The following is a 55,870-nucleotide window of genomic DNA, read 5'->3' as shown; positions in this document are numbered from 1 at the left end:
TGGCGATGGACTACGGTGTCATTCATTTGGATGAGGAAACCAAGGTTCACCTTTATGGTACGCCTGGTCAGGAGCGTTTTAATTTCATGTGGGAAATTCTGAGCCAAGGTAGTATGGGCTTGGTGCTTCTTTTGGATAATACAAGAAGCAATCCATTGAAAGATTTGCAATTCTTCTTGGATGCATTCCGGGAGTTGCTGAAAAAAGCTCCTCTGGTTGTAGGGGTAACGAAGATGGATATCCGATCCTTACCAAGCGTGGATGTTTATCAAAAATATTTAGCACAGAATAATTTTAATGTACCGGTTTTTGAGATTGATGCGCGTCGAGAAGACGATGTGAAACAATTGGTTACTGCCATGTTGTTCTCAATTGACCCCGGATTAGAGGTATAAGATGGAAGCGACACTCTCTTTACAAGCAAATTTATATCCTAAGATTACACCGGCGGGTGCGTATTATGCTGTTTCAAGTGATACGCCCAGTGCCAGCAGAACTTTATTGTATGGTCTGTTGCGTGCAGAGCCGTCTGAAACCATCAGCAGCGAAAAAATCTTGGCGTGGGCGGATACCAGCGACATCAATACCGCTTTGAACCTGCTATACCGCCTCCAACGCTTAGAATTTTTGTATGGTGATGAGGAAATCAGCACAGACGATATCCATTTGACTGACGAGCAATTGCCTACATTGTTGGAACAGTTGTCCAATTCTGGCAAAGCTTTGCTGGCTGATGAAAACGGTTTGTATTTTGCCAATGCCAATTTCCATCACGAGGCTGCGGAAGAGTTGGGCCTTTTGGCGAGCGAAGTGGCCAAAATGGAAGACAATCACCGTCTTTTGATTCGCAATAACCTGCATATCAATAATAGCGCATGGGGTATTTGTGATCCTTCAGGCCAAAGTGAATTGACCTTTTTCCCTCTGTATATTGGCATGACCAAGCTGATTTTGGTAATTGGCGGAATGCCTGACTTAAATAAAGAGGCTTTTGTTACTTTGGTTAAAGTGCTGTACCACCGATACGGCAGCCGTTGATTTTTGCCTGACCGATATTTATTTTAGAATGGAGCGACTATGCAACAACTATTAATCTCTGTATTAAGCGATTTGAACAATACCTCTGCTGATATCACTGCTTCTGCAGTTATTTCTACAGACGGCCTGCCGATCGCAACCATGCTGCCTTCCCACTTGAATGCAGATCGTGTAGGTGCGATGTCGGCAACGCTTCTGGCATTGGGCAATCGTTCCGTACATGAGTTGGCTTGCGGTGAGTTGGATCAGGTAATGGTTAAAGGTAAAAATGGCTATATTCTGTTGAGTCAAGCAGGTGAAAATGCAGTGTTGGCATTGATGGCAAAAGAAAGCGGTAAATTGGGCTTGATTTTGTTGGATGCGAAACGTGCGGCCAAACAAATTGCTGAAATCTTATAAAAGTTTTATAAATTAAAAAGATATAAAAATATTTTTGTTTTTATATAGATTGTTGCTTGACAGGTTTCTGATATTTTCTATATAATTCCATCTTTAATTCCCCGATAGCTCAGTCGGTAGAGCGACGGACTGTTAATCCGCAGGTCCCTGGTTCGAGCCCAGGTCGGGGAGCCAGATTTGAAAACCACCATCTTGTATGGTGGTTTTTATTTTATCTATTGGTTAATATTTTAAGATATTTTGATGATAATTGATTAAATGATTACACTTAATTCATCAGCCTTTATAGGAACAAATCATTAAGGTTACACCACAACCATCCATGTGAAAAGTGGAAAAGAGTTTTGGAAAGCTATAAATCGTAGCAATCCAAAAGATAAAATAATTTATGAAGTAAAATAATTTATGAAAGGTTAAAAATGATTTACTCAGCAAAGCTAAAAAAAATGGATGAAACAATTGAGGAATTTGCATATTTTTCTATAGAAAATAACGATCTATATTGTTTCCTTAATTGTTGTCCAATGGCTATTGAAGTGAATAAAGTTTACAATGTGGAACTTGACTATTTCATTATTGATGAGTTTATATTGGAAGAGGTTAATACAGATGAATCTGTTATTATTCCTTTTGAAAGAATAGGTGATAGTACACAATATAAGATAACAGGTAGGCTAGATGGCAATACATTTACAGCTGGAAATATTTGCTTTGAAGATGATGCTCTTCAATTAGAATATTCTTATTTAGATGGCAGATTAATTACTTTAACTGTATGGAGATTAAGTATATCCGTAATTTCTGAAAGAATATAATCGTTATATTTTCTAAGAAAATTATTGTCTATATAAACCGTGTCGTCTGAAAAAATCCCAATTTTCAGACGGCTTGAGACCTTAGTAAAAAAACCTAAGTTTTTACCCAGGCATTTAGGGAATTCCTTATAAGAATCTTCTTTCAGCAAACCGAACAAACTATGATCAACAAATACATCGACCGATTCCTTTTGTTAAAGCTGGAGAAAGTGATTGATTGGCAGCTGTAGGCTGTTTTTAAAAGAAAATATGCTGTCAGACTTTGCCTTTCTTTCGTCAAACTGATAAACTGTTTGCCATTATTGTTGACCGAGGCATAAATTTTTCATGAAAGACGCAGAGCAGAGTAGTTGTTATACCGCTTCTTTCCCTTTATTTATGCCCGAAATTTGGCAGTCTGTCCGTTTTAAGCGGAACGGCTGCCTTTTTGTATTTTAAAGGAACGCAATCATTATGGATTTCAGTTGGTTGGCCGAGCTGCATACTTGGATAGGCTTTGCCACGCTTCTGGTTTTGGAAGTTGTTTTAGGTATTGATAACCTTGTTTTCGTAGCAATTTTGGCAAACAAGGTTAAGCCGTCGCAACGGGATAGGGCGCGGATAACTGGCTTGGGTTTGGCCGTTGTTATTCGGATTTTCATGCTTGGCTTTATGGCGCACATCATGACGCTGACGCATCCTTTGTTTGAGCTGGGCGGCTTGGAGATTTCCGGCAAAGACATGATTATGTTTGCCGGCGGTATTTTCCTGCTTTATAAAGCGACTACCGAGCTGCACGAACGCCTTGAAGGCCACAATCAATTTGCGGTTGCTGAAGGGCAGAAGAAGCATTCTTCTTTTTGGGGCGTTGTGGCGCAAATCTTGATTTTGGATGCGGTTTTCTCTATCGATTCTGTTATTACGGCAGTGGCGATGGTGGATCATATTGTGGTGGCAATGGGGGCGGTTGTTGTGGCGATGACTGTGATGATTTCTGCCAGCAAACCGTTGACTGCCTTTGTGGACAAGCATCCGACCGTTGTGATGTTGTGTCTGGGTTTCTTGTTGATGATTGGTTTCAGCCTGATCGCGGAAGCCTTCCATTTCCATATTCCGAAAGGCTATTTGTATGCGGCGATCGGCTTCTCGATTTTGATCGAACTGTTTAATCAGGTTTCGCAAAAGAATGCCCGCAAAAATGACTACATCAGCACTTCTTGGCGAAAACGCACCGCTGAAAATGTGTTGGGTATGATGGGTATCCGCGAAAGCATTTTGGCAAAAGCAGGCGATAATGGCGGCGATGACGAGCATTTTGAAGAAAACGAAAAATCTATGATTCGCAGCGTGCTGACTTTGGCGGAGCGTCCGATTATGGGCGTGATGATTCCGCGTCGGGAAATCGAGAAATTGGATATTTCCCAAAGTCGGGAAGAACAAAATGCGCAGTTGAAAAATACGCCGTATAGCCGTTTGTTGGTTGTCGGTAAGGCAGGTGTAGATGAGCCTTTGGGCTATATCAGTAAAAAAGATTTGCTGAACCAGCTGCTTGAATCGGGAGAAATCAATATTCAGACGGCCTTGCGCCAGCCATTGATTTTGCCGGACAGTACGACGGCGTTAAATGCGATTGAATTGTTCCGTCAAAGCAGCGCGGATTATGCGTTAGTTGTGGATGAATTTGGCGCGGTGTTGGGTATGGTGACCATGAAAGATTTGTTGGAAACTATTGCCGGTGAGTTCCCCGAGGAATTCGAGCGTGAGGAAGAAGAAGCTGCTCCAGCCAGTCAGGATGAAACGCTGTCTGTGGATGGTGCATTGGAGTATGTGGAATTGGCTTCACAATTAAATCTGCCTGCTCAAGAGGAAGACGCGGACTTCCATACCGTTGCCGGCTTGATCATGGAAGAATTGCAAAGTATTCCTGATGTGGGTGACTTCATCGATTACCATGGTTGGCGTTTTGAAGTGGTTGAGAAGGACGGACAACGAATTGCCCGTGTGAAAATTAATCGTTTGCCGGAAGAAGAATAAGGAAAGGCTAATATAGTAAAGGCCGTCTGAAAATGTTCAGACGGCCTTTTTATTGATTCAACTTTAGTTGCCGTAATGTCCTGAGCCTAAAATTCGGTGTGAATGTGCGCCGGTTGCATGGCGGGGGTTGCTCGGAACTTGATTACACCAACAGGCTGCAAGCCAGGCAAAAGCGGCGGCTTCCACCCATTGCGGGTCAAGATGGAGCTTGGCTGTGCTGTGCAATTTGGTGTCGGGAGAAAACAGGGTTTCCAAGTCTTGCATCAAAACCGGATTGCGGATGCCGCCGCCGCAGATATAAAGATGATGAATCGCCGGAGCAGCTTGTTTGGTCGCATCAAAAATGGTTTGTGCGGTATAAAAGACCAATGTGCGTATCACATCTTCCGGCTTTTCATCACCTTTCAGACGACCTTGAAGCCAGCTTAGGGAAAACAACTCTCGGCCTGTACTTTTGGGATAAGGACGGCTGAAGTAAGGATGGTCGAGCAGGGACGCAAGCAGGTCAGGGAGGATTTTGCCTTGTGCGGCTTTTTCCCCGTTTTTGTCGTAAGGCTGCTGCCAAATATGTTGCATCCATGCATCCATCAACATATTGCCGGGGCCGGTATCGAAGCCGAAAGAAGGGCTGTCGGGTGGAAGGATGCTGATATTGGAAATGCCACCAATGTTGAGTACGGCGCGGGTTTCATTCGCATCTCGAAACAGCGCTTCGTGAAAGGCTGGGACGAGGGGCGCACCTTGGCCATTACAGGCAAGGTCGCGGCTGCGGAAGTCACCGACCGTGAAAATGCCGGTCAGTTCGGCTAACAGGGGGAGGTTAACCAGTTGAATGCTGTAACCGTGTTCAGGCGCATGGCGGATGGTTTGTCCGTGGCAGCCGATCGCGGCAATGTCTTTGGCCGACAGGTTTTGTTCTGCCAATAGTTGCTGGACGGTTTGGGCGTATAGGCGGCTGAGTGTTTGCGCCAGGATATTGCTTCTGTGCAATTCATTTTCGCCTATGTCTTGCAGTGCCAACAATTCTTGGCGCAGGCCGTCTGAATAGGGTAGAAAGCTGTGGGCGACAGCACGTTGCCATTGCTTGCTCTGCATTTGAATCAGTACGGCATCGGCACCGTCCATGCTGGTTCCTGACATGATACCGATATAGTATTGGGGTTGCATTTCGGTTACAGAAAGAGAAGGTAAAACGACATTTTAACGCCTTTTGACGTTTTTACGGGAATTTCGGCATTTAATGTAAATAGTTGGTGCAAGAAAGATTACAAAAAGGTTAAAATAACGCGACTCAACATGTTTTCCAAAAGGAAACTTTCCATGGCTCAAACTCAGTCGAGTGCGAACTTGAAGCTGATTAATACGGTTTTTGCCGCTATGCTTGTGAGCATGGTCGGCTATTTTATTTATTGGGGCCTAGGTTATACCCACTACAACCACTCCGGCCTGTTTATCCTTGCTACCTTTTTCGGCGTCTTCATGGCGTTTAATGTGGGTGGTAACGATATTGCCAACTCTTTCGGTACAAGTGTCGGCTCCGGCACATTGACTATTCCGCAAGCTTTGCTGATTGCGGCAGTATTTGAAGTCAGCGGCGCAGTGATTGCCGGTGGCGAGGTAACAGATACCATCCGTAAGGGTATTGTCGATTTGAATGGCATGCATCTGGATCCGATGCAGTTTGTCTTTATTATGATGTCTGCGCTTTTGGCTGCGGCATTGTGGCTGCTTTTCGCATCACACAAAGGTCTGCCGGTTTCCACGACACATGCCATTATCGGCGGTATCGTCGGTAGTGCCCTGTGTATGGCGGCATTGAACGGTGTGGATTCCGTTGCGCTGATTCAATGGGACAAGTTGGGCGAAATTGCCTTGTCTTGGATTTTGTCTCCGGTATTGGGCGGCATCGTTTCCTATCTATTGTTTTCACGAATTAAGAAAAACGTTTTGGACTACAACTCTTGGGCCGATAATACGCTCAAAGGCATCAAGTTGGAGAAGAAAGCCTATAAAGAAGAACACCGCCTGTTTTTTGAAGCCTTGAGTGAATCTGAAAAAGTCGAATACGCCACCAAAATGGCGCACGATGCCCAAATTTATGATGAGCCGGACTTTGATCCTGAAGAATTGCAGTCTGAGTATTATCGCGGTCTGCACCGCTTTGACAGCCGTAAGGGCGAAGTAGATTCTTATAAAGCCCTGCATTCCTGGGTGCCGTTTATCGCTTCTGTCGGCGGCATGATGATTGCGGCCATGTTGATTTTCAAAGGTCTGAAAAATCTGCATTTGGGTATGAGCAATGTCAACAGCTTCCTGACCATTTTCATGATCGGCGCGGCTATTTGGATGGGTACGTTTGTATTTGCCAAAAGTTTAAAACGCAAAGATTTGGATAAATCGACTTTCCAAATGTTCTCATGGATGCAGGTATTTACTGCTTGCGGTTTTGCATTCAGCCATGGTGCGAACGATATTGCCAATGCGATTGGTCCGTTTGCCGCGATTATGGATGTATTGCGTACCAACAGCATTACCGCTCAAAACGCTGTGCCTCCGATTGCCATGTTGACTTTCGGTATCGCTTTGATCGTCGGCTTGTGGTTTGTCGGTAAAGAAGTGATTAAAACCGTAGGCACCAGCTTGGCAGAAATGCACCCCGCGTCAGGCTTCTCAGCAGAGCTTTCTGCTGCCGCCGTCGTGATGGCTGCATCATTTATGGGCTTGCCTGTTTCCAGTACCCATATCTTGGTGGGTGCAGTTTTGGGTATCGGTTTGGTTAACCGCAATGCCAACTGGAAATTGATGAAACCGATCGGCCTTGCTTGGGTAATTACCTTGCCTGCCGCTGCCGTTTTGTCTGTTGTCAGCTATTTGGTTTTGCAAGCCGTGTTTTAATTGATTATTTGATTTAAAAAGGCCGTCTAAAAGATATTTCAGACGGCCTTTTATGTTTATAAGAGGAGATTTTAATTTGCTTTAATGTTGAACAAATAATGCTGTTCAATGTTTGAACTGATACAAGAATAATCAAGGTAATAGAGAAATACCTTATTGGGAATAGCTTAGAAAAGATTTTGGGGCTTAGTGAGGGCAAACAAAGCTATTTTTAATCAATCCATTATAAGGTTAAGGCAATAAAAAAGCCCCAATTCATTGACGTTTAAGTGCCGTATCGAATTGGGGTTTTTCTATTTAGTATGAGCCTTATCAGGCCGTCTGAACATTATTCAGCAGCTTCGTTGGTCTCAGCTTGTGCAGGAGCTGTTTCTGCTTCAGCGGTAGCCTTAGCGGCTTGGCGTTCGGCTTGTGCAGCCAATGCCTGTTGAACAGCTGGGTGCTGTTGGGCGATGGTTTGTTCTTCTGCGCTGACTTCGCCTTTGAAGCGGTTGTTCAAGTCAAAACGTTTGCCGCCACGAGCCAGGGCTTTTAGATAGCGCGGACGGCGGCAGTGGTTGGCCAGTACGCGTGCAATCAGTGCAGGGTCGTATTGGGGCAGGGCGGCAACCAAGTCTTGGTCGATACCGACGGCCAACGGTTTGAATCGTTTGAATACATCATATTTGCCGTAAATGTGGTCGGCAATCATGTCTGTCTGTTTTTTCTTGCTCATAGTTTGGACGGCAGATTTCAGCGCAGCGCCCAAAGCGGTTTCTTGTGCCATTGCGGTTGTATTCCTCTAATATAAATCCGTATTTTCTTCATACGGCAATAAGGTGCTATTGTAGTATAAAGACTGTGATTTGGCTAAATTTTTCTGAGAATATTCAGAAATAAACGGTTATTTTCCCAGTTTGGCGATGTCTGGTGTATTGACCTGTACGTCGGTATTTTGCGCACGATGGCGTAAGGCGTGGTCAATCAATACCAAGGCCAGCATGGCTTCTGCAATCGGAGCAGCGCGTAATCCGACACAGGGGTCGTGGCGGCCGTGTGTGGCAAGTTCGACAGGGTTGCCCTCTATATCAATACTGCGGCGCGGTGTGGCGATGGAACTGGTCGGTTTAATGGCAATATTCACATGAATGTCTTGTCCGGTGCTGATGCCGCCCAAGATGCCGCCTGAGTGGTTGGATAGAAAACCTTGAGGCGTGAGTTCGTCGCCATGCTCGCTGCCGCGTTGCGTTACGCTATCAAAACCTGCACCGATTTCCACACCTTTGACAGCATTGATGCCCATCATGGCATAGGCAATTTCTGCATCGAGGCGGTCAAAAACCGGTTCGCCCAAGCCGACAGGGACGTTGGTTGCTTCGATATGAAGTTTTGCGCCGACAGAATCCAATGATTTGCGCACGCTGTCCATATAGTTTTCTAAGTCCTCAATTTGGCTTTGGTTTGCTGCAAAAAAAGGATTTTGGGAAATATGTTCGTAGCCTTCAAACTGGATTTCTTTTTCGCCGACTTGGGTAACGTAGGCGGTGATTTCCGTGCCGAATTTTTCTTTCAGCCATTTTTTTGCAACTGCTCCGGCTGCAACGCGGGCAGCGGTTTCGCGGGCAGAACTTCTACCGCCGCCGCGATAGTCGCGTGTACCGTATTTGTGCCAGTAGGTGTAATCGGCATGTCCGGGGCGGAAGCTGGTGGCGATATTGCCATAGTCTTTGCTGCGTTGGTCGGTATTGCGAATTAGGAGGGCGATAGGTGTACCGGTGGTTTTGCCTTCGAATACGCCGGAGAGGATTTCGACTTGGTCGGCTTCGCGGCGTTGGGTAACGTGGCGGCTGGTGCCGGGTTTGCGGCGGTCAAGGTCAATCTGGATATCCGCTTCGCTCAATTCTAATCCTGGCGGGCAGCCGTCGATGATGCAGCCTAAGCCTGCGCCGTGGCTTTCGCCGAAAGTGGTAACGGTAAAGATTTGTCCGAAGGTATTGCCTGCCATAGGGATACTCTTTTGAAATTGGGTTTGGAAATTTTTTGCTTATTTGGATAATTCTCAGGCCGTCTGAACAGATGTGAGAACGAAATCAAAGATTCTCGTTTCACCGTTCAGACGGCCTTTTGAGATGACTGCTTAGTTCAATTTACCGTGGCACTGTTTGTATTTCAGGCCGCTGCCGCAAGGGCAAGGATCGTTGCGGTGAACAATCAGACCGTTTTGTGCAAGCGCTTCAGGGCTGAAGTCTGTACCGTCAGGGTCGAACGCTTCGGTAACCAAATCGGTTTGCGATTGGCCGAGCAGTTCTTCCATATCAGGCGCATCGGAGTGGACGGTTTGAACATCGCTGACGCTTTGTGCGGCGGTGTGGTCGTATTCGCTATTGCGCTCGATTTGAACGGCAGTCAGCAAAGCGGCAATGTTTTGTTTGATACCGCGCCACAGGTTTTCAAACATAGCGAAAGCTTCGCGTTTGTATTCCTGTTTCGGATTTTTCTGAGCATAGCTGCGCAGATGGATACCTTGGCGCAAGTAGTCCATAGCGGCGAGGTGTTCGCGCCATTGGTTGTCGATAACTTGCAGCATAACATTGCGTTCGAAGTCTGACATAGCCTGTTTGCCGACCAATTCGACTTTTTCGGCATACTCGTCTTCGATGCGCTTGATGAGGCGTTCTTTAATGTCTTGGTTGTCCAAAGTGCTGTCTTCTTTCAGCCAGCCTTTGATATCGACATGCAGGCGGAAATCGGCGGCAAGTTGGTGCTCCAGTGCCGGAATGTCCCATTGCTCTTCCATGCTGTCAGGTGGGATGTGGTAGTCAACCAAGTCGCTGACAACGTCGGCGCGGATTTCGCGGGTCAAATCGCTGACGTCTTTGCTGGTCAGGATTTCGTTACGTTGATGGTAAATCACTTTACGTTGGTCATTGGCAACGTCATCGTATTCCAAAACTTGTTTACGCATATCGAAGTTGCGGCCTTCGACTTTACGTTGTGCGCCTTCGATTTGACGGGTCAGCAGGCCGTGTTCGATGGCAACGCCGCGCTCGGGTGCCAGGCGGTTGAGGATGGCGGCGGCACGGTCGAGTGCAAACAGGCGCAACAATGGATCTTCAAACGACAGATAGAAACGGCTGGAGCCGGGGTCGCCCTGACGGCCGGCACGACCACGCAACTGGTTGTCGATACGGCGGCTTTCATGGCGTTCTGTACCGATAATATGCAAACCGCCTGCGGCCACAACTTGGTCGTGTTCAGCTTGCCAACCGCTTTCAAGGGCAGAAATTTGCGCTTGTTTTTGCTGTTCGCTCAGGGTTTCATCGGTATGGATGGCTTCGATTTGATGTTTGAGGTTGCCGCCCAAGACAATATCGGTACCGCGTCCGGCCATGTTGGTGGCAACGGTAATTGCACCGACTTTACCGGCTTGAGCCACAATCAATGCCTCGCGCTCGTGTTCTTTAGCGTTCAGAACGTTATGTGGTAGACCTGCTTTATGTAATAAGTCAGAAACCAGTTCGGAGTTTTCGATGCTGGTTGTACCGACCAAAACCGGTTGGCCGTTTTTGTGGCATTCGGCGATGTCTTTGACGACGGCTTCAAATTTTTCTTCGGCTGAGCGGAAGATTTGGTCGTTGAAGTCTTTGCGTTGTACAGGACGGTTGGTCGGGATGATGACGGTTTCGAGGTTGTAAATGCTTTGGAACTCGAAGGCTTCGGTATCGGCCGTACCGGTCATGCCGGACAGTTTGCTGTACAGGCGGAAGTAGTTTTGGAAGGTAATAGATGCAAGCGTTTGGTTTTCGCGTTTGATTTCTACGCCTTCTTTGGCTTCAACGGCTTGGTGCAAGCCTTCGGACCAGCGGCGACCGGCCATCAGACGGCCTGTGAATTCGTCCACAATCACGATTTCGCCGTCTTGGATAACGTAGTGTTGGTCTTTGTGGAACAGGGTATGCGCGCGCAATGCAGCCATGAGGTGGTGCATCAGGGAAATATTGGCGGCAGAGTAGAGTGAATCGTTTTCCTGCAATAAGCCCATTTGGGTCAGGATTTGCTCGGCGTGTTCGTGACCGGCTTCGCTCAGGATAACTTGGTGTGCTTTTTCATCTACCCAGTAATCGCCTTCGCCTTCTTCGGTTTCTTGGCGGATAAGGTGGGCCGGAACGGCATCCATTACGCGGTAGAGCTGGATGTTGTCATCTGCCTGGCCGGAAATAATCAGCGGCGTACGCGCTTCGTCGATCAGAATGGAGTCCACTTCGTCGACAACGGCAAAGTTCAATTCGCGCTGAACTTTGTCGTATTGGTCGGTAACCATATTGTCGCGCAGGTAGTCGAAGCCGAATTCGTTGTTGGTGCCGTAAGTAATGTCGGCACCGTAAGCGGTTTGGCGTTCGAAAGGTTGCAAATCGGCTACGATCACGCCGACGCTCAAGCCTAAGAAATTGTACAACGGCTCCATAATGCCTGCGTCACGGGAGGCGAGGTAGTCGTTGACGGTAACGACGTGTACGCCTTTTCCTGATAATGCATTCAGGTAAACGGCAAGGGTAGCCACCAGAGTTTTACCTTCACCGGTACGCATTTCGGCAATTTTGCCGTTGTGCAGAACCATACCGCCGATCAGCTGTACATCGAAGTGGCGCATGCCCAATACACGGCGGGATGCCTCGCGGCAGACGGCAAAGGCTTCAACCAAAATATCATCTAGCGTTTGTCCGTCAGCGAGGCGTTGTTTGAATTCGGCGGTTTTGGCCTGTAAATCTGCGTCGTTTAACGCTTTCATCTGTTCTTCGAGTGCATTGATTTTAGCAACGGATTTACGATATTGTTTCAGCAGGCGGTCGTTGCGGCTGCCGAAGATTTTCTTAGCAATGTTTGTCAGCATGAATAATTCCTGCGCCTTGATATAATAGTGGGCGAAATTGGGATTTTAACACAAGCGCTTGTATAACGCGGTAATGCTGTTTGAAATAAAGGCAGTTTTGCTGTATTTCAATTGTAATTGTTTGGTTAATTTACTGAGAGGCCGTCTGAAATATATGGATTTAGCACAATTGGGCAAGCGCGATCATTTACTGGCGGGCTTGTTGCAACAATCGCAACAATGGCGGAAATTGGATGCAAAAGTTAAAACGGTTTTGCCGGCCAACCTGCATCCGCATTTTCAGACGGCCTGCGTAGAAGACGGAAGACTGGTTTTGCTGGCCGCCAACAATATGGCTGCTTCGCGTTTGAAAATGATCCTGCCTGCCATGTTGCCCAAGTTGCAAGCATTGCATGACGGAATACGGGAAGTGGCGGTCAGGGTGGTCCCCAAACCTCCTCCTCATCCGAAAACCAACAGCTTGCGATTGAGCGAGGCTGCTTTGGACAGCTTCGATGCGGCTGCGGCCAAATTGGAAGGCAGGCATCCCGAATTGGCAGCGGCATTGGCAGAATTGGTACGCAAGCACAGCCGCTAAAATCATGCCGAATGAGATTATGGTTAATAAATGTTAAAACTTATTTCATTTGACCGATAGCATCTAATACTAAAGAAATACGACCTAAACAGTAACTGTTTTCTTTTAGGTAAACTGATGTAAACTTGGCCTGAAATTTTGATTTCGTGTGAAGTTTGTAGCAAAATAACGCCTGAATTTCTTATCGCTCTGCGTGAATAAGTTTAAGTTTGACATTTGCCTTTGTTAATATATTCGCGCGGGTTCTATTAATAGAACTTAACAAGACTCTCATCATTAGGAGATACATCAATGAAAGCTTATCTGGCTCTGATTTCCGCTGCCGTTATCGGCTTGGCTGCATGCTCTCAAGAAGCTGCAAAACCTGCTGAAGCACCTGCTGCTTCCGCTGCTTCTGAAGCTGCTCCTGCAGAAACTACTGCACCTGCCGATGCCGCTCCTGCCTCTGAAGCTGCTCCAGCCGATGCTGCCGCCGCTCCTGCTGCCGGCAACTGCGCAACTACTGTTGAAGCCAACGACGCTATGCAGTTCAACACTAAAGAAATCCAAGTAAGCAAAGCTTGTAAAGAATTCACCATCACTTTGAAACACACCGGTACCCAACCTAAAGAAAGCATGGGTCACAACATCGTCATTGGTAAAGCCGAAGACATGGACGGTATTTTCAAAGACGGTGCTGGTGCTGCTGCAACTGACTACGTTAAACCTGACGACGCACGCGTTGTTGCTCACACCAAACTGGTTGGCGGCGGCGAAGAAGCTTCCCTGACTCTGGATCCTGCTAAATTGGCTGGCGGCGAATACAAATTCGCTTGTACCTTCCCAGGTCACGGCGCTTTGATGAACGGTAAAGTTACTTTGGTTGACTAATCCGTCTAAAGCTCGAAAACAGACAGCCTGCCTTGCGCAGGCTGTTTTGTTATAATCTGGAAACATTAATTTAAGAATAAAACCTCAAAACCATGAATCCGTTTGAAACCAAAAGCGTTACTTTTGCCGAACCCATTGAAATGCTGTACGCCTGTCATGGCAAAGTACGCCGTTTCTGCAGCCAGGTTGCCATGTTGTCGGACTATATTGCCGAAAACGGCTGCAATCAGGTCGTTTTGCAAACTATCCGCCAAATTGCCCAGTATTTCAACGTTGCCGCGCCGTTACACCATGAAGATGAAGAAGAAAACTTCTTTCCGCTTTTGTTGCAATATGCGCCGCAAGCCCAAGAAAGCGTTGACGAGCTGTTGCGCCAACATGACAGCCTGCATAGCAACTGGGACGGCGTAGCGGCTGAATTCGCCAAACTCGAAGCAGACAACGCCTATGTCCCCGATGCGGAAACGTTCAAACGCTTTGTCGCAGGATATGATGTTCATCTGGCGATTGAAGAGCCGCTGTTTGATATGGGCAAAACCTTTATCCCCAAAGAAAAACTGACCGAAATCGGCGAAATTATGGCCGCACGCCGCCGCAAATAAGGCCGTCTGAAACAATCGTCTCAAGGAATACACTATGCTGACCCCAAAAAGTTGCGATTTGTTCAATATCCCTTTTTTCCAGTTTTCCCAGCTTAAAAAATACCAGCCTGAAAGCATTCCGCAAATCAAGGTAGACTATAAAGAAAACTGGCAGGTATGGCAGCAGCTAATCCAGCAGGTTGCCGCCGAATTGGGTGCACCGTTCGCGCCGCCGCATATCGAACGCTGGTGTAACGGCTGGCAGGTACGCGCTCATTTTTTTGCCTATTTTAAATACGAACAATATAAAAATTCCGCAGCGATTTTATCGATTTTGCTCAACCGCCGCCGTTTGAGCGTCAGCTTGGATTGGCACTGCTATAAAGCCGATGTTTCACCTATTGCGCTGCCCGATTACAACCGATGGCTAGATAATTTTGATACTGAAAAATACGCTTCCTTCGATATGTGGCACGGCGCGGAAAGCGAATATGACGATTATCGTACCGTCGCCCAGCAAAGCGACGGCGATAGAAAGCTTCGAGACGACAAAGATTTCTTCTGTATCGGGAAGCACATCGAACGTGATGATTTAGGCAAGCAGGATGTCGCGAAATGGATAGTGGAAACAGTGGAAGACTTACTGCCACTTTATGAAGCTTGCCATGGAAAATAACTCAGAATACCGAAAGGCAGACTGCCCATTCAGTATCTTCAAATGAACTCAAGGCCGTCTGAAAATCATATTCAGAACGTTTCAGATGGCCTGTTTCTCAAAGTGAACAAATATGACCGAAACTAAATCCCTAGAACTTGCCAAAGAGCTGATTTCCCGCCCGTCCGTTACGCCGGATGATCAGAACTGCCAACAACTGCTGGCCGAACGCCTGCAAAAAATCGGTTTTGCCGTAGAAGAGCTTCATTTTGGAGACACCAAAAATGTTTGGTTGCGCCGCGGTACGCAGGCTCCGGTGTTCTGCTTTGCCGGGCATACCGACGTTGTGCCGACAGGCCCTGTTGAAAAATGGGATTCGCCCCCGTTTGAACCGACCGAGCGTGAAGGCCGTCTGTATGGCCGCGGCGCGGCGGACATGAAAACCAGCATTGCCTGTTTTGTTACCGCCTGCGAGCGATTCGTTGCCGAAAATCCCAATCATCAAGGCAGCATCGCGCTCCTGATTACTTCGGACGAAGAGGGTGATGCGCTGGACGGCACGACCAAAGTCGTCGATGTGTTGAAAGCGCGCGGCGAGTTGATTGATTACTGTATCGTCGGTGAACCGACTGCCGTGAATAAATTAGGCGATATGTTGAAAAACGGCCGCCGCGGCTCGCTGTCGGGCAATCTGACCGTCAAAGGCAAGCAAGGCCATATTGCCTATCCGCATTTGGCAATCAATCCCGTGCATACTTTTGCCCCGGCCTTGCTGGAGCTGACACAAGAAGTCTGGGACGAGGGCAACGAATACTTTCCGCCGACCAGTTTCCAAATTTCCAATATCAACGGTGGCACAGGCGCGACCAATGTGATTCCGGGCGAGCTGAACGTCAAATTCAATTTCCGTTTCTCTACCGAGTCCACCGAAGAAGGTCTGAAGCAACGCGTTCATACCATTTTGGACAAACACGGTGTGCAATACGATTTGCAGTGGTCTTGCTCAGGCCAGCCGTTCCTTACTCAGGCAGGAAAACTGACCGACGTGGCACGCGAAGCCATTGCCGAGATTTGTGGTGTTGAGGCCGAATTGTCCACTACCGGCGGCACTTCGGACGGACGCTTCATCAAAGCCATTGCCACAGAACTCATCGAATTAGGCCCGTCCAACGCGACCATCCACCAAATCAACGAAAACGTACGTTTGGAAGATATTCCTAAGCTGTCGGCAGTGTATGAAGGTATGTTGAAACGTTTGTTGAAGTGAAAAAGGCCGTCTGAAAACGGCAGAAAGGGTATTGCCTCATCAAAATTGGCATACATTGTGGCAATGCCTTGACTGTCATTAATCGATTTCTTCACTAAAGGTTTTCTATGCAGAAATTTATCTCAGCCCTTGTTGTATTCGGATTGTCATTATCTTTGACAGGTTGTCTTGAGTCCGAGCCAAAGCCTCAAGCAGTTTCAATCAATCAAGGAAAAATTTTAGAAAAAAATGTACTGGTGGGATTGTGGCATATTGACGAGTTACCCATGGATGCGCCCCAAAACGCATATTATCTCAGTCGGGTAGAAACAACCGGCTCTGACAATCACATTTATGGAAAGCACATTGAGTTTGATAAAGACGGCAGGTTTAGCAGCGGTTATTCAGCAGAATGCGGTAATGATTGTTTTCCACATTCAGAAGGTCTTTATCGATTTGTAAGTGATGATGAAGTGATTTTGCAAGCGACCAAGGTTGAGCAAAGAGGCTATTGTGGAGAAAGCGGGGAGTTTAACAAGAGCGGCGAGTGGGTCTTGGGAAAATTTAAGATAAAAAAAGACAAAGAATTTGTTGTTTTAAAGAAAATTCTATAATTCCCATTTTGGGATTTTATAAAATTTTTGGGCGAGTTTCATTGATAGGGTAGGCGGAAACTTCCAGCCAACCTACATATAAGTTTTAAAGCCGCCGTACCGGATGGTGGAATTTATGATCCGTCGGGTAATAGTTTGGGGGTTTGTTGATTATCGGGAGTAAATGCAGATGATTACTCTGCCTTCTTTAAACGAGCTTCCATCAAAGTGGAATGAAATCCGAGAGCAGTTGGAAACTGACTTTCCCGCTACTCTCGAAGCCTTGCTGCACGAGCGTCTTACCGAACACGAAGCCAAGCAGTTTGAGCAGGATTTTATTGACTGTATCGGTTGTGCGCCTGAAGAATATGTCCGTATCCGCCGAGCTATCCGACTGTTGGAAACGCGTTATCCTGATAGTCCGAACAAACTGACTGCGGCCGCGGTTGCCACGCCGTTGGGCGAGATGTTGGCGGTGTTCAGCAGTAAGGGTTTGTGTCTGCTGGAATTTGTCGGGCAGAAACATATGGAACAGGAAGTCATGGCTGTCCAAAAAGCTTTACGCGGGCAGTTTATTTTTCAAGAAAATGAGCAAACGCAACTTTTACGCCAAGAATTGGATTTATACTTTCAAGGCCGTCTGAAAGTTTTTGCGACGCCTTTGGAAACGATAGGTACAGCCTTTCAGCAGCAGGTGTGGAATGCGCTGCTGACTATTCCTTACGGCAAAACGCGCAGCTACAAGGAGCAGGCGCAACAGTTGGGTAATCCTAAAGCCATTCGCGCCGTTGCCGCTGCAAACGGGCAGAACAAGGTGTCTATCCTGATTCCCTGCCACCGCGTTATCGGCAGCGACGGCAAGCTGACCGGCTACGCAGGCGGTTTGAACCGCAAACAATCGTTGCTTGCCTTGGAGCGAGGCGAGGTTCAGACGGCCTTGTTTTGAGTTTTGATAGAGCATAAGGGGTCGCACTATGGGCAGGCTTCGCACACTGAAAAATTGAGCAGCAGAAGGTCGGTGGAAGCACGACGAAATCTGCATGGAGAAAAATGTTGGGCAACGCCCACGCTAGAAAAAGAGAAATAAGACATGAGCCTGAAAAACCGCCATTTTTTAAAACTTTTGGATTTTACGCCGGAAGAAATCACTACCTATCTTGACCTTGCCGCCGAATTGAAAGCTGCTAAAAAAGCAGGGCGCGAGGTGCAGCGGATGCAGGGAAAAAACATTGCCCTGATTTTTGAGAAAACATCAACCCGCACCCGTTGCGCGTTTGAAGTGGCCGCGCGCGATCAAGGGGCAGGGGTAACTTATCTGGAGCCTTCTGCCAGCCAAATCGGGCATAAGGAAAGCATTAAGGATACGGCGCGTGTTTTAGGGCGGATGTTTGACGGTATCGAATATCGCGGTTTTGGACAGGATGTGGTGGAAGAGCTGGCCAAGTATGCAGGCGTGCCTGTGTTCAATGGTTTGACCAACGAGTTCCACCCGACTCAAATGCTTGCTGATGCGCTGACGATGCACGAGCATAGCGATAAGCCTTTGAACCAAATTGCGTTTGCCTATGTCGGCGATGCGCGTTACAACATGGCTAATTCGTTGCTGGTGTTGGCTGCGAAACTGGGCATGGATGTGCGTATCGGTGCGCCGAAAAGCCTGTGGCCGTCTGAAAACATTATCGAGACGGTGCAGGCTGTTGCCAAAGAGACAGGCGGACGGATTCTGTTGACGGAGAATGTGCAGGAAGCCGTAAAAGGCGTGGATTTTATCCATACCGATGTGTGGGTCAGCATGGGTGAGCCTAAAGAGGCTTGGCAAGAACGCATTGATTTGTTGAAAGATTATCGCGTGACGGCTGAGCTGATGGCGGCATCGGAAAATCCGCAAGTTAAATTTATGCATTGCCTGCCTGCTTTCCATAATCGCGAAACCAAAGTCGGCGAATGGATTTATGAGACATTCGGTCTGAATGGGGTTGAAGTAACGGAAGAAGTCTTTGAAAGCGAAGCCAGCATTGTATTTGATCAGGCTGAAAACCGGATGCACACGATTAAAGCGGTGATGGTAGCGGCATTGGGCGATTGATTGTTACGCTCAACATTGCTTACTGCTTGATTTAATAGAGATTGAATAAAGGCTGTCTGAAAGAAAGACTTTCAGACGGCCTTGTCGTTTGCTGATAAGGTTTATTGCCAAATTAAAACCTTAGGTTCCGGGGTAACTTGATAGCCTTCTTGACGCAATAGTTCGATTAAGCCTTTTTCGCTGGGTAAATGGGCAATACCGACAGCAAAGAGGGTGCTTTGTTTGGCGGATTGCTTGCGGATTTCAGGCAGCCATGCCAAGTTGCGCCGAATCAGGAGGTCGTTTTTTAGCCAATCGGACATGGCTTTGGCGTATTTGGTATCAACAAGTTTGAGGGTGCGTTGTTCGGTTTCTTCCAAAAGTGAAATGAGTTCTTCAAAGCGGCCGTCTGAATAGGCTTGATGGAGTTTTTTGATATCTTCGGTTTCTTCTTTATAGGTTTTAATACTGGCTTTCAGAAAGTTGAGCATGGTTTCTTCAGGCTGAGCTTTGAAGATTGCGGTAACATCGTCCAAACTTTCTAATGAACCACGCGGCTTATTGATGTCGGCGGCCGCGTTGGTCAGTAACATATCTGCACCGGTTTCTGAGCTATACCCTTTGGGAAATGTACTGCCGGCAAAAATGAATGCCGCCCACGGATGGAGTTTGTCGGCAATTTGGGTGATGGGTCGGCTTTCTTCATTTTGCGAATAGATTTCTTGTAAAAGACGGAAATCTGCTTTGCCGAGCTTGCGGCTGAGCGGTTCGGTACTCATGACTTCCTTGAAGTATTTTTGATACATTTTTGCCGTTTCCGGGCTGCTGTCCGGCAGTGGATCGACTTCTGTGGTCAGTTGGTCGGTGGATTGCAACAGTTTGAGGGCATCGGAAGACAAGGTTTGATTGGTTCGTCCCATGTGGATGGTGCCGAGCAGATAGGAATCGGGTTGGCCTTCTTTGCTGATTTTCCAAACATTGCTGGTCAGTTTAGGCTGCTGCCAGTTAAGTTCGGCAGGTTTGTTGTCGGTTGAAGTTGAGGCGGGTTTGCAGGCGCCCAGGGCGAGGGCAGTCAATGGTACAAGCAGGCAGGCAAGCAGTTTTTTCATGTTTTTCCTTATTGTGGTGTGCGGTAGGCAAGGGCAATTTAGAAATCGAGTAGGTTTTGAACCGGATGTTCGCCCGTTTCGGGTTTTTCTAGTTTGCGGTTGCGGATTTTGGCTTTCCTGAGGGATAGAAGGTGCATGACTTGATGCTTTTGGCTGTCGGTCATCTGGAGCCAGTACAAGCGCTCTTCCCGGCTGCGCAGGCAGCCTTTGCAATAACCTTTGGCATTGGCTTCACAAACGCCGATGCAGGGGCTGGGAATGGGGAAAAAATCAGGTTGTTCCATATTTTAAAAGCGTTTGAGATCTGAGACCGGATAAACCAAAATTGCAGACTGCATTTGTATTTGTCTAAACACGATCGGTGTATCCAGCAGGGTTCCTATCAATGTCCAATTGAGTTGATCATTTCAATAAATTTATATCTGCCACCCTAGGCATAAAAAACCTAAGAGAAACCATAAATATATCGCAGAGGAAGTCAGTATCTTCCCTATTTTCAGATTTCTCCAATAAAACCCAAGTAAGAACATTATGAAAATTAAAGGAATTCCAATATAAATATAATATTTAAGCGATCCTAATTCACTGAACACGTTTATAACAGAATAGAGACCGATAAATCCACCTGACCAAAAAACAATTATTGCCGGCCCTAAAAAAATAGCCGTTATTAAATGAGGGAGCAGTATGATTTTTATCCATTCTTTATATTTGTTGTTCATTTTAATCCCAATTACTTCAATGGTATCGTATCGATTCAAATGGGGGAGCAAAGTGTACAGTAACGTCACCAAGAATAATTACGGTATGTTTGGCAGAATCATGTTTTAATACATATTTGGAGTTCCGCTATATTTTGATTTTCAGACGATCTATGTTTAGTCCCAACTATCTGTATTTTATGACTTAATTAGTTTGCGCAAAGACTGATTGTTGTATTTGATATCGGCAATCAGCTGGTCATATTGGTGCATTCTACGGAGCGAGCGGGTAATCAGATAGACCGAGAAAATAATCAAGCTGATGTTCATCAGACTGACCAGTACGAGCAAAGGCCAAACATCAACGGCCTCGTACCATTTCGATGTCGCAATCAGCGCACTGAAAATAGACAAAGGGAGTGCGAAAACGGCAATGCCCGTACGCATGATAGCAAGTGCCGTGCGTTTTTCAGCAAGGAGAAGCTGTACTTGATTGATGCTGAGGATATCGTTTTGCTGTTCGGTAACCATAGGATACGCGCCTATACAAATTAACTTTGAATTCTGATAAAGCGGAAAATATGGTTTTATGTTACCCGAAAGTATTGAAAATAAAAACAAAGGTCGTCTGAAAATTTTCAGACGACCTTTTCCATTTCTGTTTATACGGTTTGCGAGTATTTGGCTTTGGTTTCTTTATGGCGCAAATGGTAGTCGAACACCATGGCGATGTTGCGGATCAGGAAACGGCCCTTCGGCGTAACGGTCAGGCCGTGCGGTTTGAGGCGGACCAGACCGAGGGTTTCCAGTTGTTTCATATCTTCCAGTTCCGCTACAAAATAGCGGCTAAACGGAATGCCGAACACGCTTTCGTAAATTTGATAATCAAGCGAGAAGCGGCACATCAAATCCTGAATGATGTTGCGGCGCAGAATGTCGTCTTGATTAAGCTGGTAGCCGCGCATAATCGGTAGATGTCCGGCATCGAGTGCGGCGTAATAGGCATCGATGTCGCGCTCGTTTTGGGAGTAGGTGCTGCCGATTTTGCCGATAGAGGAGACGCCGATCGCCACCAAGTCGCAGTCGGCATAGGTCGAGTAGCCTTGGAAGTTGCGTTGCAGGAAGCCTTCTTTGAGGGCGATGGAGAGTTCATCATCAGGTTTGGCAAAGTGGTCCATACCGATGAAAACGTAGCCGCGCTCGGTCAGGGTTTGAACGCAATATTGCAGCATATCGAGTTTTTCTTCGCTGCCGGGGACGATATTGGTGTCGATACGGCGTTGCGGTTTGAAGATATGCGGCAGGTGGGCGTAGTGGTAGAGGGCGAGGCGGTCGGGGTCGAGGGACAAGACCGTGTCGATGGTGGTTTTGATGCTTTCGGTGTTTTGGTGCGGCAGGCCGTAAATCAAATCGACGCTGACCGATTTAAATCCGGCTTCACGCGCGGCATCAATCACTTCTTTGGTTTCTTCGTAGCTTTGGATGCGGTTGACGGCTTCCTGTACTTTAGGGTCAAAGTCTTGAATACCGACACTCATGCGGTTGAAACCGAGTTTGCCCAGTTTGAGGACGGTTTCGCGGCTGACTTTGCGCGGGTCGATTTCGATGGAGTATTCGCCGTTGGGGATGAGCTGGAAGTATTTTCGGATCATTTCGAAGACGCGTTCGAGTTGGTCGTCGCTTAGGAATGTCGGCGTGCCGCCGCCGAAGTGGAGTTGCGCAAGCTGGTGTCGTCCGCCTAAATGCGGTGCCAGCAACTCCATTTCTTTTTCCAGATATTGGATATAGGCATCGGCACGGCTTTTGTCTTTGGTAATAATTTTGTTGCAGCCGCAGTAGTAGCAGATGGTATTGCAGAAGGGAATGTGGATGTAGAGTGAAAGGGGTTTGTTGAGCGCGCCCATGTTACGCAGGTTTAAAGCTTGGATATATTCGGCTTCTTTAAAGCCTTCATGGAAGCGGTCGGCGGTCGGATAGGATGTATAACGTGGGCCGCTTGATGGCAAACTGGCAATCAATTCGCGGTCGAATTCCGGTAATTCATTGTTTGTGTTGGTGTTATTTGAGATAGGGATAATTTTCATGGTAGGGGCTTGTAGTATAAAGTAGGGAAATTAGGGAAAATTTTAGTCAAAATTTCGATAGTTTGGTAGAATGCCTGATAATGATATGTCGACTTTGACTTGGGTCAATAGTTATTCGGCTTCATCAGGGATTTATAGAACTATGCAGATTAAGGGTGCGTTATGGCCACACACAATGCAACACATCAAATGAAAACCTTGTGTTCCACATGTTCTTTACGCGAGCTGTGTTTGCCTGTCGGACTGATGCCTAACGAATTTTCACAATTAGATGCGGTTATTCGTCAAAGCCGCCGTCTGAAAAAAGGTGAATACCTGTTCCGTGCCGGCGAGCCGTTTACCTCTTTGTTTGCCATCCGTGCGGGCTTCTTTAAGACAACAGTCGCCAGCCAAGATGGACGAGATCAGGTAACCGGCTTTTTTATGTCGGGCGAGCTGATCGGTATGGATGGGATTTGTTCCCATATTCACAGCTGTGATGCTGTGGCTTTGGAAGACAGCGAGGTATGCGAGCTTCCGTTTACACATATTGAAGAACTCGGTCAGGATATTCCCAGCCTTCGTTCTCACTTTTTCCGCTTGATGAGCCGCGAAATTGTCCGAGATCAGGGTGTTATGCTGCTTTTGGGCAATATGCGCGCTGAAGAGCGATTGGCAGCATTCTTGCTCAACCTGTCTCAGCGTCTCTATTCCCGAGGTTTTGCCGCCAACGATTTTATCCTGCGGATGTCGCGTGAGGAAATCGGCAGCTATTTGGGGCTGAAACTGGAAACGGTCAGCCGTACCTTATCCAAATTCCATCATGAAGGCTTGATTTCGGTTGAGCACAAGCACATCAAAATCTTAGATGCGACAACCTTGAAGAAAATGGTTTCCGGTTGTTCGCACGCTATCTGAATCTTAGGCCGTCTGAAATATTTCAGACGGCCTTTTTAACAAGAATTAAAGAATAATTGTTAAGTTACGAAAGTGATAGTCAGATTTTAAATTGAAAAATCTTCAACAACCGGCGTGTACAGAATGCGATCGACTACTTCTCTGGTCAGTTTCGGTGCAAACATCTGGATAAAGTCATACGCGTAACCGCGCAGGTAAGTATCCGAGCGTAAGGCTATCCAAGTGGGCGACGGCTCAAATAAGTGTGCCGCATCAATTAGTTGTAAATCTTGATCAACCGCGGGATCGTACGCCATTTTGGCCATCAAACCAACGCCCAAGCCTAAGCGTACATACGTTTTCAATACATCCGTATCGGCAGCCGATAAGGCAACATCAGGTTGCTCGATATGCGCTTTATTAAATGTACGCGCGATACTGCTGCCGGAATTAAAAGCAAATTCGTAAGTAACCAGCGGAAAAGAAGCCAAGTCTTCAAGGCTTAAAGGATTGCGGCAGTCCAAAAGAGGATGATCGTGCGGAACAATCACGGCATGGTTCCATTCATAGCAGGGTAGTTTGCCCAACTCGGGGTGATCGTCAATGCGTTCGGTAATAATTGCCAAATCTGCTTCTCCGCTGCTGACCATTTGGGCAATGGCAGAAGGGCTGCCTTGTTTGATGGTCAAATTGACTTTAGGGTAGTTTTTGACAAATTCCGCAACGATTTTGGGCAAAGCATAACGCGCCTGAGTATGCGTTGTCGCGATGGTCAGCGAGCCGCTGTCATGATCGGTAAACTCGCTGCCGATATTTTTAATGTTTTGTACATCGCGCAAAATTCGTTCCGAAATTTCTAACACGGCTTTGCCAGGTTGCGAAACGGAAACCACACGCTTGCCGCTGCGGATAAAAATTTGGATACCCAATTCTTCTTCAAGCAGGCGGATTTGTTTGGAAATGCCGGGCTGGGATGTAAAAAGCGCATCGGCAGCCTCGGAGACATTCAGATTGTGCCGGTAAACTTCAAGGGCGTAACGTAATTGTTGCAGTTTCATGGTAGCAGTATCGGATACGTTGTTATTGTGGATTTTGTGCGACAAACGGTCTGTAATTTAACATATTTTGCCCGGTTTTGCCCCGAGTTTTGAAAATGGTTGTTTTTAATGAAAATATCTTTTAATGATATGAAAACAGGAAATTCAGGAAAGAAGAGGGAAAGGGGTTTTGTTGTTTTTGTACAACTTTAGGTAGGTGAATTGTCTGATTTTGCCCTAAATTAATGACACAAGATTGATTTTTCGGCATGATTAACTACTAGGAAGCAGGCACTTCATAATTGTTTGAAGGCATCGAGTATTGACAGTTTGCCTTGCGCTTCTTTATAGTGCAACCTGATATATCCGATTTGCCGCTGTTTTGATACTGCGGCCTGTATATTGGTACTTTGCAGCGGTTGCTTTCCTAGTCCGCCGCATAACAATTTGATGAGGGAATAAAATGACCAAACAGCTGAAATTAAGCGCATTGTTCGTTGCCTTGGTTGCCTCTGGCACCGCTATGGCCAGCGAAGCGCACACCAAACACGGTTACACCGTAAGCAGCCAATCTCAAGAAATCGTCCGTAACAACTACGGCGAATGCTGGAAAAACAGCTACTTCGACAAAGCTACCGAAGGCCGTGTTGAATGTGGTGACCGCGAAGCAGTTGCTCCTGTACAACAAGCTCCTGAGTATGTTGATGAAACTGTTTCCCTGTCTACTAAAACTCTGTTCGGCTTCGACAAAGACAACCTGCGTCCTGAAGCTCAAGAAAACCTGAACGCTTTGGCTCAACGCCTGAGCAACGACAGCGTACAAACTGTACGTGTTGAAGGTCACACTGACTTCATGGGTTCTGAAGAATACAACCAAGCTCTGTCTGAGCGTCGTGCTAACGTAGTTGCTAACTACTTGGTAGGCCGTGGCGTTGCTTCTAGCAAAATCTCTGCAGTAGGTCTGGGCGAGTCTCAAGCTCAAATGACTGCTACTTGTGAAGCTGAAGTTGCTAAACTGGGTAAAAAAGTTTCTAAAGCTAAGAAACGTGCTGCCCTTATCGCTTGTATCGAACCTGACCGTCGCGTTGATGTTAAAATCCGCAGCGTTGTTACTCGTCAAGTTGCTCCAGGCCAAACTATCGAAGGTCAAGGCGAATTGCCTGCTACTGATGAAGGTTGGATCCCAGCTCCTTACAATGGCGTTCACGGTTACGCTAAACCTTAATCGGTTTGTGAAAAATGCCCTGCAATATGCAGGGCATTTTTTTATGGTTTATATTTGAAGAGTCGGGGGAGTTCATGATTCAAAATAAAAGGCCGTCTGAAAGACTTCTTTTCAGACGGCCTTTTATTGAGACAGATTAGTTTGGTTTGGGCCATTTCCATACGCAGATGGCTGCCAGTATGGTACAAATCAAAAAGAGGATACTGGATAAGCCGTGCCAAACGCCGAATGTTCCGCCTACTAGGGACAGTAGCCAGTTATCCAGACCGTACTTGTGTGCCTCGATAACCGGCGTAACTAAAAGATGGTTGCAGGCTAAGAGTAGCCAAAGTACCAAAATCCACCAAGAAAGTGAGGCCAGTTGCCGTCTGAAAAAGGCATAGGCTGCGCCAAAAATAACTAAGCCACATATTGCTGTAATGGAAAATAAAATGCCGGCAATTTCTCCCGCCTGCATTTTAGGTAGAAGGCGGAACAGGATAGGGGCAGTAACATAGCCTGCTGTCAGCTGCATACCGAGCCACATGGCGGCAGCGGTTTGGATAATTTTGTACAGTAGATTCATTATGCTTCTCCTGGGAAGATTTTATTTTCTTTGATTATGGTGTTTTTAGGTACAACAAAAGGCCGTCTGAAAATGTTTTCAAACGGCCTTTTGTTTATTTAGATATATTGTACGGCAATAATGTCATATTCACGCACACCGCCAGGTGCCTGAACTTCTGCAACGTCGCCTTCTTCTTTGCCGATCAGGGCGCGGGCAATGGGGGAGCCAACGTAGATTTTGCGTTCTTTGATGTCTGCTTCATCTTCACCGACGATTTGGTAGGTAACTTGTTCTTCAGTTTCCAAGTCTTCCAGTGTCACAGTTGTGCCGAACACGATTTTGCCTTCTGCATGGATTTCGGCAGGGTTGATGATGTGCGCCATAGAGAGTTTGTGTTCCAACTCGGCGATGCGGCCTTCGATAAAGCCTTGACGCTCTTTGGCGGCTTCGTATTCTGCGTTTTCAGACAAGTCGCCGTGCGAACGTGCTTCGGCAATGGCTTCAATGACTTCTGGACGTGCTACGCTTTTGAGGTGTTGAAGTTCTTGTTTCAACAATTCTGCACCACGGACGGTCAAAGGGATTTTTTGCATTGAGTTCTCCATGAAAGCATGATGATGCTTTTAAAATTTTATCCGGCCACGCGCGGTAGCCGGATTGGAAATAAAAATACAAGCCGCCAAAGCTTGGCGGCTTGATGAATAAATAAGTAATGCCTGTATTCTACCAAATTCTGCCGAAACCGCAATGATTAAAACGGATTTTCAGTAAAGTGTTGTTTTCTGTTCTATTTTGTTTTTTCAGACGGCCTGAAAACTAAATATTGAAGTATTTCAAAGCTGCATCGGAAAAACGGTTTCTTAAATGAATGTTTTTGATTAAAATGTCTAATACTAATTCGTAATAATTAGTCTGCTTTAACTATATAAAGAGAATATATGGAAACAAAACCAACTTCCCAAAATGAACAACAGGCTAACCGCCGTTATTTGACTGTTTGGCGATGGCATTTTTATGCCGGACTTTTGGTTGCGCCGTTTTTAACCCTGCTGGCTGTTACAGGGTTAGGAATGCTGCTATTTGCCAATATCACCGGTAAAGAAGGCGAGCGCATACATGTTGCGCCGCAGGCGCAAGTGCAGCCTTTGTCGGCTCAGGCTGAAGCTGCCAGACAGTTTGTGAATCCGGAAACTACCTCTGTGGTGCAATATATTGCGCCGCGCGCAGATGATATGGTTGCCGTATTCCGCGTGAACAATGACGATAAGGCTGCTATGGTTGCCGTTGATCCCTATACGGCGAAGGTCGTCAATTCAACGCCGCGCAATGACGGCTGGTATCACATCATGGACGAAATCCATGGCGATATGATGATCGGCACGGTGGGCGACTATATACTGGAAACAGCCGCTTCACTGACTATTTTGATGATCATTACCGGGATTTACCTGTGGTGGGCAAAACAGCGCGGTGTGAAATCCATGCTTGTACCGAAAGCAGGTAAAGGACGTACATGGTGGCGTAGCATGCACGGCGCATTCGGCACTTGGGTTTCTTTGCTTCTGTTGCTGTTCTGCCTTTCGGGCGTTGCTTGGGCGGGAATTTGGGGCGGTAAGTTGGTTCAGTCTTGGAGCCAATTCCCTGCCGGTAAATGGGGCGTCGAACCGAACCCTGTATCTACCGTGCCGACCCACGGCGATGTGTTGAACGACGGTAAAATCAAAGAAGTGCCATGGGTTCTGGAGCTTACGCCTATGCCTGTTTCCGGTACGACGAAGGGCGAAAACGGCATCAATCCGAGCGAACCGATGACTTTGGAAACAGTTGACCGCTTTGCCCGAGAAATCGGTTTTGAAGGCCGCTACAAGCTTAATTTGCCTAAAGGCGAAACGGGCGTGTGGACGCTGTCTCAGGACTCGATGAGCTACGATATGCCCAGTCCGACCGCCGACCGCACGGTACACATCGATCAATACAGCGGCAAAGTCCTTGCCGACATCCATTACGATGATTACAACTGGTTTGGTAAATTCATGGCGGTCAGCATTGCGCTGCATATCGGTACGATGGGCTGGTGGAGTGTGCTGGCGAACGTTTTGTTCTGCTTGGCAGTCATTTTCGTCTGCATCAGCGGCTGTGTGATGTGGTGGAAACGCCGTCCTTCGGAAGCGCGTGGTCTGGTTCCTCCTGCGCAGAAAATCAAATTGCCGGTATGGTGGGCAATGGCTGTGCCACTTCTGATTTTGGCTGTGATTTTCCCAACAGCCATTGCCGCAATCGCTGTGATTTGGATTTTGGATACACTGTTGTTGTCGCGTATCCCTGCATTGGCAAGATGGTTTAAATAACCGTCCGATGTGATTAAAGGCCGTCTGAATCTTTTGTTTCAGACGGCCTTTTGTATAAAGGTTAAAAGAGGTAGGTAAGTTACGATTCTGTTTAAGTTTATATGTAAAATGGAGATTGTGGTTGGCTTGCAGGATTGTGTAAGAAAGACAAGGAGTTTTTGTATAAAAACAAAAAACCCACTTCATTGAAGTGGGTTTTTGATGAAGGCTATTAACCTTTGCGAGCAGGCAATTTTTCTTTAATGCGAGCTGCTTTACCGGTCAGGCCGCGCAAGTAGTACAGTTTGGCGCGACGTACGTCACCACGGCGTTTAACTTCGATTTTTTCTACGGTAGGAGAGTACAGTTGGAAAGTACGTTCTACACCTTCGCCGCTAGAGATTTTGCGAACGATGAAGTTGCTGTTTAGGCCACGGTTGCGGCGAGCGATAACAACACCTTCGTATGCTTGCAGACGGCTGCGAGAACCCTCAACTACGCGTACAGATACGACAACGGTGTCGCCTGGAGCGAATTCAGGGATTTCTTTGTTCAAGCGAGCGATTTCTTCTTGCTCTAATTGTTGAATCAAGTTCATTTGTTTTTCCTAAGTTATGATTGGATTTCCTGTTGCTCTTGCAAGATTTCTTTTAAGAGGCGGGATTCCTTTGGGATTAAACTGCGCTTTTCCAATAAATCAGGTCGGCGCTCTAAAGTGCGTCGCAGGGATTGTTTCAATCGCCACTCGGCAATCAAGCCATGATTTCCTGAGCGTAAGACCTCGGGAACCATCATGCCTTGGAATTCTACGGGTTTGGTGTAATGAGGACAGTCTAAAAGGCCGTCTGAAAACGAGTCTTGTTCGGCTGACTGTATATCGCCCAATACACCCGGGACCAATCTTAAGACGGCATCCATCAACATCATGGCGGGTAATTCGCCACCCGAGACGACAAAGTCGCCAATGCTGATTTCTTCGTCCACACTGCTTTGCAATAGTCTTTCATCTATGCCTTCATAGCGTCCGCATAGAAGAACAAGATGGGGCAGTTCGGCAAGTTCTGCAGCTTTTTTGTGTGTCAGCGGCTGACCTTGCGGACTGAGATAAATTACTTTGGCAGGTTTTTGCGAGTTTGCTTTGGCTTCTTCAATTGCCGCTTGAAGCGGCGGTGCCATCATAATCATTCCCGGACCACCTCCGAAGGGGCGATCATCAATATAGCCAAGTTTATTGTCGGCAAATTTACGGGGATTGATGGCTTGAAACTGCCAAAGATTTTGTTTTCTTGCTCTGCCTGTAACGCCATATTCGACAATGCTGTCGAACATCTCTGGGAAAATGGTGATGGCTTGAATCAGCATCAGTAGTCCAAACCCCAGTCGGCGATAATGGTTTTGCTGTCGGTATCGACAGATTCGATATAGTTGGAGACAAAGGGAATCAGGATTTGTCCGTGTTCGCCTTTAATCATCAAAACATCATTTGCACCGGTTTCCATCAGGTTGTTGACTTTGCCAAGGACGATGTTTTCTTTGTTGATGACGGTCATGCCGACTAAATCTGTCCAGTAGTATTCGTCTTCCTCGGTAGGGGCGAATGCTTCTCTGGGGATTTCGATGGTATAGCCGCGCAAGGCAAATGCTTGATCGCGATCGTCTATACCTTCAAATTTAACCTGAAGTTCGCCATTGACAATTTTACCTGCCTCAAGCACAACATTCAGGGTTTTGCCATCCTTGCACAACTGCCACTCGGGGTAGTCCAGCAGGCTGTCGGTATATTCGGTATTGGCGGCAATTTTAAGCCAGCCTTTAATGCCGAATACGCCTTTGATGTAGCCCATGGCTACCCGTTTTTGAGTGTCTGTCATGGTCGTTTCGGCTGATTAAGCAGCGATTTTTTGCTCTTTAATCAGTTTGGCAACTGCGTCGCTAACTTTCGCGCCTTGAGCAACCCAGTGGTTGATGCGGTCTGCGTCGAAACGTACGCGTTCTTGTTTTTCGTTGGCAACGGGGTTGTAGAAGCCTACGCGCTCGATGAAGCGGCCGTCACGACGGTTGCGAGAGTCAGTTACGACTACGTTGTAGAAAGGGCGGTGTTTTGAGCCGCCGCGAGCCAAACGGATAACTACCATTTTGAGTCCTTTTGAAAAATGCGGATATATAGAAACCGCTAATTTTAGGATATTTCACACGGGTTATGCAAGTTTTTATTTGTTTTTGTTGCTGTTTTGCCATTCGTTCAAATCGAGGCTTGCTTGATACAGACCGCGGTCGGTTTCAGATGGGGTGACGGTAAATCCTGATTTTTCAGCGAGTTTGAGCATCGGTGTGTTTTCTTTGAGGATTTCCGCATTCATAGTTTGGTAACCTTGCTGTGTGGCAGTTTGGATGATGAGGCTCATCATTTTGCCTGCCAAGCCGGTTTTGCGTGCTTCAGGCGCTAAAGTAATGCCGAACTCGCACTCATTGCGATTGATGCGGCTGTAGCGGCTGACTGCAACAATATGGCCGTCTGAAGCGAAGGCTGCCCACGTGCATTCGGTATGGAAATCGGGACGGGTCAGCCGTGCGAGTGTGGGCAGCGGCAACTCGTTGGTATGGGTCATGAAGCGCGTATAGCGGTCGGCTGCGGGTAATTGGCGGACAAATTTTTGTTTGGCTTCGGCATCTTCAGGTTCTAGTGCGCGGATGTGCAGTGTGTTGCCGTCGGGCAGGGTAAAGGTATCGGTTTGGCTCGGATAGGGTGCGAGTACGTTTTGTATCTCGGGCGTTTCGGTTTTAGGATGCAGCAGTTCGGAAGCGGCTTCACCGGTGTTGCGTAGGAACTCGGCCGCTGCCGGATTTTTTTGTTGGAGGTAGGCGGCGGCGCTTTGCATTTTAGCGGCGGCCTGTTCTAAGGTTTGGACGGCTTTTTTGGGGATTTTGGTTGTTGGTGCAACAGGTTTTTCTACGATTTCGGGGATGATGGTGCTGCTGTATTGGCTGCCGTTGTGGTTGAGGATAATGTCGCCGATATGCTGGTTGTTGCGGATAAGCGTGTTTAGGGAATGCAGGAATTGATTGAGAACGGACGTGTTGTCGAGTTCTGCAAATTGGCTTAAACGCTGGATATCAAGCGTGGTAAATGGAGGCAATGCGGCTTCGGTTTGGCCGTTGTAATGGGCGGTAAGGATATTGCCGTAAATGGCATGGCGGCTGAACCGGAACTGGACGGCATTGTGTTTTTGGGTTTGGCACGGAGGCAGGTATAGGGCTTCCGCCATCAGTTCTGTTTGGCCGGATGCAATGGCTTTATCGATACTTTTGCTTTTGGGTGTTTTCAGACGGCCTGTTTTGGCTGGGGCAGGGGTATTTTTCACTTGTTGCAAATAGGCGGTTTGATTGCGGAAATAAAGTGTCAGTAAGGCTTCTTCCGGCGTGTTAAACCGGGTTAGGCCGTCTGAAAAATGATAACTGACGAGAATGGGCTTGCTGGTTTTTTGTGCCAAATTATCCAGAGTTTGATGAATGCTGTACGCATCCGGCGTATCTGGCGAAATAATGCCGAGCAGGGCTTGAGTATGTGGATTTTGTAATTGTTCGAGCGCCAGACGGTGGATGCGTGCAGGCGTGGGATTGCTGCCGATGCAGCCTTGTCGGATAGATGGTACATCAGTTGGGAGGTCGAGGGTCAATTCGCAGGCATTGGCGGTAGTGCGCAGCCATTCTATCGGCGTATCGGACAGAATGGTGGGGTTGGTAATGACGGGAATGCCGGAAAGGTAGGCTTTTAGGGCTGCTTCCAGTTCGGCGGTATTGAATAGTGGTTGGAAATTGCAATGGCGGCTGAGGCTGCGCAGGATGGCTTTGTCTGTATCGTCGGTATGGTGTGTGGACAACAGGATAAGCGGAGTGTGGCGTGTGAAGTGGCGGATGGCACTGAACAGCTCGCGTTGGTTTTCGGCCGGATTGTAGTGGATCACGGCAACTTTGGTATGGCGGTTGTGGCCGAAGCGGTTGAGCCAGTCGGCGGATGTAGTAGGGCTTAGGTCATAGTTGAGGCTGATGTGGCGCGATACACCTTGGTGCAGTGTGTTCAGCAGGTGGTTGATGTTACGGCTGATGGTACTGTGGCCGGTGAGTAATGCAATATGGCCGGCCGGATAGTCGGCTTGGATGCCGATGTTGAGGTTGAGCGAGGGAAGTTGGATGCCTGCGCTGTTGCACACGGTGATGTTCAATTCATCGCCGTGATGTTTTTGAATGATGGAGCGGGCGTTTTTACAGGATTCGGGCGGCAGGTTTTCCCAATCTTGAATCAGGATAATGTGGCGCAGGTCTTTTTTACGGCAGGCTTTGAACAGCGAGTCGTAATGGTCGGGCGGGATAACGGCAACAACCAAATCGGCTTGGCCCGGGATTTTGCTGAGGCTGGAGTAAGAGGGAATGCCTGCGACACTGCTGTGTCGAAGATTGACGGGGGTAATTTTGCCTTGATATGAGGAACCGAGCAGGTGGCTGAAAATGCGTTCGCCAAGGCTGTGCGGACGTTCGCTGGCGCCGACGAGGATGATGTGTTCAGGCATGAAGAAGTAGCCGGAGCCGGTTTGGACGGTTGCGCTCATGATGGTTCCTTATTTGTGTTTTTGGCCGTCTGAAAAGTTTCAGACGGCCTTATTTTTAGACTTCTTTTTTGTCTCCGGCTTTCTTTTTGGGAAGGATAAAACGCATCCTCAGGCCGTTGGGTTTGACATTTTCAGCAATGATTTTACCGCAGTGCTGTTCCATAATGTGCTGTGTCAATGCAAGCCCTAAACCTGTACCGGGCTTGTGCGCGCTGGAGTCGGCGCGATAAAAGGCAGTGAAGATATGCGGAAGCTGCATTTCGTCCACGCCAGGCCCGTTGTCGGTAACATCGATAATCCAGTTTTTGCCGTCTTGTCCGATATGGGTTTGAATGGTGCTGCCTTCCGGACTGTAATTGATAGCATTGCGGATAACGTTGTCAAAGGCGCGGTATAGATAGCCTTCGTTGGCGCTGACCACGGCATTTTCGGGGATTTTTGGGTCAATGCTCAGGGTAACGCTTTGGTTGTTTTGGTGGGCAATGCTTTGGTTGTCCTCAATCAAGTTGGTTAAGAACGGAACGAGTTTGAGGTTTTCTTTTTCCAAAGGAATATTGGAAGTCTCTAGGCGGGAGAGGGTCAGCAATTCTCCAACCAGAGTATCCATGCGCACCAGTTCGCCTTCGAGCCGCTTGAGATATTGCTCTTGTTTTTGCGGTTGAGATTGAATCAGGCCGACAATCGCCTGCATACGCGCCAGCGGCGAGCGCATTTCATGAGAAACGTGGTGGAGCAAATGACGCTCTTTGGCAACAAGTTTTTCCAGTTTCTCGGCCATTTTGTCGAACTGCACGGCAAGGTGGGACAATTCGTCATCACGGTCGTCAACTTGCTGGGAAATGCGGGTTTCGAGTTCGCCGTTGGCTACCCTGTCCATGCCGCAGCCAAGAATTTTAATGGGCTTGGTGATGTTGTTGGCAAGGATATATGCCATCAAGAGGCCGACGATGATGATGAAAGACAGAATGATAAATTCGTGCCAAATAGGCGAAAGCGGCAGGCCGGGAATGAAAAGCGGGCTGGGTAGGCGTTGGGCTTGATGGTTGTCCCATCCTTTAATGAAGAAGAGGTATTCTTCGCCGAAACGGTCGTATTCGATGTGGGCTAAATCGGATTCGGGATTGTTGATGGCAAAGATGCGGGCGCGTTCGATGGATAGGCTGTCGATGTTGCGGCCTAAAATATCTTTTTTATCGTCGCCGGTAATCACATAAACGGCATTGGAAACCGGATTGTTTTTCCATTCCGAAAGAATTTCGCGCGCACCGCTGTCTCCGCGTGAGTTGAACGCGGAGATGATGCTGCTCATCAATGTGGTTTCGATGGTGCGGCGTTGGTTGAATTGGTTTTCGGCGAGGGTGTTTTGTACCAGCCAAAATGAAAAACTCGCCACAAAGATTGCGCAGACGATAACTGCGCAAAATGTGGCGAAGATGCGTTGAAACAGTTTCATTGATCTGTTTAATCTTTAGTTCTTAACAAACAGGTAGCCTAAGCCGCGTACAGTTTGAATCAGGGAAGCATCGCCCAATTTGTGGCGGATGCTGGAGATGTGTACGTCAATGCTGCGGTCAAATTTAGCCAGTTTGCGGTCGAGTGCTTCGATAGACAGAGTTTCTTTGCTGACAACTTGTCCGGCGTGGCGCATCAAAACTTCGAGCAGATTGAACTCGGTGCTGGTCAATTCAAGCGGAGTATCTTTGATGCTGGCTTGGCGTTTGGCAGGGTACAGGACAACGTCGCTGACAGAAATGCTGTTAGGCGCGTTGTTTTGTTCGTTGCTGTGTTGCGCACGGCGCAGGATGGCGTTGATGCGGGCCAAGAGTTCGCGCGGTGTGCATGGTTTCGGTACATAATCGTCCGCACCCATTTCCAGACCGATGATGCGGTCGATGTCGTCGCCTTTCGCGGTCAGCATGATGATGGGTACGGTGCTTTGGGTGCGTACGTTTTTCAGTACGTCCAAACCGTTCATTTTAGGCATCATGGAGTCTAATACGACGACATCGTATTGTCCGGTCAGAATTTCTTGAACGCCGGCTTCGCCGTCGGGAACGCTATGAACGTTGAGGCCTTCGGCAGTCAGGTATTCAGTCAGCAATTCGGTCAAGAGAGCATCGTCATCTACGAGTAATACGCGACTCATGGAATTTCCTTTTCGTGATTGTATGCGCCGCGGTACTAAATGGCAGTACGGCGCTTAAAATAGAGTTGTGTTCAATCTTAACATGCAATCTGCTTTTGTTGATAGCGTAATTTTCTGTGCTTTTGCGCTTTTTTGCATAGAAACTCGCTGCTCTTTACATTTTCAGACGGCCTGTAAGGACAAACTGACAATTGGGCGTGTTTTGTTCAGGGTTTGTCGCATGATTGGGCGGTTTGGTGTTTCGGTGCATTGATGAAATCTTTGCAATCGGACAAAAGTTTGGGCAGCAAGGGAGCGAATGCCGGGTGACTGCGTATTTTATCAGCGTAGAAATACATCATATAAGGATAATAATATTGCATTGCCTGCATCCATTGCGCACCTTCTTCTTTTTTGCCTTGTCGGTAGAGGTAAAGGCCGACTTGGTAGGCGCTGGAGTAGGGGCGGTAGGTCAGGGCTTTGAGTGCGGCTTCTTCCGCCCACGGACGGATGTAAGCATCGGTCGGGTCTGCACGTTTGCTCAAGCTCAAATCGGCGTAATAGGCAAGCATGGGGCTTTCTTTGGAAAGTCGTTGCAAGCCGTCGATTTTGTTTTGAACCGTTTGCTGATCATCGGTTTTCCCTACACGGCTATATTGGGTCAGATTTTGATATTCCCAGCTGAGGTTTGCCATGCCGATTAAAATCGATAAAGCAGCTATACCGCCTGCCCATTGTCTGATTCGGGTAGATAAAAGGCCGTCTGAAACATCTTTCGGATAAGAGGGTGTTAGCGACAGTATCAGGCTAAATACGGTGAGGAAGTAAATATACCAAAGCGGATATTCAAGCATGCTGTGGCAAAGGCTGACGGCGGCGGCAGTCAGTAAAAACAGCGAGGCCGGTGTTTGGTTGCGGCCCAACAGTCGCCACACGGCTGTAAGCAGGGTTAAGGCTGCGAGCAAGGTGCCGGCAATGCCCATTTCGGACAATAACTGCATGACGATATTGTGCGAATGGGTAAACAGTACGCCGAGGATATTGTTGGGGAAGTATTGTTGCTGGGCATTGATCAGAAAGGTTTGCTGGGCAAAGCTGTTCCAGCCGTGGCCGAACCAAGGTGCGGATTTAAAGGCAATCCATGCCTTGCTCCATTCGATTTGGCGCATGGAGCCTTCAAAACCGCTGGTGCCTGCGCGTTCTACAGCGGTTTCGTATTTGATGTTGCCAAACAAATCCAACAGGCTGCCCATGCCGAATTGGAAAGCAGCAGCCAGGATGGCGGTCAGAAGGAAAATGCACAGTGCGCGTTTGTGTTGGAAACGGGTACGCCAAAACCATAACGGCGTAATCAGGAATAGGGCGGCAATGTAGCCTAAGATGGTGCGCGAGTTGACAAGGCCGAGGGTCGCAGTCAAAGCCAATACGAACAGAAAACCTGCTGCATTGGATATTTTGCGCGCCGTCCATAAATAGGATGCCGCCAAAATGCCCCACATTAAATAATGTCCCAAATGGTTTCGTTGGCCGAGTTGGCCGTTTACGGTACCGCTGCTTCGGGCAATGATGCCGTTCAACCACTCTACGTTGGACCATCCTTTAAATTGCAGCCAGACGATGGCAGCCTGTATGGTTGCACCTATCAATAAAGACCAAGCAAAGATACTGACGACACGTTCCTGTCCGTAAGCTGCTACCCAGCCTCGCACCGACCATGCGCCCAGTGCCAAAATGACAAAGGTCCAGGCAGTAATATCGCTCATGCCGGGGTAGGTGGAATGCATGAGGCGCGCTTGGAGCGACCAAAATGCGGCCATGGCAAACAAGCCGATACTGAGTGCAGGGAGGCGAATATTCAGCAGGCCTTTGTGTGCGCTAATCAGTGTCAGTACCAATGAGCCGCTCAGAGAGATGGCTTCTAAATAAAAGCTGGGCAGTGGGCCGACTCGGTAGAGTGAGAGAAAAGGGACGGCGCAAATCCAAAGAAAACTGAGCCATAAAGGCCAAAAGGTTTTTACTGAAGATTCAGTCAGGCCGTCTGAAAGTGTGTGGTAGGTCATTTTGATGTGTGTTTTTGTTGTTTGATAAATGCAAGGCAGCCGAGGAAAAAGGCAATACACAATAATACGGAAACGGCGGCGCAAATCCGGCTGGCGACGGCTGTGTCTGCCAGGCGCATACAGGCTTCGGCAAAGTAAATCAGAATCAGCATGGAGCTGTATTGATAAGTGTAGATGCGTTTTTTCAAAATGCCGGTCAACGGCAGGCACAGGGGCAGGGCTTTCAGGGCCAGCCATGAGCCGCCTTCGCGCAATGGAGCGATCCACAATTCCCATGACAAGGAAAGCAGAATCAGCAGGATAAGGCTTATGGAAGTTGCAAGATAAGGTAATGGGGAGCGTGTATTGTTCACAATATTGAGGGCGTAAAGCCGTACTGGAAAACTTAAAATTATACCGCTAAAAAGGCAGGGTAAGCCAAGAATATTGCTTAAAGATGCTGAAGAAAGGATTTATTGTTTTTTCTTCAAACGAATGAAACTTTATCTTGTTTTATAGTCTTATTAATATATATATTTAATAAAGATTGTGTTATTATTATAGACGCTTTATCTCAGGAGGATAGAAAACCATGAATCGCGTTGCTGATGTTATCCGTGATGATATTAAAGTAATGACAGCCTATCAGGTTGCCGATTTGCCGGAAGGTTTTATTAAGTTGGACGCCATGGAGTGTCCGCATCATCCTTTCGCCGGGTATGAATCTTTATTATCGGAATGGGCGGACTTGGCAAAGCAGGCACCGATTCATTTGTATCCCCATACTGCCAAGAGCGGTATTTATGAAGAATTGAGGGAGGTTTTCGGTATTCCCGATAAGGCGGAAATCGCATTGGGCAACGGCTCCGACGAGCTTATCCAATTTTTGACTATGCTGGTTGCCAAACCAAATGCGCAGGTATTGGGTATTGAGCCAAGTTTTGTTATGTATCGTCATAATGCCGTGCTTTATGGCATGGAATATGTCGGCGTTCCCTTAAATCCGGATTTCTCTTTAAATCTTCCTGCCGTTCTGTCTGCGATTGAGCAACATCAGCCGTCATTAATTTTTATTGCCTATCCCAATAACCCTACCGGCGTGTGCTTTAAGCGGGAAGAAGTGGAGGCGGTTATTCGTGCGGCTACCGGCATTGTGGTTGTTGATGAGGCATATGGAGCGTTTCATCATGACAGTTTCCTTCCTTGGGCGGGAGAAGTCGAAAACCTGGTTGTAATGCGCACCATCAGTAAAATCGGCTTTGCAGGCTTGCGGATGGGATATGCAGCGGCAAGTCCAAGCATTATAGGTGAACTGGCCAAAATCCTTCCGCCTTACAATATGAATCAATTAAGCTTGGCGGCGGCAAAATTCTCATTGAAACATCATCAAATTATTCAGCAAAACATTGATACATTAAAAAACGATCGTTCGCGCGTGATGAATGAATTGTTGAAATTAAACCGTTTGGAAGTTTTTCCGAGCGAAGCCAACTTTATTACCGTTCGCGTTCCTGATGCGAACGAGCTGTTTGAAACATTGAAGCAAAACCGCATACTGATTAAAAAACTGCATGGCAGCCATCCGCTTTTGGATCAGTGTGTCCGCATAACCATAGGCTCGGCAGCGCAAAATGATGCCGTCTTGGCGGTTATTAAAAACCTTTACCCCAATCTTTGATTTCAAGGAAACTACCATTATGAACAAAGCTCAACTGCATTTGACCAATTTTCTGTTACTGGTTGAAGAAGCCGGCTCATTAACCAAGCTTGCACGTGCTTGCGGTTATGAAAACTCCGCCTCTTTGTCTCAGCTCAAACGCCGTTTGGAACAACAAGCAGGCGATGAGTCTGCACGCGGCATTCGTCCGAGCTTGGCTGCGAAGTTGGAATCCGGCATGCACAAACGCAAAGGCTGGCTGAACCGTGATCACAGCAAAGACCAAGAAAAAGCAGCAGCGGTTGAAGCCGCGCGTTTGGAAAAACAAACTGTCGAAGCAGTCGAAGCTGGTGTTCCAACCGAAGGCCGTTTTGTTACCGTTACCCGCAATACCTGCGAAACCCAAATCACCGTCAGCCTCAATCTTGACGGTACCGGCAAATATCGTCTGGATACCGGCGTTCCTTTCCTTGAACACATGCTTGCCCAAGTGGCGCGTCATGGTTTGATTGACTTGGATATTACCTGCAAAGGCGATTTGCACATTGACGACCATCACACGGTTGAAGACATCGGTATCGTATTGGGTCAGGCACTGAAACAAGCGCTTGGCAATAAAGCCGGCATTACCCGTTACGGTCATGCCTATGTTCCGTTGGATGAAGCGTTGAGCCGTGTGGTTATCGACCTTTCCGGCCGCCCTGGTTTGGTGTACAACATCGACTTTACCCGCGCCCTGATCGGCCGTTTTGATGTCGATTTGTTTGAAGAATTTTTCCATGGTCTTGTGAACCACAGCATGATGACCTTGCACATCGATAACTTGAGCGGCCGTAATGCACATCATCAAGCCGAGACTGTTTTCAAAGCCTTCGGTCGCGCCCTGCGCATGGCAGTTGAATACGATCCGCGCATGATTGGTCAAACGCCTTCTACCAAAGGCACGCTGAGTGAAGAATCTGTTCAAGAAGAAGCGGAAGCCGCGTCTGAAGAATAAGGCATCGTGTGAATGAATAAAGGCCGTCTGAAACCGATCGGGATTTCAGACGGCCTTTTATTATTTGTCTTGTATAGTGGCAATATTTTGTTTTAAACCATCTTTTGCTACAATCATTCTTATTATTATATTAATCATTAAATGTTTTCAGACGGCCTGAGGAGAAGCAATGAAAGTAGCGATTGTTGATTATGGAATGGGAAACCTGCACTCAGTATTGAAATCTGTTCAGGCGGCGCAGGTTTTGTCCAATCAAAATACCGAAATTTATCTGACTTCGCAGCCTGAAGAGGTGATGGCGGCAGATAAGGTTATCTTTCCGGGGCAGGGTGCCATGCCGGATTGTATGTCGGCGCTGAAGGCAAGCGGTTTGGGCGAGGCGGTTTCAGACGGCCTGAAAAACAAGCCGTTTTTTGGCATTTGCGTAGGTGCGCAATTATTGTTTGAACACAGCGAAGAAGGCGATACAGATGGTTTGGGCTGGTTTGAAGGGCAAGTAAAACGGTTTTTGCCCAATCAAACCGATGCACAAGGAGGCCGTCTGAAAGTGCCACATATGGGGTGGAATACAGTGCGCCAAACCCGTCCGCACCCTTTATTTCAAGACATTGGGCAGAACGAGTATTTTTATTTTGTTCACAGCTATTATTTTGCGCCGAAAAATGAAGAGATTGTTTTAGGCGTCAGCGAATATCCGAATGAATTTGCCTGCATTGTCGGTAAGGACAATGTGTTTGCCACACAGTTTCACACGGAAAAAAGCCATCAGGCAGGATTGCTGCTGCTGCGTAATTTTTTAAATTGGCAGATTTGAGGTTTTTAACATAAATCTGCTAAAAATCGCTAATTTGTGTAAAATATACTGAAATTGAATAGAGGAGAAAAAAATGCTGTTGATACCTGCCATCGATTTGAAAGAAGGACGCTGTGTTCGTTTAAAACAAGGCTTGATGGAGCAGGCGACGGTATTTTCCGATTCGCCGGCAGAGATGGCTTTGCATTGGCGCAATCAAGGCGCACGCCGTTTGCATTTGGTTGATTTAAACGGCGCATTTGCAGGCGTTCCTCAAAATTTTCCGGCGATTAAAGAAATTTTGGCCGCCGTAGCCAAAGATATTCCGGTACAGCTTGGCGGCGGTATCCGTGATTTGGGAACCATTGAAAAGTATTTGGATTTGGGGCTGACCGATGTGATTATCGGTACGGCCGCGGTGAAAAATCCTGAATTTGTGCGCGAGGCATGTAAGGCCTTTCCGGGGCAGATTATCGTCGGTTTGGATGCCAAAGACGGGATGGTGGCGATAGACGGTTGGGCAACGGTAACGGAGCATCACGTCGTCGATTTGGCCAAGCGTTTTGAAGACGATGGCGTCAACAGCATTATTTATACCGATATCGGTCGCGACGGCATGATGAGTGGCGTGAATATCGAGGCTACCGTTAAATTGGCTCAATCAGTGAATATCCCGATTATCGCTTCCGGTGGTTTGACGAATTTGGACGATATCCACGCATTGTGTGCCGTTGAAAAAGAGGGTGTGAGCGGTGCGATTACCGGCCGCGCCATTTATGAGGGAAGTATTGATTTCGCACAGGCACAAAAACTGGCCGATTCTTTGGCCTGACCTAAGTGCGTTTAATTATGCAGATTAGGGCTTTGCAAGGTGTAACAGGCGCAGGAATTGGCATATAGCTGAAAATGCCTTCAAAAGCGGCATTTTGCAAAGTCCTTAGACTTAAAATCTGTCTGAAATAATTATAAAAAACAATTCACTCAATATCTTATTTTATTAAGGGATTGGTATGCTTGAAGCGTTTGTTTTGGGTTTTTGGATTATCTGGTCATCCGATCGCGAAGTGTATCCGCTAAGCGAAAGTTTGTGGTTTACACTGATTGCAGTGATACTGCGGCAGCTGACGGCGTTTGATTTGCCGATTATCGATACCTATTGGATGATTTTCAATGGGATAGTGTGGGCATTTGCCGGTTTGATTTTCTCCATCGTCGGCCGCATCGACAGCAATTTCATTATTTCCTGTGTTTTGGCGATGATGGCAGGGATTGGTTATTTTCAGCTGTTGCAACATTTGCCGGATTGGTTGAGCAAATTTTTGGCCTGACGGTTTCAGACGGCCTGAGAGCGGATAAGAGGTATTGAGTATGGCATTGGCAAAACGAATTATTCCTTGTCTGGATGTAAAAGACGGTCGCGTGGTAAAAGGTGTCAACTTTTTGGGTTTGCGCGATGCAGGCAATCCGGTTGACGTTGCCAAACGCTACAACGATGAAGGCGCGGATGAGTTGACCTTTTTGGACATCACTGCCTCCAGCGACAATCGCGACACTATTTTGCACGTTATTGAGGCAGTCGCATCACAAGTTTTTATTCCATTGACGGTCGGCGGCGGTGTGCGTACGGTTGCCGATATCCGTCGTCTGCTTAATGCCGGTGCCGATAAGGCCAGCATCAATACGGCAGCTGTAACCAATCCTGATTTGGTAAATGAAGCGGCCGGTTTTTTTGGTTCGCAAGCGATTGTCGTTGCTGTCGATGCCAAAGCGGTCAACCCTGAAAACACCCGTTGGGAAATCTTTACCCACGGTGGACGTAATCCGACCGGTTTGGATGCGGTGGAATGGGCTATCGAAATGCAGCGGCGCGGTGCGGGCGAGATTTTGCTGACCAGCATGGACCGGGACGGTACCAAACAAGGTTTCAACCTGCCTTTGACACGTGCGGTCAGCGAAGCGGTGGATATTCCGGTCATTACTTCCGGTGGCGTCGGTTCGGTTCAGCATTTGGTGGACGGTATTAAAGAAGGGAAGGCAGATGCGGTATTGGCCGCCAGTATTTTCCACTTTGGCGAAGCGAGTATCCGCGAAGCGAAACTGGCCATGCGTGAAGCAGGAATTGAAGTGCGTTTGTGATTGCTACCCAAAGGCCGTCTGAAAAATATGGGAGAAAGACGTACATGTCGAATATAAACGAAACGCTGCTGAATGCCGTAAAATTTGATGAGAAAGGTTTGGTTTGCGCGATTACCCAAGATTGGCAGACACGCCGTGTGCTGATGGTTGCCTGGATGAACGCCGAAGCCCTGCAAAAAACCGTAGAAACCGGTCTTGCCCACTATTACAGCCGTTCCCGCCAAAAACAATGGATGAAGGGCGAAGAGTCCGGACATACGCAAAAAGTACACGAATTGCGTCTGGATTGCGATGGCGATGCAGTAGTCATGCTGATTGAACAAAACGGCGGCATTGCCTGTCATACTGGGCGCGAAAGCTGTTTTTACAAAGTTTGGCAAGAGGGCGCATGGCAGACAGTCGATGCCGTGATGAAAGACGAAGAGGCGATTTACGGACATAAACATCCTTAAGGCCGTCTGAAAGAAAATAAGAGAAACCGACCATGACCGATACTATCCTTACCCAAATTCAAAACGTCATCGATTCACGCAAAGGCGGCGATCCTGATGCTTCTTACGTTGCCCAACTGCTGCACAAAGGCGAAGACAAGATTTTGAAAAAAGTCATTGAGGAAGCGGGTGAAACCTTGATGGCCTCTAAAGATGGCGGTGGCGAACATTTGGTTTACGAAGTGGCGGATTTGTGGTTTCACACCATGGTTTTATTGGCGCATCATGGATTGCGCGCCGAAGATGTAGTAAACGAGCTTGCGCGCCGTCAAGGTTTGTCGGGATTAGTGGAAAAAGCTTCTCGCAAAGAATCTTGAATTTATATTACAATCCCGTATTTGACCTGTTTCAGAATCCGTCTCTTGGGGTAAAACGATTTCCCTTTTTTGGTCGAAACCCGTTACGCCCGTTTTCAGACGGCCATTGGAGCCATTATGGATAATTGTATTTTCTGCAAAATCGCAACCAAAGATATTCCGGCACAAACCGTTTACGAAGACGACGAGATGCTTTGTTTCAAAGACATCCGTCCTGCCGCACCGGTGCATCTGTTGCTGATTCCGAAAGTGCACTTCGATTCACTGGCGCATGCAACCGCCGAACATCAAACCCTGTTGGGCAAAATGATGTTGAAAGTTCCTCAAATCGCCCATGAGGCAGGTTTGACCGACGGTTTCAAAACCCTGATCAACACAGGCAAAGGCGGCGGACAAGAAGTCTTCCACCTGCATATCCATATCATGGGTACGCCTGCATAACTATTATTTATTTTTAACAAATTCAAGGATTTATCATGGGTAGCTTCTCTCTCTGGCACTGGATTATCGTACTGATTATCGTCGTTTTGGTATTCGGTACCAAAAAATTGCGCAACGTCGGCAAAGACCTCGGCGGTGCGGTGCATGACTTCAAACAAGGCCTGAACGAAGGTACAGACGGCAAAGATGCTAAAAAAGACGAAGTCATCGAACACAAAAAAGACGAAGACAAAGCATAATCCATGTTTGATTTCGGTTTGGGCGAATTGCTGCTGGTCGGCGTTGTCGCCCTGATAGTGCTTGGCCCCGAACGTCTGCCGCAAGCCGCGCGCACGGCCGGTCGTTTGGTCGGCAAATTGCAAGGATTCGTCAACAACGTCAAGCAGGAGCTTAACACTCAGGCTGAGTTGGACGAATTACGCAAGGTAAAGCAGGAATTTGAAACCGCCGCATCTGAGTTTCGCGACGGTATCAAAGACTTGGGCAATGATGCACAAAAAAACCTGAGCGATATTTCAGACGGCCTCAAGCCGTGGGAACGTCTGCCCGAACAGAAAACGCCTGCCGATTTCGGAGTGGACGAGTTGGGCAATCCTTTGCCTGATCTGGCTTCAAACAGCATTGAGAATGAAAGTGCAATCGAGGCTTCTGAGCAGGGTGGGGCAGTGCAACAAGAGCTTGTCGAGGCTGAAAATGCCGAGTCCGAGCAAGACCGCGCTTGGCGTGAGTACTTGACGGCTTCAGTTTCACCTGCTCCTGCGGTAGAAGTCAGCTATGTCGAATCTCCTATTGCTGATGTTCCTCCGCTGCATACGACCTCTTTGCGTAAGCAGGCGATGAGCCGCAAACGCGATATGCGCCCGAAATTCCACGCCAAGCCCAAACTGCGCGTCCGTAAGTAAAAAGTGAGTCAACCGGTGTCCGAATCTCAACACGAACAACCCGTCCAACCGCTTATCGAGCATCTTCTCGAGCTGCGCCGCCGCATGATGTGGATCGTCATCGGTATCGTCGTCTGCTTTTTGGGCATGATGCCGTTTGCCCAGCAGCTCTATACCTTTGTTGCCGAACCATTGATGGCCAATCTGCCTAAAGATACCAGCATGATTGCGACCGATGTGATCGCGCCGTTTTTTGTGCCGGTCAAGGTTACTTTGATGGCGGCGTTTCTGCTGTCGTTGCCGCACACGCTGTATCAAGTTTGGGCGTTTGTCGCTCCTGCCTTATACCAAAACGAAAAACGTTTGATTACGCCGCTGGTGTTGTCCAGCGTAACACTTTTTTTTGTTGGGATGGCGTTTGCCTATTTTTTGGTGTTTCCCGTTATTTTCAAATTCTTGGCCGGTGTAACCCCTGTCGGCGTCAATATGGCGACCGATATCGATAAATACCTGTCCTTTATTTTGGGCATGTTTGTCGCATTCGGAACGACGTTTGAAGTTCCCGTCGTTGTGGTGTTGCTTGCCAAAATGGGTATTGTTTCGACTGAACAGCTTAAGAATGCGCGTCCGTATGTGATTGTCGGTGCGTTTGTCGTGGCCGCAATCATCACGCCGCCTGACGTAATTTCTCAAACCCTGCTTGCCGTCCCACTGATTCTGCTCTACGAAGCAGGCATTTGGTTCAGTCGTTTTGCCAAAGTGAAAACGCAGCAGGAAGATGAAGATACACCGCAACCACCGGCAGAAGTTTAAGAATTAAGGCCGTCTGAAGAATTTTTCAGACGGCCTTTGTATCATGGCACTTTCAGAGTTTTTAAGAAAAAGTATGATGGATGTTCAGGAGTCGTATAAAAACGCTATCGCCTCAAATTCTTTTGATGTGACTAAAAATTTCGATCGAGAATTTTGCCGAAATCGAAGCAGTAATGCGTAACAGTTTCTCATGCCTTAATGGGCTAGATTTTAATACCAAACTTCCAGAATTAAGTTTGGGAAATGGGGTGATTTTTACCAATACATAAGCTGAAAATACTTGATTTTAGGTAATTAAAAAAATATTCGTTTCTATTTTATTAAAAAGTATGATGTCAGGCCGTCTGAAAATAAACTACTTTTCAGACGGCCTTTTTATTGTTCTTGTTTTTCTTTGTCCTCCTTATTTTTCAAGCATCTTACAAAAAGGGTTTGGAAAAATAGGTGCTTATATTTTGGCCGGATTTAGCTGTACGATTTCATGGGTAAATATGTTATCGTATTCATGTATGTTAAAAAACATTAATAAATTTGTATTTTTCTTACAGAGAAAGGCTTCAAAATGGATGGATGGACTCAAACGCTGAGTGCCGGTACTTTGCTCGGTATCGCCGCGGCAGCGATTTTGCTGATCTTGATTTTGATTGTAAAACTGCGCGTTCATGCCTTGCTGACGTTGGTATTGGTCAGCCTGCTGACTGCTATCGTAACAGGCCTGCCTATGGGCAGTATCGTCAATGATGTGTTGGTCAAAAACTTTGGCGGCACGCTCGGCAGCGTGGCGTTGCTGGTCGGTTTGGGCGCAATGCTCGGCCGTTTGGTGGAAACTTCCGGCGGTGCCCAATCTTTGGCGGATGCGCTGATTCGGATTTTTGGTGAAAAACGTGCGCCGTTTGCCTTAGGCGTGGCTTCTTTGATTTTTGGTTTTCCAATTTTCTTTGATGCCGGCTTGGTGGTGATGTTGCCGATTGTGTTTGCAACGGCACGCCGCATGAAGCAAACTGTTTTGCCCTATGCGTTGGCATCTATTGGCGCATTTTCCGTCATGCACGTTTTCCTGCCGCCTCATCCCGGCCCGATTGCTGCTTCTGAATTTTATGGCGCAAATATTGGTCAACTGCTGATTTTGGGTTTACCTGTTACCTTGATTACTTGGTATTTCAGCGGCTATTTATTAGGCAAGATTTTGGGCCGCAGCATCCATGTGCCCGTTCCTGATCTGCTCAGCGGCGGTACGCAAGATAACGACCAACCGAAAGCGCCTGCAAAAGCATCTACCGTTGTCGGCATTATGCTGATTCCTATGCTGTTGATTTTCTTGAATACTGGTTTGTCTACCCTGATCAGCGAGAAAATGGTCAGTGCGGATGAAGGCTGGGTGCAGTTTGCACGAATGCTCGGTTCGACACCGATTGCTTTGCTGATTTCTGTTTTGGTAGCCCTGTATGTGTTGGGCAGTAAACGTGGCGAAAAAGCCAGCGCTTTGGAGAAAACCATTGATGGCGCATTGGGCCCGGTTTGCTCGGTTATTTTGATTACCGGTGCAGGCGGTATGTTCGGCGGCGTATTGCGTGCTTCCGGTATCGGTAAGGCTTTGGCTGACAGCATGGCTGACTTGGGTATTCCTGTTTTACTGGGCTGTTTCTTGGTGGCTTTGGCTTTGCGTATTGCGCAAGGTTCTGCGACTGTTGCCCTGACTACCGCTGCTGCGTTGATGGCACCGGCCGTTGCGGCGGCAGGTTTCAGCGATTGGCAGATTACTTGCGTGGTATTGGCGACGGCGGCGGGTTCCGTCGGTTGCAGCCACTTTAACGACTCCGGTTTCTGGCTTGTCGGCCGTCTGTTGGATATGGATGTGCCGACGACCTTGAAGACATGGACGGTCAACCAAACACTTATCGCACTCATCGGTTTTGCTTTATCGTCAGTGTTGTTTATCTTGGTTTAATCGAAAATGGCCGGCGGATAGTGTTTTGAGATAACACAATCCGCCCGTTTTTAAACACCGTTAAAATCTAGATAAACAAGGAGTAGAAAAATGACGACACATTTTGTCATGATGGGCGTGTGCGGTTGTGGTAAAACCACTGCCGCGCTGTCTTTGCAAAAACATCTCAATCAATGCCCATATGCCGAAGGCGATGATTTTCATACCCAAGCCAACCGCGACAAGATGGGTGCCGGTATTCCGTTGACGGATGAAGACCGCTATCCTTGGCTGGGCAATTTGCGTGACTGGATGACAGAGCAGGCAAAAAACGGGGAAAAATATTCCATTGTTACTTGTTCCGCACTCAAGCATCACTATCGCGATATTCTGCGTGGTGCAGAAGGGAAGGTGGCTTTTATTCATCTGACTCCGCCTCAAGCAATCAATCTTGAACGTATGCTGTCGCGTCAGGGGCATTATATGAAAGCCGGAATGCTGGATTCGCAGCTGGAGATTTTGGAAGAGCTGGGTGCGGATGAGTACGGCGTTAAAATTGACAATCCGGGTTCGCCTGAAGCCGTTGAGGCAGATATTGTGAACTGGGTGAAAGCGCAAGGCTTGATTTAGTAATGATCAGAAATGGAAAGGCCGTCTGAAATATTTCAGACGGCCTTTTTTGATGGGATTTAGAATGTTTTTTGCGAGTCAAGCAATAAGGTAACCGGCCCGTCATTGCAAAGGGAAACCTGCATATGGGTTTGGAATCTGCCGGTTTCGACAGTCAATCCATGTTTGCGCAAAAGTTGCGCGGTATATTGATAAAGCTTATCCGCTTGTTCGGCAGGGGCAGCATTGGAGAAAGATGGGCGGCGGCCGCTGCGCGCATCAGCGTAAAGGGTAAACTGGGAAACCAGTAATATCGAGCCACCGACATCTTTGAGCGATAAATTTAATTTGCCGTTTTCGTCTTCAAAGATACGCAGGTTGGCGGTTTTATCCGCAATGTATTTGGCGTCTGTTTCTGTATCGGTGTGGGTAACGCCGAGCAATATCATAAATCCGTTGTCGATTTTGCCGCAGGTTTCGCAGGAGTTTTCGGACAAAACGTCAACTTTGGCTTGGGTAACTTTTTGGATAACAGCGCGCATGATGTTTTTGAATAAAAGAAGTTTGTAAAAAAGGGCGTAAAAGACACGCCCTTTGGGTTGGAGTATGGTTTCAGACGGCCTGAAACCATTGAATCAATTTACGGATTAATGCCGTTTTCTTTTAAGATACGTTCGATCTGATTCTCGACTTTTTGTCGTTTAACAGCTTGGGCAATCTGATTGCGTACCAGTTCGAAAGGTTCGGCATTGGGATCGTGTTCTACTGCACTGAGTTTAAACAGATAAAAACGGTTTTCCATTTGAATCGGCTCATGCGTTACATCGCCTCGGTTCATGTCGGCAAAAGCGGTAGCCAGTTGAGGAGAGAGCTGCTGCGGAGAGATGAAGCCGTCGAACTCTTGTTCGGGGTTTGGATAGCGTTTCATCAGCTCTTCAAATGACAAGCCTTTTAGCAGCAGCTCTCGCGCGGCGCGTACTTCGTCGGCTGAAGCAAAGCTGACTTGTTGCAGCTTGATAATGCGTGTTTGATGGTCGTAGAAACGGCGCAACTCAGCATCGTCAACCGCGGTTTGACGTTCTAGATAAGCAGCGTATTGGTTGGCATAAAACTCAGCTTCAACGTTTTTAAGCTGATTCTGCACTTCTGCATCTTTGTCCAAACCAGCCTGGATGGCTTCATTTTTCAAAATTTCCAAAGTCTGCAAACGTGTAACCACATCTTTGCGGATTGCCTGACCATCGGGTTTGGCAGTCTGGTTGGGATGTTGATCGGCTTGTCTCAATACTTCGGCAACCATGCTGTCGATACGGGCGGGATCGATTTCAGGTGCTTTGGCAGTTGCCAAGCCGATGGTTGATAGGGCGAGGATAGCCAAAACGGCAGTTTTGGGCTTGATGTTCATGTGAGTTCCTTATTGCCCGCCGTTATCACGGCGGGCACGTTATATTATTTGTTGACTTTGATGCTGGCTTTTTTCAGCAATGATTGAATGGCCGCATCAACACGGGCTGCCTGTAAGTCGCTGCCAATCTCGTTTTTAGAGGCTTCGTAAGAAGGTACGGTAACGTTACGGCGGTCATTGACGTAGAAAACGGCGTACAAATTACCGTTTTGCAGCGGCGTTTTAGTGTGCGCACCTTTTTTCAGGTCTTTGACAGCTGCGTAAAGCGGAGGCGCTGATTCTTGCAAATCTTTAAGCGGAACATAAGCTTTAGGGATACCGCCGGCTTTTTTGGCCGCTTCGTCAATTGAGTATTGGTTCAATACCGAAACAAAGCTTTTTTTCGCATCCAAATCGGCAATGGCTTTTTGGGCATTGCTGCTGCTGTCAGTCACGATTTCGCCCATTTGGACTTCCTGAGTACCTTTATAGAAGTTGCTGAAGTCGTTGTAAGCGGCTTTGACATCTTTTTCTTGAACAGGATATTGACGGACGATATGCGCCGCGAAAGCTTGGCCTAACAAATCATTTTCGAAAACTGCCCATTCGGTTTTGAATGTGGCTTTTTTATCTGCACCTTGCTTGGCGGCATCGGCACGCGCTTGCTCCAATGCAGTTTTGAATTCAGCGCTTTGATCCAGTTTTAATTTTTTAGCTTCTTGGGTAACAACAGTGCTGATAACTTGGCGTTCAGTCAGCATTTGACGCAATTCAGGAGTGTCTTGAACGTTCGGGTTGCTGGCGCGTACGGAAGCAACTTGGTCATCGATAACGCTGCTGTCGATGGCTTGACCGTTGACGGTCACCAAAGTTTGGGCAAACAGGGTGCCGGTAGTCAGGGCAAGCATCAAGGCTGAAGCAAAGTAGGTTTTTTTCATCGTATTTCTCTTTTAAATAATGATTGGAAATAAATTAATGATTAGAAATCAAAGTTTAAGTAGTAATCTTAATGGAAGTATTCGTCCGGCGTGGCCGCTTTGATACTGAGTGCATGAATCAGGCCGTCTGAAAACAAGTCTTGCAAAAGCTGCTTAATCATACGTTGCCGCTGGAGGCGACCGATATTTTCAAATGCGTTGCTGACCACCAATATCGCATAATGCCCGCCGCCTTTATTGCCGGCATGGCCGGCGTGCAGATGGCTCTCATCTTCAAAATCGAAGAACTCAGGCTCAAGTGCCTGCAGGCGTTCCTCGATAATTTGACGCATATTGCTCATTTGAACACGGCTTTAAAGGGTTTAATCAATACTTCTGCGTATACGCCGGCATCGACGTAAGGGTCTTGTTCAGCCCATTCTTGTGCTGCGTCCAAAGATTCAAATTGAGCCACAATCAGGCTGCCGGAAACGCGTTCCGGATTGTCTGGTAGAGGATTGGGGCCGGCAGTCAGCAGACGGCCTTGCGCTTTCAATTCTTCCAAGCGTGCCAAATGAGCAGGGCGGGCTGCCATGCGTGCTTCGTGGACATCTTCGGCATCAGTGGCCAAAAGCATGAAATATTCCATTATTGATCCTCCTTAGGCTGGAAACGCATCAGATACATGCCCTGTGCGATAGAAAAAATGATTGTGAAACCCAATGTGCCGAACAATTTGTAATTGACCCATTGGTCTGGAAAATACGTAAAGACAAAGAGATTGGCAGCCCCCATAAAAATCAGGAAGCCAATCCATGCATAAGTCAGGCGCGTCCATACAAAATCAGGAAGCTGCATTTCTTTACCCATCACGGCTTTTAGCCCGTTTTTACCGGCAAGATGGCTAAACAGCATGACGATTGCGCCGATCCAAAACAGAACGGTCGGTTTCCACATGATAAAGCGGTTGTCTTTCAGCAGAATCGTTGCACCGCCAAAAAAGACAATCAAAATCAGACTGACCCATTGCATGGTGTCCAGTTTGCGGTGTTTCCAAAAGGTCAGCGCAGCTTGGGCAATACCGACTATAACCGCAACAGCCGTTGCGGCAATCATGTCTTTGGTGATGATGTATGTGATGAAAAATAAGAATACGGCGAATAAGTCGCTCAAAACCTTCATATATTAATGATGAAACTAATTGAGTAAATGCTAATCATACAGGGAGATGTGTTTTTTTGCACCTTTCCCCATGACTTTAATACCACATATATCCATATGAGATATTTGTTTTGGGTTGGCGAAATTTGTAAAAAAGAAACACAAGCATGCAAAAGTAATAGATTTACCAAGGAATTTCAGGCTGAATAGCCTGTATTGCTTGGCAGAAATGGGTTAAAAATATATCATGACGTAATATCTAGTAAATATATGGTTAAATGCGCGCACATTGGTTAGTACCATAATTTCCGAACAGGGGATCAGTTTTGAAAAAACATCACAATATTAAATTAATTACAGCTTCTATCGCTTTAATGACATCGCTCAGCGCTTCTGCAGGTTTGGGCGGTTTGAACGTTCAATCTCATTTGGGTGAGCCTTTTACAGGCAGTATCACTGTGACTGGCGAGGAAGCTCAGGCTCTGCTTAATGGCGGTAAGGCCACTATTTCAAATGGTAATTTGCGCGCGGCGGTACGCAAATCAGGCGATAAGGCAGTCGTTACCATTCGTTCCTCTAAAGCCATCAAAGATCCTGTTTTGGTTTTCCAAGTAGGTGTCGGCGCGCAATCGCGTGAATACACTGCTATCATCGATCCGGCCGGATACGACGCTAAAGATGCGGCATCCGTCCGCCCCCGTCAAACTGCCGAATCCCAATCCTTCGAGCCGACACGCAATGCCCAACAGCCTGCAACTAAAAACAATAAAGCAGTAGGTAATCAGGCAGCTCAAGCGCGTAAGGATGTGCAGCGTAAGGCTGAGAAAAAACAAGTTCAGACGGCCTCTGCTAAAAACGACACAGCTGCACGTTCAGGTAGACAGCATTTGGTGCGTACGGGTGAAACCCTGATTGCCATTGCGTCCAGCATCCGTCCGCAAGGTATGACCTTGGATCAAACCATTCAAGCATTGGTTAATGCCAATCCGGATGTGTTTATCGATAACAATGCCAACCGTATGTTGGCAGGTAAGGTGCTGAATATTCCAAACCGTAGCGAATTGCAACGTTTGGCTGCTTCTGCTCCTGCTAAAACTAATACGGCAACAGAAAAAGCCAATGAAACCGCTAATGCAACAGAGGCTAAAACAGAAAAACCTGTTGTTCAGCCTGAGGCTCAAACTGAAGCCCAGGTTAAAGATGCTGGCGTAAATACACAGCAACAGGAAGAAGTAAAACAAGCTTCAGCTGAACAAACAGAACAAGCAGCATCTGCAGCGGTTAATGAAAATGCCGCATCGACTGTTCCTGCATCCGATATTCAAGAAGCTATGGCTTCTTCTGATGCTCAAGAGAATGTAGTGGCTTCTGAGTCTGTTGCAACCACTGATTCTATCGCGGAGCAAACAGAGGGCGAATCAAATGGCAATTTATGGAAATGGTTATTGGCAGGCGGTGCAGCCCTTATTGCTGCTTGGTTGTTGTTAAAAGCTGCGGGTAAACGTAAAGACGAGCCTGAAGCAGCACCTGTAAGCCGTATGGATGAAGAGAAGGCTGTACAGAAAGATGTTGCTGCTTCAGCTGCTGCGGTTGCTGCAACTAAAGTAATGCCGTCTGAAAAAACTCAAGATGGCCTGCTTATCGAAGACGATTTTGAAGATGATGTGGTTATCAATGAAGTAGAAGAATCTTCCAATATCGATGATGTCAAACTTGATTTAGGTAAGATTGACAATAGTCAGGCAGGTATTCTTTCAGGTGCAGTAACGCATGATGTTGAGACAGAACAACGTCGCCATGCTGATTGGGACAATATCGAATCAACAGAAAGCGTGTACGAACCTGAACCAGAAAATCCATATCAGCCGGTATCCGTTGTTATGCCTGAACGTAAAGAAGAGCAGGCAAATACATTTGCTGAGTTTGATTTGGCGGCAGAGAAAAAAGTCTCCGAGTCAAGAAATGAAGAGCCACTCGAGTTTACGGTAGAAACCCCTGAAGCTTCAGACGGCCATGCGTTGCCATTCGAGATCAAGCAAGATCAAGACTTGCAAATTCAAGGAACCAAAGAAGAAGTAGAGAAAGAAGAAGCTGCTTCTGAGTTTGTGATTGAAGAAGGTGCATTGGAATGGGGAGCTGAAGATGTTTCAGTAGCCGCCGATAAAAGCAATAGTGAAAGAGGCTTTGTTTCAGAATCAGTTGGCATGACTGCACCGCTTGAAGCCAAATATGATTTGGCTAAGATGTATATCGAAATCGGTGATCCTGAAGCGGCTCGAGAAACATTGCAAGGGCTGATTGAGGAGGCTGAAGGCGATATTCTGCATAAAGCCCAAAAACTGATGAAAGAACTTGGCGCGTAAGTGCTAGTCAAATGAAGATGCCGTTTCAGACGGCATCTTTTTTATGGTAAATTAAAAAGCAAGATTTTATCTGAGTCTATTATTGGTTGGGTAAGATTTCAGCTTTATATGATGGTTGAAGATGAAGGCCGTCTGAAATACAAAATGGAGGCGTGTGTTAATCACGCCTTTTTAATATTTGTTACTTGAGCGTAGGCAACAATATCAATTTACAAGAAGTATAAGAAATGACTGAACAAGTAAATACAACAGGACATCTGGTGCAGCGCTGGGCTTTGACCCTCTCTTATGACGGTAGTCGTTTTTATGGTTGGCAAAAACAGGCTGGAGATTTGCCGACTGTTCAGACGGCCTTAGAGCAGGCATTAACTTCAATAGCAGGAGAGCAGATTAATACTATTGTTGCAGGAAGGACAGATACGGGTGTACATGCGACAGCTCAGGTCGTACACTTTGATACATCTGTAAGCCGTCCGGAGCAAGCGTGGGTGCGTGGAGTCAATGCGCATTTGCCTGACGGTGTGGCTGTATTGCTTGCGCAAAAAGTTGCACCTCATTTTAATGCTCGATTTGATGCTTATGGCCGGCATTACCGTTATTTGCTGGAGTCATCTCCGGTTTGTTCTCCGTTGTTGGTTGGCAGGGTGGGGTGGACACATTTGAAATTAGATTTAAATCTGATGAGGCAGGCTGCTGCTTTATTGGAGGGTGAACATGACTTCTCCAGCTTTCGTGCGGCTGAGTGCCAGGCAAAATCGCCTATAAAAACGCTATATAGGGCAAGTATTAGTGGGACTCCTCGTTATTTGTGCCTTGATTTGCATGGAAATGCATTCTTGCATCATATGGTGCGCAATATTATGGGCGCATTGGTATATGTGGGAAGTGGTAGGATTAGTGTGGATGAATTTCAGTCAATCTTTTATGCAAGAAGCAGATTGAAAGCGCCTCCGACTTTTATGTCTGACGGCCTGTATTTGACAGGCGTTGATTATCCTGATGAGTTTGGGGTGGTAAAACTGCCTCTGCCTGAGTGGATGGATGTTTCGGGTAATGTTTTTCAGACGGCCTAATTGACGGATTGTTGGTATAAAAGCAACAAAATAGCGTGATTGATGTGTAAATTAATAAAGTGTTGTAAAAATGCACAATTGGTTTTAAAAGAAATTTATCATTGATTTTAAATAATAAATTTCCTTTTTTTAGGCTGTGTTTGCCTTTGCCGGGTTTCAAGGGTGGTGGGGGTGGATTGAATAAAGTTTGTTTTTTTAGAGAGGAGCAATTATAGTAACAGTCATGGAATCGCTGATTCCAGCGATAAAGTAAGCCTAAGCGGATTGTCCGGTCTGCTTAAGTTATTTCTTCACAATAGAAAAGGAATACAGCAATGAAAAAATCTCTGATTGCTCTGACTTTGGCAGCTCTGCCTGTTGCAGCTATGGCTGATGTGACTCTGTACGGTCAAGTTAAAGCCGGCGTTGAAATTTCTAAAGTAAAAGAAGGTAAGACTACTTCTAAAACTGCTACTGAGATTGCTGACTACGGTTCTCGCATCGGCTTCAAAGGTCACGAACACTTGGGTAGCAACTTGAATGCTATTTGGCAAGTTGAACAAAACACTTCTATCGCCGGTGGTGACTCTGGTTTTGCTAACCGTGAATCTTTCATCGGTTTGGAAGGTGGCTTCGG

Annotated in this window: 60 protein-coding genes and 1 tRNA gene (1 of these 61 only partly in view); 35 read left to right on the top strand and 26 right to left on the bottom strand. The window is 47.1% G+C overall.

The features are described 5' to 3' along the window. The 6 genes from HMPREF2560_RS00660 to HMPREF2560_RS00635 all read left to right on the top strand — a co-directional run. Nucleotides 1-395, top strand: partial view of a GTP-binding protein gene (locus tag HMPREF2560_RS00660; RefSeq protein ID WP_003748733.1) — the 3' portion only. 142 nt of this gene lie to the left of the window's left edge; only the last 395 of its 537 coding nucleotides appear in the window; the start codon falls outside the window, past its left edge; its stop codon occupies nt 393-395. Nucleotide 396: 1 nt separating this feature from the next. Beyond that, nucleotides 397-1,038 carry a hypothetical protein gene (locus tag HMPREF2560_RS00655; RefSeq protein WP_003679679.1) on the top strand — a complete coding sequence of 214 codons (642 nt, stop codon included), beginning with the start codon at nt 397-399 and terminating at the stop codon, nt 1,036-1,038. Nucleotides 1,039-1,077: 39 nt separating this feature from the next. After that, nucleotides 1,078-1,437 carry a roadblock/LC7 domain-containing protein gene (locus tag HMPREF2560_RS00650; protein ID WP_003679682.1) on the top strand — a complete coding sequence of 120 codons (360 nt, stop codon included), beginning with the start codon at nt 1,078-1,080 and terminating at the stop codon, nt 1,435-1,437. Nucleotides 1,438-1,535: 98 nt separating this feature from the next. Continuing rightward, nucleotides 1,536-1,611: transfer RNA gene (locus HMPREF2560_RS00645), tRNA-Asn, on the top strand. Nucleotides 1,612-1,856: 245 nt separating this feature from the next. Then, complete coding sequence (locus HMPREF2560_RS00640; protein WP_063069136.1) at nt 1,857-2,252, top strand: hypothetical protein; 396 nt, start codon at nt 1,857-1,859, stop codon at nt 2,250-2,252. 453 nt (nt 2,253-2,705) lie between these two features. After that, nucleotides 2,706-4,265: a TerC family protein gene (locus tag HMPREF2560_RS00635; protein ID WP_070606924.1), complete on the top strand. Its 1,560-nt coding sequence runs from the start codon at nt 2,706-2,708 to the stop codon at nt 4,263-4,265. A 63-nt stretch (nt 4,266-4,328) separates the two neighbouring features. On the opposite strand, the gene HMPREF2560_RS00630 is transcribed toward HMPREF2560_RS00635, so the two are convergent. Then, a complete protein-coding gene (locus HMPREF2560_RS00630) occupies nt 4,329-5,432 on the bottom strand; it encodes an anhydro-N-acetylmuramic acid kinase (protein ID WP_070606921.1) in 1,104 nt (367 codons plus the stop codon). Nucleotides 5,433-5,585: 153 nt separating this feature from the next. Here HMPREF2560_RS00630 and HMPREF2560_RS00625 point away from each other — a divergent pair, with 153 nt between their 5' ends. Further along, nucleotides 5,586-7,160 (top strand): inorganic phosphate transporter, encoded by a 1,575-nt coding sequence (locus HMPREF2560_RS00625; RefSeq protein ID WP_070606917.1) that lies wholly within the window; start codon nt 5,586-5,588, stop codon nt 7,158-7,160. Nucleotides 7,161-7,488: 328 nt separating this feature from the next. Here the strand turns inward: HMPREF2560_RS00625 and HMPREF2560_RS00620 are convergent, their stop codons facing one another. The 3 genes from HMPREF2560_RS00620 to secA form a co-directional block, all read right to left on the bottom strand. Beyond that, a complete protein-coding gene (locus tag HMPREF2560_RS00620) occupies nt 7,489-7,926 on the bottom strand; it encodes a ProQ/FINO family protein (protein WP_070606914.1) in 438 nt (145 codons plus the stop codon). Between the two features lie 117 nt (nt 7,927-8,043). Further along, nucleotides 8,044-9,144, bottom strand: coding sequence for a chorismate synthase (aroC, locus tag HMPREF2560_RS00615; protein ID WP_070606911.1), 1,101 nt, complete (start codon nt 9,142-9,144; stop codon nt 8,044-8,046). Nucleotides 9,145-9,276: 132 nt separating this feature from the next. Next, a complete protein-coding gene (gene secA / locus HMPREF2560_RS00610) occupies nt 9,277-12,030 on the bottom strand; it encodes a preprotein translocase subunit SecA (RefSeq protein WP_070606909.1) in 2,754 nt (917 codons plus the stop codon). A gap of 154 nt (nt 12,031-12,184) precedes the next feature. Between secA and HMPREF2560_RS00605 the strand changes: the two genes are divergently transcribed. The 8 genes from HMPREF2560_RS00605 (at nt 12,185) to argF (ending at nt 18,638) form a co-directional block, all read left to right on the top strand. Then, nucleotides 12,185-12,607, top strand: coding sequence for a DciA family protein (locus tag HMPREF2560_RS00605; protein ID WP_070607374.1), 423 nt, complete (start codon nt 12,185-12,187; stop codon nt 12,605-12,607). Nucleotides 12,608-12,898: 291 nt separating this feature from the next. Next, nucleotides 12,899-13,477, top strand: coding sequence for an azurin (gene azu, locus HMPREF2560_RS00600; RefSeq protein ID WP_003748712.1), 579 nt, complete (start codon nt 12,899-12,901; stop codon nt 13,475-13,477). A gap of 92 nt (nt 13,478-13,569) precedes the next feature. Next, nucleotides 13,570-14,079 carry a hemerythrin domain-containing protein gene (locus HMPREF2560_RS00595; protein ID WP_070606906.1) on the top strand — a complete coding sequence of 170 codons (510 nt, stop codon included), beginning with the start codon at nt 13,570-13,572 and terminating at the stop codon, nt 14,077-14,079. A gap of 34 nt (nt 14,080-14,113) precedes the next feature. Further along, on the top strand, nt 14,114-14,734 hold the full coding sequence (locus HMPREF2560_RS00590) for a glucose-6-phosphate 1-dehydrogenase family protein (RefSeq protein WP_070606903.1): 621 nt from the start codon (nt 14,114-14,116) through the stop codon (nt 14,732-14,734). Nucleotides 14,735-14,846: 112 nt separating this feature from the next. Then, nucleotides 14,847-15,980, top strand: coding sequence for a succinyl-diaminopimelate desuccinylase (gene dapE / locus HMPREF2560_RS00585; protein WP_070606900.1), 1,134 nt, complete (start codon nt 14,847-14,849; stop codon nt 15,978-15,980). A 107-nt stretch (nt 15,981-16,087) separates the two neighbouring features. Next, on the top strand, nt 16,088-16,573 hold the full coding sequence (locus HMPREF2560_RS00580) for a hypothetical protein (protein ID WP_070606896.1): 486 nt from the start codon (nt 16,088-16,090) through the stop codon (nt 16,571-16,573). Between the two features lie 169 nt (nt 16,574-16,742). Further along, nucleotides 16,743-17,498 carry a methylated-DNA--[protein]-cysteine S-methyltransferase gene (locus HMPREF2560_RS00575; protein ID WP_070606893.1) on the top strand — a complete coding sequence of 252 codons (756 nt, stop codon included), beginning with the start codon at nt 16,743-16,745 and terminating at the stop codon, nt 17,496-17,498. A 144-nt stretch (nt 17,499-17,642) separates the two neighbouring features. Continuing rightward, a complete protein-coding gene (gene argF / locus HMPREF2560_RS00570) occupies nt 17,643-18,638 on the top strand; it encodes an ornithine carbamoyltransferase (RefSeq protein ID WP_070606890.1) in 996 nt (331 codons plus the stop codon). A gap of 101 nt (nt 18,639-18,739) precedes the next feature. Here the strand turns inward: argF and HMPREF2560_RS00565 are convergent, their stop codons facing one another. The 4 genes from HMPREF2560_RS00565 to hemN all read right to left on the bottom strand — a co-directional run bounded on the left by HMPREF2560_RS00565 (nt 18,740) and on the right by hemN (nt 22,511). Then, the gene (locus HMPREF2560_RS00565) at nt 18,740-19,726 is read right to left on the bottom strand and encodes a TraB/GumN family protein (RefSeq protein ID WP_070606887.1); all 987 of its coding nucleotides are present in this window, start codon (nt 19,724-19,726) and stop codon (nt 18,740-18,742) included. A 38-nt stretch (nt 19,727-19,764) separates the two neighbouring features. Beyond that, nucleotides 19,765-20,010, bottom strand: coding sequence for a DUF1289 domain-containing protein (locus tag HMPREF2560_RS00560; protein WP_036472649.1), 246 nt, complete (start codon nt 20,008-20,010; stop codon nt 19,765-19,767). Nucleotides 20,011-20,625: 615 nt separating this feature from the next. Further along, on the bottom strand, nt 20,626-20,958 hold the full coding sequence (locus tag HMPREF2560_RS00550) for a hypothetical protein (protein ID WP_004519629.1): 333 nt from the start codon (nt 20,956-20,958) through the stop codon (nt 20,626-20,628). Between the two features lie 131 nt (nt 20,959-21,089). After that, complete coding sequence (hemN, locus tag HMPREF2560_RS00545) at nt 21,090-22,511, bottom strand: oxygen-independent coproporphyrinogen III oxidase (RefSeq protein WP_070606884.1); 1,422 nt, start codon at nt 22,509-22,511, stop codon at nt 21,090-21,092. 162 nt (nt 22,512-22,673) lie between these two features. Here hemN and fnr point away from each other — a divergent pair, with 162 nt between their 5' ends. After that, nucleotides 22,674-23,408 (top strand): fumarate/nitrate reduction transcriptional regulator Fnr, encoded by a 735-nt coding sequence (gene fnr / locus HMPREF2560_RS00540; protein WP_039862092.1) that lies wholly within the window; start codon nt 22,674-22,676, stop codon nt 23,406-23,408. An 86-nt stretch (nt 23,409-23,494) separates the two neighbouring features. On the opposite strand, the gene HMPREF2560_RS00535 is transcribed toward fnr, so the two are convergent. Next, the gene (locus HMPREF2560_RS00535; RefSeq protein WP_070607370.1) at nt 23,495-24,445 is read right to left on the bottom strand and encodes a CysB family HTH-type transcriptional regulator; all 951 of its coding nucleotides are present in this window, start codon (nt 24,443-24,445) and stop codon (nt 23,495-23,497) included. A 442-nt stretch (nt 24,446-24,887) separates the two neighbouring features. Here HMPREF2560_RS00535 and HMPREF2560_RS00530 point away from each other — a divergent pair, with 442 nt between their 5' ends. Then, a complete protein-coding gene (locus HMPREF2560_RS00530; protein WP_049323939.1) occupies nt 24,888-25,649 on the top strand; it encodes an OmpA family protein in 762 nt (253 codons plus the stop codon). A gap of 136 nt (nt 25,650-25,785) precedes the next feature. On the opposite strand, the gene HMPREF2560_RS00525 is transcribed toward HMPREF2560_RS00530, so the two are convergent. Together HMPREF2560_RS00525 and greA are read right to left on the bottom strand one after the other, a co-directional pair. Next, nucleotides 25,786-26,214 carry a DUF4149 domain-containing protein gene (locus HMPREF2560_RS00525; RefSeq protein ID WP_070606881.1) on the bottom strand — a complete coding sequence of 143 codons (429 nt, stop codon included), beginning with the start codon at nt 26,212-26,214 and terminating at the stop codon, nt 25,786-25,788. Nucleotides 26,215-26,312: 98 nt separating this feature from the next. Further along, a complete protein-coding gene (gene greA / locus HMPREF2560_RS00520; RefSeq protein WP_003684304.1) occupies nt 26,313-26,789 on the bottom strand; it encodes a transcription elongation factor GreA in 477 nt (158 codons plus the stop codon). A gap of 345 nt (nt 26,790-27,134) precedes the next feature. Between greA and HMPREF2560_RS00515 the strand changes: the two genes are divergently transcribed. Beyond that, nucleotides 27,135-28,544, top strand: coding sequence for a PepSY-associated TM helix domain-containing protein (locus HMPREF2560_RS00515; protein WP_070606878.1), 1,410 nt, complete (start codon nt 27,135-27,137; stop codon nt 28,542-28,544). Nucleotides 28,545-28,755: 211 nt separating this feature from the next. On the opposite strand, the gene rplS is transcribed toward HMPREF2560_RS00515, so the two are convergent. From rplS to HMPREF2560_RS00470, 9 genes are all read right to left on the bottom strand, one after another. Next, complete coding sequence (gene rplS / locus HMPREF2560_RS00510) at nt 28,756-29,121, bottom strand: 50S ribosomal protein L19 (protein WP_003679470.1); 366 nt, start codon at nt 29,119-29,121, stop codon at nt 28,756-28,758. Between the two features lie 14 nt (nt 29,122-29,135). Beyond that, complete coding sequence (gene trmD, locus HMPREF2560_RS00505; protein WP_003679468.1) at nt 29,136-29,885, bottom strand: tRNA (guanosine(37)-N1)-methyltransferase TrmD; 750 nt, start codon at nt 29,883-29,885, stop codon at nt 29,136-29,138. Next, complete coding sequence (rimM, locus tag HMPREF2560_RS00500; protein ID WP_070606875.1) at nt 29,885-30,394, bottom strand: ribosome maturation factor RimM; 510 nt, start codon at nt 30,392-30,394, stop codon at nt 29,885-29,887. The genes trmD and rimM overlap by 1 nt, the downstream gene beginning before the upstream one ends. Nucleotides 30,395-30,409: 15 nt before the next feature. Further along, the gene (gene rpsP / locus HMPREF2560_RS00495; RefSeq protein WP_003679465.1) at nt 30,410-30,658 is read right to left on the bottom strand and encodes a 30S ribosomal protein S16; all 249 of its coding nucleotides are present in this window, start codon (nt 30,656-30,658) and stop codon (nt 30,410-30,412) included. 75 nt (nt 30,659-30,733) lie between these two features. After that, nucleotides 30,734-33,130 carry a bifunctional acetate--CoA ligase family protein/GNAT family N-acetyltransferase gene (locus tag HMPREF2560_RS00490; protein ID WP_070873641.1) on the bottom strand — a complete coding sequence of 799 codons (2,397 nt, stop codon included), beginning with the start codon at nt 33,128-33,130 and terminating at the stop codon, nt 30,734-30,736. 55 nt (nt 33,131-33,185) lie between these two features. Then, a complete protein-coding gene (locus HMPREF2560_RS00485) occupies nt 33,186-34,583 on the bottom strand; it encodes a HAMP domain-containing sensor histidine kinase (RefSeq protein ID WP_070606869.1) in 1,398 nt (465 codons plus the stop codon). Nucleotides 34,584-34,598: 15 nt separating this feature from the next. Next, on the bottom strand, nt 34,599-35,276 hold the full coding sequence (gene misR, locus HMPREF2560_RS00480) for a two-component system response regulator MisR (protein ID WP_003748666.1): 678 nt from the start codon (nt 35,274-35,276) through the stop codon (nt 34,599-34,601). Nucleotides 35,277-35,482: 206 nt separating this feature from the next. Then, nucleotides 35,483-37,315, bottom strand: a complete 1,833-nt coding sequence (locus HMPREF2560_RS00475) for a PglL family O-oligosaccharyltransferase (protein WP_070606867.1) — start codon at nt 37,313-37,315, stop codon at nt 35,483-35,485. Then, nucleotides 37,312-37,668, bottom strand: a complete 357-nt coding sequence (locus HMPREF2560_RS00470) for a DUF2069 domain-containing protein (RefSeq protein WP_049336736.1) — start codon at nt 37,666-37,668, stop codon at nt 37,312-37,314. The genes HMPREF2560_RS00475 and HMPREF2560_RS00470 overlap by 4 nt, the downstream gene beginning before the upstream one ends. Nucleotides 37,669-37,886: 218 nt before the next feature. Between HMPREF2560_RS00470 and hisC the strand changes: the two genes are divergently transcribed. From hisC to HMPREF2560_RS00400, 14 genes are all read left to right on the top strand, one after another. Beyond that, nucleotides 37,887-38,972, top strand: a complete 1,086-nt coding sequence (gene hisC, locus HMPREF2560_RS00465) for a histidinol-phosphate transaminase (RefSeq protein WP_070606865.1) — start codon at nt 37,887-37,889, stop codon at nt 38,970-38,972. A gap of 19 nt (nt 38,973-38,991) precedes the next feature. After that, complete coding sequence (gene hisB / locus HMPREF2560_RS00460; protein WP_070606862.1) at nt 38,992-39,948, top strand: imidazoleglycerol-phosphate dehydratase HisB; 957 nt, start codon at nt 38,992-38,994, stop codon at nt 39,946-39,948. 169 nt (nt 39,949-40,117) lie between these two features. Continuing rightward, nucleotides 40,118-40,762 carry an imidazole glycerol phosphate synthase subunit HisH gene (gene hisH, locus HMPREF2560_RS00455; RefSeq protein WP_070606859.1) on the top strand — a complete coding sequence of 215 codons (645 nt, stop codon included), beginning with the start codon at nt 40,118-40,120 and terminating at the stop codon, nt 40,760-40,762. A gap of 73 nt (nt 40,763-40,835) precedes the next feature. Then, nucleotides 40,836-41,573 (top strand): 1-(5-phosphoribosyl)-5-[(5-phosphoribosylamino)methylideneamino]imidazole-4-carboxamide isomerase, encoded by a 738-nt coding sequence (gene hisA / locus HMPREF2560_RS00450; RefSeq protein WP_070606856.1) that lies wholly within the window; start codon nt 40,836-40,838, stop codon nt 41,571-41,573. A 178-nt stretch (nt 41,574-41,751) separates the two neighbouring features. Next, a complete protein-coding gene (locus tag HMPREF2560_RS00445) occupies nt 41,752-42,069 on the top strand; it encodes a hypothetical protein (protein WP_063075325.1) in 318 nt (105 codons plus the stop codon). Between the two features lie 40 nt (nt 42,070-42,109). Next, a complete protein-coding gene (gene hisF / locus HMPREF2560_RS00440) occupies nt 42,110-42,877 on the top strand; it encodes an imidazole glycerol phosphate synthase subunit HisF (RefSeq protein ID WP_070606853.1) in 768 nt (255 codons plus the stop codon). A gap of 53 nt (nt 42,878-42,930) precedes the next feature. Further along, nucleotides 42,931-43,329 (top strand): phosphoribosyl-AMP cyclohydrolase, encoded by a 399-nt coding sequence (hisI, locus tag HMPREF2560_RS00435; protein ID WP_141748409.1) that lies wholly within the window; start codon nt 42,931-42,933, stop codon nt 43,327-43,329. A 32-nt stretch (nt 43,330-43,361) separates the two neighbouring features. Continuing rightward, complete coding sequence (locus HMPREF2560_RS00430) at nt 43,362-43,685, top strand: phosphoribosyl-ATP diphosphatase (RefSeq protein ID WP_003679440.1); 324 nt, start codon at nt 43,362-43,364, stop codon at nt 43,683-43,685. Nucleotides 43,686-43,802: 117 nt separating this feature from the next. Then, nucleotides 43,803-44,126: a histidine triad nucleotide-binding protein gene (locus HMPREF2560_RS00425; protein WP_049329536.1), complete on the top strand. Its 324-nt coding sequence runs from the start codon at nt 43,803-43,805 to the stop codon at nt 44,124-44,126. A gap of 35 nt (nt 44,127-44,161) precedes the next feature. Next, nucleotides 44,162-44,365, top strand: a complete 204-nt coding sequence (tatA, locus tag HMPREF2560_RS00420) for a Sec-independent protein translocase subunit TatA (protein WP_003679438.1) — start codon at nt 44,162-44,164, stop codon at nt 44,363-44,365. A gap of 3 nt (nt 44,366-44,368) precedes the next feature. Continuing rightward, the gene (gene tatB / locus HMPREF2560_RS00415) at nt 44,369-45,028 is read left to right on the top strand and encodes a Sec-independent protein translocase protein TatB (protein ID WP_070606848.1); all 660 of its coding nucleotides are present in this window, start codon (nt 44,369-44,371) and stop codon (nt 45,026-45,028) included. 15 nt (nt 45,029-45,043) lie between these two features. Beyond that, on the top strand, nt 45,044-45,820 hold the full coding sequence (gene tatC / locus HMPREF2560_RS00410) for a twin-arginine translocase subunit TatC (RefSeq protein ID WP_070606845.1): 777 nt from the start codon (nt 45,044-45,046) through the stop codon (nt 45,818-45,820). Between the two features lie 562 nt (nt 45,821-46,382). After that, entirely contained in the window at nt 46,383-47,768 is a 1,386-nt protein-coding gene (locus HMPREF2560_RS00405) for a GntP family permease (RefSeq protein WP_070606842.1), read from the top strand. Nucleotides 47,769-47,858: 90 nt separating this feature from the next. After that, a complete protein-coding gene (locus HMPREF2560_RS00400; protein WP_049336727.1) occupies nt 47,859-48,377 on the top strand; it encodes a gluconokinase, GntK/IdnK-type in 519 nt (172 codons plus the stop codon). Between the two features lie 59 nt (nt 48,378-48,436). On the opposite strand, the gene dtd is transcribed toward HMPREF2560_RS00400, so the two are convergent. The 6 genes from dtd to HMPREF2560_RS00370 form a co-directional block, all read right to left on the bottom strand. Then, nucleotides 48,437-48,898, bottom strand: a complete 462-nt coding sequence (gene dtd / locus HMPREF2560_RS00395) for a D-aminoacyl-tRNA deacylase (protein ID WP_049336726.1) — start codon at nt 48,896-48,898, stop codon at nt 48,437-48,439. A gap of 98 nt (nt 48,899-48,996) precedes the next feature. Next, nucleotides 48,997-49,761, bottom strand: coding sequence for a peptidylprolyl isomerase (locus HMPREF2560_RS00390; RefSeq protein WP_049336724.1), 765 nt, complete (start codon nt 49,759-49,761; stop codon nt 48,997-48,999). 44 nt (nt 49,762-49,805) lie between these two features. Beyond that, nucleotides 49,806-50,678, bottom strand: coding sequence for a peptidylprolyl isomerase (locus tag HMPREF2560_RS00385; RefSeq protein WP_049336722.1), 873 nt, complete (start codon nt 50,676-50,678; stop codon nt 49,806-49,808). A 68-nt stretch (nt 50,679-50,746) separates the two neighbouring features. Beyond that, the gene (locus tag HMPREF2560_RS00380) at nt 50,747-51,019 is read right to left on the bottom strand and encodes a BolA family protein (RefSeq protein ID WP_049322785.1); all 273 of its coding nucleotides are present in this window, start codon (nt 51,017-51,019) and stop codon (nt 50,747-50,749) included. Next, nucleotides 51,016-51,306 (bottom strand): YciI family protein, encoded by a 291-nt coding sequence (locus HMPREF2560_RS00375; RefSeq protein WP_004519663.1) that lies wholly within the window; start codon nt 51,304-51,306, stop codon nt 51,016-51,018. The genes HMPREF2560_RS00380 and HMPREF2560_RS00375 overlap by 4 nt, the downstream gene beginning before the upstream one ends. Next, nucleotides 51,306-51,839, bottom strand: coding sequence for a septation protein A (locus HMPREF2560_RS00370; RefSeq protein ID WP_049336720.1), 534 nt, complete (start codon nt 51,837-51,839; stop codon nt 51,306-51,308). The genes HMPREF2560_RS00375 and HMPREF2560_RS00370 overlap by 1 nt, the downstream gene beginning before the upstream one ends. Before the next feature lie 305 nt (nt 51,840-52,144). Between HMPREF2560_RS00370 and HMPREF2560_RS00365 the strand changes: the two genes are divergently transcribed. The 3 genes from HMPREF2560_RS00365 to HMPREF2560_RS11380 form a co-directional block, all read left to right on the top strand. Next, a complete protein-coding gene (locus tag HMPREF2560_RS00365; RefSeq protein ID WP_039862099.1) occupies nt 52,145-54,181 on the top strand; it encodes a FimV/HubP family polar landmark protein in 2,037 nt (678 codons plus the stop codon). Nucleotides 54,182-54,408: 227 nt separating this feature from the next. Next, entirely contained in the window at nt 54,409-55,254 is an 846-nt protein-coding gene (gene truA / locus HMPREF2560_RS00360; protein ID WP_070873640.1) for a tRNA pseudouridine(38-40) synthase TruA, read from the top strand. 314 nt (nt 55,255-55,568) lie between these two features. Beyond that, nucleotides 55,569-55,870 (top strand): porin (locus HMPREF2560_RS11380; RefSeq protein WP_283132694.1); only part of this gene is annotated, 302 nt, incomplete at its 3' end.

The organism is Neisseria sp. HMSC078H04, from assembly GCF_001838135.1.
In the GTDB taxonomy this organism is placed as follows: domain Bacteria; phylum Pseudomonadota; class Gammaproteobacteria; order Burkholderiales; family Neisseriaceae; genus Neisseria.
This window is presented reverse-complemented; position numbering and strand designations above follow the sequence as displayed.

Excerpts from the sequence above, each read along its gene's own strand:
- hisF (WP_070606853.1), top strand. The coding sequence starts at position 42,110 with ATGGCATTGGCAAAACGAATTATTCCTTGTCTGGATGTAAAAGACGGT.
- HMPREF2560_RS00390 (WP_049336724.1), bottom strand. The coding sequence starts at position 49,761 with ATGAACATCAAGCCCAAAACTGCCGTTTTGGCTATCCTCGCCCTATCA.
- HMPREF2560_RS00430 (WP_003679440.1), top strand. The coding sequence starts at position 43,362 with ATGACCGATACTATCCTTACCCAAATTCAAAACGTCATCGATTCACGC.
- HMPREF2560_RS00590 (WP_070606903.1), top strand. The coding sequence starts at position 14,114 with ATGCTGACCCCAAAAAGTTGCGATTTGTTCAATATCCCTTTTTTCCAG.
- HMPREF2560_RS00635 (WP_070606924.1), top strand. The coding sequence starts at position 2,706 with ATGGATTTCAGTTGGTTGGCCGAGCTGCATACTTGGATAGGCTTTGCC.
- rimM (WP_070606875.1), bottom strand. The coding sequence starts at position 30,394 with ATGACAGACACTCAAAAACGGGTAGCCATGGGCTACATCAAAGGCGTA.
- hisB (WP_070606862.1), top strand. The coding sequence starts at position 38,992 with ATGAACAAAGCTCAACTGCATTTGACCAATTTTCTGTTACTGGTTGAA.
- HMPREF2560_RS00650 (WP_003679682.1), top strand. The coding sequence starts at position 1,078 with ATGCAACAACTATTAATCTCTGTATTAAGCGATTTGAACAATACCTCT.
- hemN (WP_070606884.1), bottom strand. The coding sequence starts at position 22,511 with ATGAAAATTATCCCTATCTCAAATAACACCAACACAAACAATGAATTA.
- HMPREF2560_RS00550 (WP_004519629.1), bottom strand. The coding sequence starts at position 20,958 with ATGGTTACCGAACAGCAAAACGATATCCTCAGCATCAATCAAGTACAG.
- HMPREF2560_RS00375 (WP_004519663.1), bottom strand. The coding sequence starts at position 51,306 with ATGGAATATTTCATGCTTTTGGCCACTGATGCCGAAGATGTCCACGAA.
- HMPREF2560_RS00400 (WP_049336727.1), top strand. The coding sequence starts at position 47,859 with ATGACGACACATTTTGTCATGATGGGCGTGTGCGGTTGTGGTAAAACC.
- HMPREF2560_RS00380 (WP_049322785.1), bottom strand. The coding sequence starts at position 51,019 with ATGAGCAATATGCGTCAAATTATCGAGGAACGCCTGCAGGCACTTGAG.
- rplS (WP_003679470.1), bottom strand. The coding sequence starts at position 29,121 with ATGAACTTGATTCAACAATTAGAGCAAGAAGAAATCGCTCGCTTGAAC.
- dtd (WP_049336726.1), bottom strand. The coding sequence starts at position 48,898 with ATGCGCGCTGTTATCCAAAAAGTTACCCAAGCCAAAGTTGACGTTTTG.
- HMPREF2560_RS00565 (WP_070606887.1), bottom strand. The coding sequence starts at position 19,726 with ATGAAAAAACTGCTTGCCTGCCTGCTTGTACCATTGACTGCCCTCGCC.
- HMPREF2560_RS00640 (WP_063069136.1), top strand. The coding sequence starts at position 1,857 with ATGATTTACTCAGCAAAGCTAAAAAAAATGGATGAAACAATTGAGGAA.
- HMPREF2560_RS00530 (WP_049323939.1), top strand. The coding sequence starts at position 24,888 with ATGACCAAACAGCTGAAATTAAGCGCATTGTTCGTTGCCTTGGTTGCC.
- greA (WP_003684304.1), bottom strand. The coding sequence starts at position 26,789 with ATGCAAAAAATCCCTTTGACCGTCCGTGGTGCAGAATTGTTGAAACAA.
- secA (WP_070606909.1), bottom strand. The coding sequence starts at position 12,030 with ATGCTGACAAACATTGCTAAGAAAATCTTCGGCAGCCGCAACGACCGC.
- HMPREF2560_RS00625 (WP_070606917.1), top strand. The coding sequence starts at position 5,586 with ATGGCTCAAACTCAGTCGAGTGCGAACTTGAAGCTGATTAATACGGTT.
- HMPREF2560_RS00425 (WP_049329536.1), top strand. The coding sequence starts at position 43,803 with ATGGATAATTGTATTTTCTGCAAAATCGCAACCAAAGATATTCCGGCA.
- HMPREF2560_RS00485 (WP_070606869.1), bottom strand. The coding sequence starts at position 34,583 with ATGAAACTGTTTCAACGCATCTTCGCCACATTTTGCGCAGTTATCGTC.
- HMPREF2560_RS00655 (WP_003679679.1), top strand. The coding sequence starts at position 397 with ATGGAAGCGACACTCTCTTTACAAGCAAATTTATATCCTAAGATTACA.
- HMPREF2560_RS00535 (WP_070607370.1), bottom strand. The coding sequence starts at position 24,445 with ATGAAACTGCAACAATTACGTTACGCCCTTGAAGTTTACCGGCACAAT.
- trmD (WP_003679468.1), bottom strand. The coding sequence starts at position 29,885 with ATGCTGATTCAAGCCATCACCATTTTCCCAGAGATGTTCGACAGCATT.
- HMPREF2560_RS00490 (WP_070873641.1), bottom strand. The coding sequence starts at position 33,130 with ATGAGCGCAACCGTCCAAACCGGCTCCGGCTACTTCTTCATGCCTGAA.
- HMPREF2560_RS00370 (WP_049336720.1), bottom strand. The coding sequence starts at position 51,839 with ATGAAGGTTTTGAGCGACTTATTCGCCGTATTCTTATTTTTCATCACA.
- HMPREF2560_RS00515 (WP_070606878.1), top strand. The coding sequence starts at position 27,135 with ATGGAAACAAAACCAACTTCCCAAAATGAACAACAGGCTAACCGCCGT.
- HMPREF2560_RS00580 (WP_070606896.1), top strand. The coding sequence starts at position 16,088 with ATGCAGAAATTTATCTCAGCCCTTGTTGTATTCGGATTGTCATTATCT.
- tatB (WP_070606848.1), top strand. The coding sequence starts at position 44,369 with ATGTTTGATTTCGGTTTGGGCGAATTGCTGCTGGTCGGCGTTGTCGCC.
- HMPREF2560_RS00605 (WP_070607374.1), top strand. The coding sequence starts at position 12,185 with ATGGATTTAGCACAATTGGGCAAGCGCGATCATTTACTGGCGGGCTTG.
- hisA (WP_070606856.1), top strand. The coding sequence starts at position 40,836 with ATGCTGTTGATACCTGCCATCGATTTGAAAGAAGGACGCTGTGTTCGT.
- HMPREF2560_RS00595 (WP_070606906.1), top strand. The coding sequence starts at position 13,570 with ATGAATCCGTTTGAAACCAAAAGCGTTACTTTTGCCGAACCCATTGAA.
- HMPREF2560_RS00445 (WP_063075325.1), top strand. The coding sequence starts at position 41,752 with ATGCTTGAAGCGTTTGTTTTGGGTTTTTGGATTATCTGGTCATCCGAT.
- HMPREF2560_RS00575 (WP_070606893.1), top strand. The coding sequence starts at position 16,743 with ATGATTACTCTGCCTTCTTTAAACGAGCTTCCATCAAAGTGGAATGAA.
- HMPREF2560_RS00620 (WP_070606914.1), bottom strand. The coding sequence starts at position 7,926 with ATGGCACAAGAAACCGCTTTGGGCGCTGCGCTGAAATCTGCCGTCCAA.
- HMPREF2560_RS00560 (WP_036472649.1), bottom strand. The coding sequence starts at position 20,010 with ATGGAACAACCTGATTTTTTCCCCATTCCCAGCCCCTGCATCGGCGTT.
- tatA (WP_003679438.1), top strand. The coding sequence starts at position 44,162 with ATGGGTAGCTTCTCTCTCTGGCACTGGATTATCGTACTGATTATCGTC.
- hisC (WP_070606865.1), top strand. The coding sequence starts at position 37,887 with ATGAATCGCGTTGCTGATGTTATCCGTGATGATATTAAAGTAATGACA.
- truA (WP_070873640.1), top strand. The coding sequence starts at position 54,409 with ATGACTGAACAAGTAAATACAACAGGACATCTGGTGCAGCGCTGGGCT.
- dapE (WP_070606900.1), top strand. The coding sequence starts at position 14,847 with ATGACCGAAACTAAATCCCTAGAACTTGCCAAAGAGCTGATTTCCCGC.
- aroC (WP_070606911.1), bottom strand. The coding sequence starts at position 9,144 with ATGGCAGGCAATACCTTCGGACAAATCTTTACCGTTACCACTTTCGGC.
- fnr (WP_039862092.1), top strand. The coding sequence starts at position 22,674 with ATGGCCACACACAATGCAACACATCAAATGAAAACCTTGTGTTCCACA.
- HMPREF2560_RS00525 (WP_070606881.1), bottom strand. The coding sequence starts at position 26,214 with ATGAATCTACTGTACAAAATTATCCAAACCGCTGCCGCCATGTGGCTC.
- HMPREF2560_RS00385 (WP_049336722.1), bottom strand. The coding sequence starts at position 50,678 with ATGAAAAAAACCTACTTTGCTTCAGCCTTGATGCTTGCCCTGACTACC.
- azu (WP_003748712.1), top strand. The coding sequence starts at position 12,899 with ATGAAAGCTTATCTGGCTCTGATTTCCGCTGCCGTTATCGGCTTGGCT.
- misR (WP_003748666.1), bottom strand. The coding sequence starts at position 35,276 with ATGAGTCGCGTATTACTCGTAGATGACGATGCTCTCTTGACCGAATTG.
- rpsP (WP_003679465.1), bottom strand. The coding sequence starts at position 30,658 with ATGGTAGTTATCCGTTTGGCTCGCGGCGGCTCAAAACACCGCCCTTTC.
- HMPREF2560_RS00475 (WP_070606867.1), bottom strand. The coding sequence starts at position 37,315 with ATGACCTACCACACACTTTCAGACGGCCTGACTGAATCTTCAGTAAAA.
- hisH (WP_070606859.1), top strand. The coding sequence starts at position 40,118 with ATGAAAGTAGCGATTGTTGATTATGGAATGGGAAACCTGCACTCAGTA.
- argF (WP_070606890.1), top strand. The coding sequence starts at position 17,643 with ATGAGCCTGAAAAACCGCCATTTTTTAAAACTTTTGGATTTTACGCCG.
- HMPREF2560_RS00405 (WP_070606842.1), top strand. The coding sequence starts at position 46,383 with ATGGATGGATGGACTCAAACGCTGAGTGCCGGTACTTTGCTCGGTATC.
- HMPREF2560_RS00630 (WP_070606921.1), bottom strand. The coding sequence starts at position 5,432 with ATGCAACCCCAATACTATATCGGTATCATGTCAGGAACCAGCATGGAC.